Genomic DNA, 54,550 nt, shown 5'->3' with positions numbered 1-54,550 from the left:
TCGAGATCCACGCATTGGACATCACCGACCGCAAGGCGATCGCGACCCTGCGCACCCGCTTCGCCGAGGAAAAGCTCGACCTCGTCGTCAACAATGCCGGCGACTGGGGCCCCGGGGCCCAGGACCTCGGCCCGATCGATGCCGAGGCGTGGATGGCGGTGCTGCGCCTGAACACCCTCGCCCCCTATTACGTCGGCGAAGCCCTGGCCGATCCCCTGGCGCGGGGCCGCGGCACCCTGGTCACGATCAGCAGCGGCCTCGCCTCGATCGAAGACAACCGCAGCGGCGGCGACTATGTCTACCGCTCGTCCAAGGCGGCGGTGAACATGGTGGTGCGGTCGCTGGCCCGCGACCTCGCCCCCCGGCAGATCACGGTCGTCGCCCTCAGCCCCGGCTGGGTGCGCACCGCCATGGGCGGCGACCAGGCGCCGCTCTCGGTCGAAGAAAGTGTCGCCGCCATGCGCCGCACCATTGCAGGCCTGACCTTAAAGGACAGCGGCAAGTTCCTGAATCCGGAAGGAAAAACCCTGCCCTGGTGAGCGCCACCCGGCGGTGCGCCGCAGCGACGATTTCGGGTTTTCAAGTTCCGGATTCTGCGTAACCATCAACTCACCTCACCGAAGAGAAATGGAAAGGGTGCAATGACTGCAAACCACCTCCTCACCGGTGTCGTCTTCACCTTTCTGATGGCGCTGGTCGTCGGACTTGTCTAGGCACCCCCTAGCACCACAGTCACACAGGCGCGAATGGTGAAAAACGGGGCGTCTCCTTGTGGGAGCGCCCCGTTCCATTTCCGGGTGATCCTTTTTTACTGTAGGCCTGCCGCCTTGACCTTGCCGCTGTGGCAAGGTTCAGCCTGTGCTGGACGCCCCAACCCGGAAATGCCTCATGACCGCTTTTACCGCCGCCGCCGCCGAGGATTACGACGACCGCATCCGCCGCATGGCGCCCGGCTACGATCTCGCGCTCGACTTGATCGTCGCCCTGGCCCGCCAATGCTTTCCGGCCGAAGCCCGGGTATTGCTGGCCGGCTGCGGCACGGGCAGCGAATTGCTGCGGCTGGCGGCGGCGGGCCCGGGCTGGCGCTTCACCGCGGTCGAGCCTTCCGCCGCCATGCTGGAGGGCGCCCGCGCCAAGGTGGCGGCGGCCGGCCTCGGGCCCCGGGTCGATTTCGTCGAAGCCCTGCTGGCGGATGCGCCGCCGGCCGCGCATGACGCGGCGGTCAGCGCCCTCGTCCTCCATTTCCTGCCCGACGATGGCGCCAAGGCCGGTTTCGTCGCCGACCTCGGGCGCCGCATGCGGCCCGGCGCCCCCCTGCTGCTGACGGATTATGCCGAGGCCGGCCTGCCCGCCGGCAGCTACGACCGCTGGCTGCTGGACCGGGGCGTCGCCGCCGAGGTGGTCGAACGGGCCGCGGACTGGCGCCGCCGGGTCTGGCAGCCGGTCACGCCGGCGCGGGTCTCGGCCCTGCTGGCGGCCGCCGGCTTTGCCGAGGCCCGGCCGTTCTTCCAGGCGCTCGGCTTTCAGGGCTGGCTGGCGTCGGCCGGGGCGTCGCCCTCGCCGTAATGATCCATATGGCCTTCGATCAGGCGGCCGAACCAGGCGCGGAAGCGGCTGCGCGCCTCGGGCGAGCCGTCGCGGCCGGCGGCAAGGCGCAGGGTCTGGCCCATGATGCCGTCGCCATAGGCGGCACTGGCGACGAGCAGGACGATGTTGGCCGTGTCCTCCTCCGCCGGCACCGGCTTGCCCTCCTCCCCGGCATAGGCGACGCGCATGTCGTGGATGACCCGGATCAGTTCCGCGATCATCTGTTCCGAAAAGCGCCGGTTGTCGTGGCCGTGTTCCAGCGTCAGCCAAGCGGCGAGGCGGGCATAGCCGCGCTCGGACAGGACCTCGAACACTTTCTGCATGATCACCGTGGCCTCGGGCCCGCCGCCCGCGGGCGGGGCCAGGGCGGCCAGCACGTCGCGCTTCAACTGTTCGGTCGCGCGCAGCGCCAGCGCCCGCACCAGCCCGTCCCGGCTTTCGAAGTGGTGCAGGATCGCCGAATGCGACAGGCCGACGTCGCGGCCGATATCCTGCAGCCGCAGCCCTTCCGGGCCGAGGCTGGTCAGCCGCGCCTCGGCGGCGTCCAGGATCTGCCGCCGCGCCTCTTCCGAGGTCCGGCGGACCCGTTTCGCGCCAACCGCACTCGTCATCGAAACAACCCCTATTGACGGGCCGGACTCCGACCCCATCTATTGACAAGAATGTAAGCAGAAACTACCGTCAACCATCATAAAGAACAATTCCCGGCGAATGCCATGCCCCGTGCCGGGAGAAAGGGCAAACCCATGGAAACGCGCCGCCCCTACCGTCCGCTCGAAGCCTTCCGTGCCCTGCGCGCCCTGTTGCGCGACAAGGAAGACACGGCCCAGGTCTTCCGCATCATCGATGCCCTGGGCGGGCCGGCCTTTACCAAGCTCTACCAGCGGTTCCGCCGCCTGCCGGGCGCCCTTGCCCTGATCGAGCGCGAGCGCAGCCTGTGCGACGTGCTGTCCGACCGGGCCTATCTCGCGAGCCTGCCCGAGGGCAGCCTCGGCCGCGCCTATCTCGCCTTCGTCGAGCGCGAGCAATTGACCGCCGACGGCCTGGTCGCCGCCAGCGAGGAAGGCCACGGCGAGCGCGAGATCATCGATCCCCTGCAGCGCCGCTTCGGCGAGCGGCTGCGCGATTCGCACGATCTTTACCACGTGCTCGGCCAATACGGCCGGGACGGCATGGGCGAAGTCTGCGTGCTCGCCTTCACCCACGGGATTTCGGGCAACCCGGGCATCCTGCTGGTCATCCTCGGCGGGATTCACAAATTCCGCCAGGAACTGCCCGGGCAGCCGGTCGCCGCCATGGCCCGGCAGGCGTGGAAGATCGGCCGCGCCGCCACCTTCCTGCCCGCCGCGGACTGGGAAGCCCTGCTGCCCCAGCCGCTGGCCGAGGTGCGCCGCCAGCTCAACATCGGCACGCCCACGCTCTATCACGCGTCGGGCCTGATGGGCTCGGAACGCCTGCCCCAGGGCATGCCGGCCGCCGCCTGAACGCTCCCCCGCCCGCTTCCCGGGCCGCCCATAAAAAAAGCGGCCCGGCGTGGAGTATCGCCGGACCGCCCTAACCTGGGTCCTTCCCATTTCGGTCCCATATGGCCCATCGCACCCTCCCCAGCGTGCTTCGGACCATGACCGGGGATTTTTTGTTCTTTCCCCCGGCTTTCCCTGACGGCCGCTTGTTGTTTTGGTCCGCCAAAGATCCGCATCTCACCGCCTGATCGCCGCAATTTTTTTGCTGTGGTCGATTCAAGCGTTTGCGTTTTCTTTCGTCGGACGCATCATGCCTCCATGACGGGGAGGAATGCAACACCAGAAGTTACCGCAACTGCGTCACGCAGGCGCAGCATGGATCGTCTTGCCATGCTGGCCTCGGCGCTGCTGCATGTGCTCGTCCTGCTCGCCTTCCTGCTGCGCCTGCCCGAGGGCGATATCGCCGGCGCCGGCGGCATGGCGGTCGATGTCGTCTACGACGTCCCGGGCGAGGCCACTTTGGGCGACGGCCAGGACGCCGCCGCCGAGGCGGCGCCCGCGCCTGCGCCCGAGACACCGACCCCGCCCCGGCCGGAACAACAGGCTGCGGTCCCGGAACCGCCGACCCCCGAGCCGCCGCCCGAGCCGGTTTCCGACGTCCCCGACCCGACCCCGGTGAAACCGCCGCCGCCGAAGCCGCGGCCGGCCAAGCCGCCGGTGCCGAAGCCGGTGGCCACGCCGGCGCCGGCGGCGCCGCCCGCGGCCCGCACGGTGCCGGCCGCCCTGCCCGGCAGCGGCACCGGCGCCGTCACCACGGGCGAGGGCCAGGGCACCGCGGCCGGGGCCGCCGATCCCAATGCCGCCGCCGGCGACCTTGCGGGCGACGGCGGCCCGGCCGGCAACGGCGTCCCCCGCATCGCCCGGGGCAAGGACCTGGCGGAGGCGGAAATGCGCAACCGCCTGATCGGCAACACCCTGTCCGGCATGATGGGCAGCCGCGACGGTGCGGCCGGCCGTTTCGACGTCGAATGGCAGGCCTATGTCCGGCCGGACGGCACGGTGATCGCCCGGGTTCACTACAAGGCGATCGGCAAGAAGGGGACGATGGAAGAGCGGGTCGTCACCGAAAAGGGGATCTGGACGCTGGAGAACGGCACCATGTGCCTGAAGTTCGAAAAGCAGATCGACTTCGGGGCCAAGGATTGTTTTCGCGTCCAGGATGTAGACCGGAAGATGGCGTTCTACTATGCCTCCTGCCCCTACCATGCCTCGGATCGCTGCAACTCCGGCCGGCTCGGCCAGTTCGGCGAGGTGCTTTCGGGCAACGCCTTCGGCCTATAATCCGCTTCGGCGGACGGCGCGATTGACGGCGGATGCAACCGACCGCTACAAACGCGCTCGTGTCCCCGTAGCTCAGCAGGATAGAGCACAGGATTCCTAATCCTGGGGCCGTGAGTTCGAATCTCGCCGGGGACACCATCGCTCGCTTCCGAGCGGTGAATCGGCGGCGGCGGAGTTCATCTTGCACCTGACATACAGGCCCCCCTTGCTCGATGCCATCGCAAGGCGATTTTGTCTTACGCCTTGCGTCGATCCGGGCGCCGTATCGAGCAGGATCGCATGAATCCTCAGCACATTCCGCCCCGGCCGGACTGGCCCCGCCCCGAGACCCCGCGCAACTACCTCTTCCTCCAAGGACCGCTCGGCCCCTTCTTCCGCCGCCTGGGGCGCAGCCTGCGCCGGCGCGGGCACCGGGGTCACCAAGGTCAATTTCAACGGCGGCGACTGCTACGACTGGCCGTTCGGCGGCGCCCGCTGCTATCGCGGCACCGTCGCCGCCTGGCCGGATTTCGTCCTCGCGCTCGCACGCCGGCAGGACGTCACCGATATCGTCCTGATCGGCGATTGCCGCCCGCTCCATATCGCCGCCGTCGAGGCGCTGCGCGCCTGGCGCCCGGAAATCCGCGTCCATGTCTACGAGGAGGGCTACATCCGGCCCGACTGGGTGACGCTGGAAGACTCCGGCGTCAATGCCCGCTCGCCCATGCCCCGCCGCGCCGAGGCGATCCTGCCCCTGCCGGAAGCCGCCATGCCCCGCTACGGCGTTGCCGTCGGCGCCTCGACCGTGCGCATGGGGATCCGGGCGATGTTCAGTTATTTCGCGATGTTCCTGCTCGGCTTCCTGTTCCGGAACTACGAGCACCACCGCCCCGACGGCCCCCTGCGCGAGGCCGGCCTGTGGCTGCGCCGGCTCGGCGGCCGCAACCTCCGCCAGGCCGAGGCGGCCGCGCGCGAGGCGGCGCTCTACAGCGAGCGGAAGCCCTATTTCCTCGTCCTGCTCCAACTCAATGTCGACAAGCAGATCGTCTTCCATTCCCCCTTCGCCAACATGCAGGCCTATCTGGAGCGGGTCTGCCAATCCTTCGCGGCCCATGCCCCGCCGGACTCCCTGCTGGTGGTGAAGGCGCATCCGCTCGACAACGGCCGCGACGACCATGAGGGCGATCTTGCGGCCCTGGGGCAGCGCTTCGGCATCGCCGGCCGGGTCCGCTTTATCGACGGCGGCAATCTGATCGGCCTGCTGGAGGGCTGCCGCGGCGCCGTCACGGTGAATTCGACCGCCGGCATTTCGGCGCTGCACCGGTCCATCCCCCTGATCGCCCTGGGCCATGCCCTTTTCGACCTCCCCGGCCTGTGCCACCAGGGCGGCCTGGACAGTTTCTGGACCGCGCCCGAGCCGGTGGACAGCCGGCTCTACCACGGCTGGCGCAACATGATCTCCCGCCGCTCCCAGGTGAACGGCAGCTTCTATTCCGACCGGGGCATCCAGATGGTCATCGACGGCAGCCTGCCGATCCTGGAAGGCACCGCCGGCCCGGTTCGCGACTGGCCGCCGCTGCCCGCCGCGAACCCGGTTGGCCCTAAGCCGGCCCCGTGATAGAAATGGGGCGGACATTTACAGGAATTTGTGAATGAAGGCATATTGGTGCAGGCTTGGGCTATTGTCCCTGTCGCTTATCGTCGGGGCCTGCAGCGCCCTCCCCACCTCGGGCCCTTCGGTCTCCAATATCCTCGATGAATATGACGACGTTCAGGATTCGGCGGACGGCCTGACGTCCACGATGCCGGCCCTGTCCTTCGAACTCGTCGACCTCAGCCAGCGGGTCGTCCAGGTCCTGCAAAGCCAGCCCGCCGACACGCTGCAAAGCAAATTCGGCGACTACCGGCCGTCCCCCGATGCCCGGATCGGTGTCGGCGACGCCGTTTCCATCGTGATCTGGGAAGCCGGCTCCAACCTCTTCGGGGGCGCTTCGTCCGCCCGCGGCCTGGTGGGCGCCGACCTCGCGGGCGTGGAGCCGAATACCTCGACCCAGGGCCAGATCCCGGAACAGATCGTGCCGCGCGACGGCAGGATCACCGTTCCCTTCACCCCCAGCCGCATCCCGGTGGTCGGCCGCACGCCCGTCCAGGTCCAGGAAGCCATCATCGCCGCCCTGCAGACCCGGACCGCCGATCCCCAGGTGATCGTCGCCATCACGCGCAGCGGCTCCAATGCGGTCAGTGTGGTCGGCGAAGTGAAGGCCGGCGACCGGGTGCCGCTGTCGGTTCAGGGCGACCGCCTGCTCGACGTCCTGGCCAAGGTCGGCGGCGTCTCGGTCCCGGTCAATGAAGCATCGGTGATCCTGACCCGCGACACGACCACGGTCGAAGTGCCCCTCGCCCGCATCCTCGCCGACTCGCGGGAAAACATCTTCATGCGGGGCGGGGACATCGTCACCGTCGTCCGCCGCCCCAAGGCCTATTCGGCGCTGGGGGCGACCGGGGCCAATTACAACATCGTCTTCGGGGGCGATACCCTGTCCCTCTCGGAAGCGATCACCAAGGCCGGCGGCCTGCAGGATTTCCGCGCCGATCCGGAAGGGGTCTTCCTGCTCCGCTACGAGCGCGCCGACCTGGTCAGGGCGTTCAAGCCGGACACCAAGATCGCCACCGGCGACGAACCGGTGCCCACGGTCTATGCCGTCAACATGCGCTCGGTCGCCGGCATGTTCCTGGCGCAGAATTTCGAGATGCGGGACAAGGATGTCCTCTTCGTCTCCAATGCCCCGCTCACCGAGATGCAGAAGCTGATCCAGCTGATCCAGGGTGCCGCCCAGCCCGTGGCGACCGGTGCCGGCATCTCCAACGCCTTCGGCGGGAACTGACCGCCGTCCCGGCGTGACCGTGGCGACAGGCGACGATCCCCGCCGGCGGCCCCCAGGCCACACGACAGGGGGCCGCATGATAGGGGGCCGCACGGTGGGGGGCGCGGTAGGGATCGCGTCCCCGGCCCTCGGCGACCGGATCGCCGATGTCGACCGTCTTCTCGCGGCGGAAGGGGGCGCCCGGCGACTTGCCCTGCGCCGGCGCCCGCCCGCGGGCCTGCGCTTCGTCGCGCAGTATCTCGACGACGACGAGGACCGGCGCGCCCTGGTCGAAGCCTATGCCCGGCGCTGGAACCTTCCCCTGCTGCCGCTCCGCTGCGGCCCGCTGGGCGCCCTGGTCACCCGTCCCGGGGAAACCGGGTTGCCGCTGCTCTCCCTCTTCGTCGGGCCGCGGCAGCCGGCCGACCTTTGCGCCGCCATGGCGGCCGCCAGCGCCGACCCGGCCCGGCGGGCGGCGGCCGAGACACTGATCGCCCGCCTGCGCCGGCATCGGCTCGGCCTTGCCAACCATGTGCCGCCGCCGCCAGCCGAGACGGCCCCCGCCCGTCCCGTCGTCCTCGTGGTCGACGAGCCCGCGCCGGCGGCGGCGATGGCGGCCATGCTGGCCACCGCCCGGGCCGAACACCCGGACGCGGAGATCCGCATCCTGCCCCTGCCCGGCCTCGACGGCCAGCCCCGGCCGGGCCCGCTGTCCCGCCTCGCCGCGGCCGAAGGCCTGCGGGTCGAGCGGCTGGACCGCCCCTCGGCCTGGATCCTGGCCGGGGCCCGCCGGGTCTTCGTCCATGCCCATATGCTGGGGCTGGAAGCCCTGATCCAGGGCGTGCCCGTCACCTGTTTCGGCTTTCCACCCTATGCCGGCTGGGGCCTGACCGACGACCGCGACGCCCTGCCTGCGGGAGCGCCACCCCCGGCGGATCTGCCCGCCCTGGTCGCTGCGCTTGCCGCCTTCTGCCGCTGCGCCTCCCCCTATGACGGGGCCCCGGCCGACCTCGATCTGCTCGCCCGCCACGGCATCGCCGTGCTTGCCCGCGACCGGGAAACGGCGGGCGAAACCGTGATGACCGGGCTGAAATTGTGGAAGCGCGCCAATCTCCGCCCCTTCCTGGACAGCCGCGCCGGGCGCCTGGGCTTCGCCGCGACGCCCGAAGCCGGGCTCCGCCTGCTGCGGCGGCGGGGCGGCGGCCGGCTCGCGGTCTGGGCCGCGCGGGAGGAGCCGGGGACGGCGGCCCTGGCGGCGGCCGCGGGCATTCCCCTGCTGCGGGTCGAGGACGGCTTCCTGCGTTCGGCCGGGCTCGGCTCCAATCACGTCACCGCTGCCTCCCTCGTCCTCGATCGCCGCGGCATCTACTATGATCCGGAAAGACCGAGCGACCTCGAACACCTGCTGGAAACCCACGATTTCGACCCGGACACCCTCGCCGAGGCCGAGCGCCTGATCCGCGTGCTCGTCGCGCGCGGCCTGACCAAATACAATGTCGGCCAGGGGGGAAGCGGCATCGTGCGGGCCCCGGCCGGGCGCCTGCGGCTTCTCGTGCCGGGCCAGGTGGAGGACGACGCCTCGATCCGCCGCGGCGCCCCGGACATGGGCGGCAATCTGGGCCTGCTGCAAGCAGCCCGCGCCGCCTGTCCCGAAGCCTGGATCGTCTACAAGCCGCACCCGGATGTCGAGGCGGGCAACCGCAAGGGCCTGATCCCGCGCGATACGGCACGCCGCCTTGCCGATCAGGTGATCGACGATGCCTCGGTCGCCGCCCTCTTCCCCGAGGTCGACGCCATCCACACCATGACCTCCCTGGTCGGCTTCGAGGGGCTGCTGCGCGGCCTTGCCGTCACCACCTATGGCCTGCCCTTCTATGCCGGCTGGGGCCTGACCGAAGACCGCCGGTCCTGCCCCCGCCGCCACCGCCGCCTCAGCCTGCCGGCACTGGTGGCGGGCAGCCTCTTGCTCTATCCCCGTTATGTCGATCCGGTCAGCAGCCTGCCCTGCGACGTCTGGACCGTGGTCGAGCGCCTGTCCGGCGCCGGGACCGCCGCCGCGAAGCTCGGCGGCGGCCAGGCCGCGCGGGGGCTGCACCTGATCGGCGCCCTGGCCCGCTCCCTGCTCGGCCGCTGACCCCCGCCCCGCACGGCGCAGGAGCGGAATGAACGTTCATTCCGCTCGGATGATCCGAATTCTGCTTCGGCTGCGACTTTTCACGCCGCCGCCACGAGGTGCGGTGAGGCGATCAGCGCCTCAGCCGGCAGCCGCCACTCGGCATGCAGCAGGCGGATCATCTGGATGGTGAAACCGCGACGACGGTTCATGATTTCAGATGCTCTGGACTTGGACCCCAGAAGGGCGGCCAGATCGGACTGCGTTCGGCCGGTCGCCTCCATATGCGCTTTCAGGAAGTCGATGGGATCGATCGGCGGCAGAGGAAATCGCCGCGCTTCATAGGCCTCGATCAGGGTTGCGAGCACGTCGAGCTTATCGGCCTCGGGGGTACCTGGGGCCGCATTCCAAAGCCGCTCGACTTCCTGAAGGGCGGCAGCATGGTCGGCATCGGAGCGGATGGGGCGAATATCCATGTTCAACCTCCTAGAGCATCGTCAGGCGAAGTTGAAACCGGTTCGCCGTCTGACGATGCGTAAAATCAATGAACTGGAGCATGTTCGGAATGACGGTCATTGCGAACATGCTCTAGAACTGGGAAACAGTCAGGGCATCGACGCGGTCATAGTCCGCGTGGGTGCCGATGAATTTCACGAAGGCAATGCCGGCAGTGAAATTGAAGGCGACGATCAGGCGATAGCTGCCCCCGGCAATTTCGAAGCGGACACGCTCGGCATTCAGGACCTTGGCCTTGGTGAAGGACGACAGCACATCCTGCGTCGCTTTCCACGGGGCGATCCTGGCCACCTCCAGCCAGTGAACGATTGATGGGGCAGTCTCCGGGTGGGCAGCGGCAAACTTGGCCAACGTGCTGACGGCGATGATCCTCATGGGGCTTCTATAGCAAGTTCCATACTATGGAACAAGCGAAAGTTCCAGATCATGGAACTGCCGCAACGGCCAGGGCGCCCCTGACCGGGCACCAGGCCGTTGTCCCTCGCTCTCGCCGGAGGACAGCAGGAGCGGAATGAACGTTCATTCCGCTCCTGCGCCTGCGCCGGTCGGGCCGGCGGGTCTCAGCGGTCCAGGCCGCCCAGCAGCATATATTTGGTCTCGACGAATTCGGCGATGCCGTGCGGCCCGCCTTCCCGGCTGTTGCCGCTTTCCTTCACGCCGCCGAAGGGCGCCAGTTCGGACGACAGCAGCCCGGAATTGATGCCGACCATGCCGTATTCGAGCGCTTCCGCCACCCGGAAGATGCGGCCGATGTCGCGGGCATAGAAATAGGCCGCCAGACCGTATTCCGTATTGTTGGCCGCCTCGACCACCTCGTCCTCGCTATGGAAGCGGAAGACCGGGGCGACCGGGCCGAAGATTTCCTCCCGCGCCACCGTCATCGCCGCCGTGACCCCGGCCAGCACGGTCGGCTCGTAGAAAGTCCGGCCCAGGGCGTGGTGCCGGCCGCCGGTGACCGCCGTCGCCCCCTTGGCCGTCGCATCGGCGACGAGGCGCTCGACCTTGGCCAGGGCGTCGGCGGTGATCAGCGGGCCCTGGGTCACGCCCGGCGCCGTGCCCTCGCCGACGACCAGCGCCGCCACCCGTTCCGCCAGCCGGGCGACGAAAGCGTCATAGACCCCGTCCTGGACATAGATCCGGTTGGCGCAGACGCAGGTCTGCCCCATGTTGCGGAACTTCGAGATCATGGCGCCCTCGACCGCGGCATCGATATCCGCATCGTCGAAGACGATGAAGGGGGCATTGCCGCCAAGCTCCAGCGCCACTTTCTTCACGCCGCCCGCAGCCTGCCGCATCAGGAGCTTGCCGACCTCGGTCGAGCCGGTGAAGCCGACGACGCGCACTGCCGGATGGCCGGTGAAGACCTGGCCGATCGCCGGGGCATCGCCGGTCAGCACGTTGAAGACACCGTCCGGTATCCCCGCCCGCTGGGCCAGCACCGCCAGCGCAAGCGCGGTCAGCGGCGTTTCCGGCGCCGGCTTCACCACCGCCGTGCAGCCGGCGGCCAGCGCCGGCGCGATCTTCCTCGTGATCATGCCGGCCGGGAAATTCCACGGCGTGATCGCGGCGACCACGCCGGCCGGCTGGCGCGCCACGATGATGCGGGCATCCGGCCGGTGCGAGGGCACAGTCTCGCCATAGATCCGCTTCGCCTCTTCCGCGTAATATTCGACATAGGACGCGGCGTAATCGATCTCGCCCCGCGCCTCGGCCAGGGGCTTGCCCTGTTCCGAGGTCAGGATCAGGGCAAGGTCCTCGCGGTTAGCGATGATCAGGTCGAACCAGCGGCGCAGGATCGCGCCGCGTTCCTTGGCGAGCTTCTTCGCCCAGGGCTTGAAGGCCCGGGCCGCGGCCTCGACCGCCCGTGTCGCCTCCGCGGCACCGAGATGGGCAACGTGGCCAAGCAACGCGCCGGTGGCCGGGTTGTGGACGGCATCGACGCCGGCCCCCACCCATTCGCCGTCGATCAGGCTCCGGAACTCCAGGAGTTCCGGGTCCTTCAGTACGAGAGTCATGACGTCACGCCCCCAGGTAAGCCGCGGCGAGCGCCGCCTCGAGCTTGTCCAGCCCCTCGTCCAGCACCGCGTCGGAGACCGTCAGCGGCACCAGGACGCGGATGACATTGCCGTAGACGCCGCAGGACAGGAGAATGAGGCCGGCATCGATCGCCGCTGCCGTAACCCGCTTCGTCGCATCGGCATCGGGCTCATAGCTGCCCCGGCTCTTCACGATATCGAAGCCGATCATGGCGCCCGGGCCGCGGATGGCGGTGACGGGCACGACATCGTTGCGGGTGCCGATCCTTGCGACGCGGGCCTTGATCCGCTCGCCGATGGCATTGGCCCGGTCGAGCAGCTTTTCCTCGGCGATCACGTCGAGGACGGCGAGCGCCGCGGCGCAGGAGACCGGCGAACCGGCATAGGTGCCGCCGATGCCGCCCGGATCGGCGGCATCCATGATCGCCGCCTTGCCGATCACGCCCGAAATCGGGAAGCCGCCGCCCAGCGACTTGGCGACGGTGACGAGATCGGGCTCGACGCCCGAATGCTCGATGCCGAAAATCCGGCCGGTGCGGGCGAAGCCGGTCTGCACCTCGTCGGCGACCAGCACGATGCCGTGGTCGTCGCAGAGCTTGCGCAGCGCCTCGAGGAGTTCCTTGGGCGCCGGGTAGAAGCCGCCCTCGCCCTGCACCGGCTCGATGATGATGCAGGCGACCCGGCTCGGCTCGACATCGGCGCGGAACAGGAATTCCAGGGCGCGCAGCGAATCCGCGACCGAAACGCCATGGTCCTCGACCGGGAAGGGAATGTGATAGACCTCGCTCGGCATCGGGCCGAATTTCTTCTTATAGGGCAGGGTCTTGCCGGTCATGGCCATGGTCATCATGGTGCGGCCGTGGAAGGCGCCGGTGAAGGCGATGACCGCCGAACGGCCGGTATGGGCGCGGGAAATCTTCACCGCATTCTCGGTCGCCTCGGCGCCCGTGGTGAAGAACACGGTCCGGGCCGGGCCCTTGAACGGGGCAAGCGCATTCAGGCGCTCCGCCAGTTCGACATAGCCCTCATAGGGCGCCACCTGGAAACAGGTATGGGTGAACCTGTCGAGCTGGTCCTTCACCGCCGCGATCACCTTGGGGTGGCGATGGCCGACGTTCAGCACCGCGATGCCACCGGCGAAATCGATGTAGCGCTTGCCCTCGACATCCCAAAGCTCGGCATTCTCGGCCTTTTCCGCATAGACCGGATAGGCGACGGAAACCCCGCGCGGCGTGGCGGCCTCGCGGCGGGCAGTGAACTCGGCATTGGTGGCCATGGCGGCATCCCCCGGGGATTGAAGATGCCGAAGTGTGCGGCCGGGCCGGGGCCGGAACCATCAGGTTTTATGCGCCGATTGGTGCCTTAAAAACACCAATTATCCCAGCTTCGCCCGCTGATAGGCGCCTGGCGCCACCCCCACCCTGGACTTGAAGGCGCGGTTCAGGTGGCTCTGGTCGCAGAAGCCGCAGGCGAGCGCGACATCGGCCGGCGGGCGGCCGGCGGCCAGCAGGCGGCGGGCGGCCTTCACCCGCCGGTCGGTGAGCCAGGCATGGGGGGTGAGGCCGGTCTCGCGGCGCAGGGCGCGGATCAGGCGGGTGCGCGGCAGGCCGGCCACTGCGCCCAGGGTGGCAAGATCCACCGTCCCGGCATAATGGCTGTCGAGATAATCGAGCGCCCGGGCCACGGCAGGCGCTTCCCGCCCCGCGTCCCGGCGCAGGCCCGCCGCCACCGGCCCGGCCCGCTCGCCGTGGCGGGCGATCACCGCCGCCATGGTGCCGATCATCGCCTGGTCGAGGGCGAGGCGATCCGCCCCTGCCTCGGCCGCGCTGTGCAGGGCGACGAGACGGGCGGCAAGCGCCGGGTCGCGGATCAGGGCTTTCGGGAAATGCGGCGCCGGCAGCGGCCGTTCCGCCACCTCGCCCGCGATCAGCGCCAGCAGCGCCGGGCCCGGATATGTCATGCGATAGACATAGCCGCCGGGGGCGGGTGCCCCGTCATGGACCACGCCCGGATCGATCAGGATGATGTCGCCGGCCCCGGCCGCCCCGCGCTCGCGCCCAATGCTGAACAATTCGTGCCCGGCGGTAACGACCCCGATCACATAATCATCATGGGCATGGGGCGCATAGGCGTGGGTGTGAAAGCGCGCGACCAGGCATTCCGTCGCCGCCGCCCCCGGCAGGTGGAAGAAGCGCGCCGCCTCGCCGGGGCCGAGAAGGTGGTCGAGCGGCGCGCTCACGTCCCGCCCTGATCCCTGCGCTTCTGCCGCAAGTCCGCCCAATGGTCGAGGCGGCGGCGGATCTCGTGCTCGAAGCCCTTGCCCTTGGGATTGTAGAACTGCCGGCGTTCCATGGCCTCGGGGAAATAATCCTGGCCCGAGAATTCGTCCGGCGCATCGTGGTCGTAATTATAGCCGGCGGCATAGCCGAGATCCTTCATCAGCCGGGTCGGCGCATTCAGGATATGCTTCGGCGGCATCAGGCTGCCGGTTTCCCTGGCCGCCGCGCGGGCACCGTTATAGGCCTTGTAGGCGGCATTGGATTTGGGCGCGGTCGCCAGATAGATGACCGCATTGGCGATCGCCAGTTCGCCTTCCGGACTGCCCAGGAAGTCATAGGCGTCCTTGGCGCCATTGGCGACCACCAAGGCCTGGGGATCGGCGATGCCGATATCCTCGACCGCGAAACGCACCAGCCGGCGGGCGATATAGAGCGGTGCCTCGCCCCCGGCCAGCATGCGCGCGTACCAATAGAGCGCCGCATCGACGTCCGAGCCCCGCATCGACTTGTGCAGGGCCGAGATCAGGTTGTAATGGCCTTCCTGCGCCTTGTCGTAGAGCGGCGCCCGGCGCTGCACGATCTCGGTCAGGCCCGCGATGTCGAGCGGCGCCGCGACCTCGATCGTCAGCAATTCCTCGGCCAGGTTCAGGAGATAGCGCCCGTCGCCGTCCGCCATGTCGATCAGGGCGGCGCGGGCCTCCGCGGTCAGCGGCAGGGGCTTTTGCAGCAGTGCCTCCGCCCGCGCCAGCAGGGCTTCCAGCGCCTCCGCCTCCAGGCGATTGAGAACGAGGACCTGGGCGCGCGAGAGCAGCGCCGCATTCAGTTCGAACGAGGGGTTTTCCGTCGTCGCCCCGACCAGGACCACGGTGCCGTCCTCGACATAGGGCAGGAAACCGTCCTGCTGCGCCCGGTTGAAGCGGTGGATCTCATCGACGAACAACAGGGTGCGCCGGCCCATGCGCCGCCGCTGCCGGGCCGCCTCGAACACTTTCTTCAAGTCGGCGACGCCGGAGAAAACGGCCGAGATCTGATCGAAGTCATAGCCGGCGGCCTGGGCCAGCAGGCGGGCGATGGTCGTCTTGCCCGTGCCCGGCGGCCCCCAGAGGATGAGGGAAGACAATCTTCCCGCCTTGATCATCCGGCCGAGCGGACTGTCGGCCGCGACCAGATGATCCTGGCCGACGACATCCTCGAGGCGGGCGGGGCGCAGCCGGTCGGCCAGCGGCCGGCCGGCGTCGTCGGAGGCCGGCTGGGCCGCCGCCCCCTCTCCCGGCCGGGGCTTCGGCCCCAGGCCCGCCGCCTCGAACAGGTCGCTCATGGTCGCTGCCGTTCAGCGGGGCAGGATGGTCGAGATTTCCCGGCCGCCCCGCTCGATGGTCAGGGCCCAGGCCCGGCCGCGGGCGCCGATGGCGTCGACCAGGTCCTTGGTGCTGGCGATGGCGAATTCATTCACCTTCAGGATCCGGTCGCCCACCTTCAGCCCGACCCGGTCGGCCGGGGTATCGGCGGCGATTTCCGTGATCACCACGCCGGTGGCGCCGCCGGTGCTGCGCCCGATCTCCTCGGCGACCGCGGGCGAGAGATTGACCACGGTAATGCCCGAGAAGGGGTTGCGCCCGTCGATCGTCCGCTTGTCCCGGGCCGGCACTTCCGGCGGCGCCTCCAGGGGGATGGTCACTTCCAGCGCCTTGCCCTGGCGCCACAGGCCGAGGGTCAGCTGGCCGCCGACGTCATGGGTGGCAAGGCGGAAGGACAGGGCATCCTCGTCGGTCACCGCGTGGCCGTCGACGGACAGGATGACGTCGCCGACCTTGATCCCGCCCCGTTCCGCCGGGCCGCCCTTGACCAAGCCATTGATCAGCACGCCGCGCGGCCGGTCCAGGCCGAGGCCGGCCGCCAGGTCCGAGGTGATCGGCTGGCCGTTGGCGCCGAGCCACGGCCGCACGATCCGCCCGCCGCTGCGCGCCGCCGCGATCACGCTGCGCACCATCGACGACGGAATGGCGAAGCCGATGCCGAGCGAGCCGCCGTCCCGCGAATAGATCGAGGAATTGACCCCGACGAGGCGCCCCTTCAGGTCGATCAGCGCGCCGCCGGAATTGCCGGGGTTGATCGCGGCATCGGTCTGGATGAAGAAGCGGTAGTCGGACACCCCGACCTGGGTCCGCGCCACGGCGGAGACGATGCCCTGGGTCACGGTCTGGCCGACGCCGAAGGGATTGCCGATGGCGAGCACGATATCGCCCACCTCGACCGCATCCGAATCCGCCAGGGTCAGGGTCGGCAGCACTTCGCCCTTGGGATCGAGTTTCAGCACCGCAAGGTCGGTGCGCGGGTCGGCGATCTGCAGCTTGGCGTCGAATTCCCGGCCGTCCGACAGGGCGACGGTGATCTCGTCCGCCCCCTCGATCACATGGTTGTTGGTGACGATGGTGCCGTCGCTGCCGACGATGACGCCGGAACCGAGCGAGCGTTCCACCCGTTCCCGCGGCATGCCGCGCATCTGGTCGCCGAAGAAGCGGCGGAACATCGGATCGTCCATCAGCGGGTTGCGCACCGCGACGGTCTTCCGGGTATAGATGTTCACCACCGCCGGCGTCGACGCCTTCACCACCGGCGCGAAGCTGAGCAGCACCTGGGCTTCCGACTCGGGGGTGCTGCGAAGCTCCTCCGCGGCAGCCGGGGCGGTGCCCAGCAGGATGGCAAAAGTGGCGGCGACGGCCGCGTTCAGCAGTCTCTGCACGGAAGGTCTCCGGAACGAAAAAGGGCAGCCCATGGGGCTGCCCTTTTCTCTTACCACTAAGGCTGCTTCAGGGCAGCCCCATGGATCATTCCTCGCCGGCGGCGACGGTCTGCACCGGGCCCGAGTCCAGGCCCTTGGCCGAGACGTCGCGATCGACCAGTTCGATCACCGCGAGCGCAGCCGCATCGCCGCGGCGGAAGCCCGCCTTCAGCACGCGGGTATAGCCGCCGGCGCGATTGGCATAGCGCGGGCCGACGACGTCGAACAGCTTGCCGACGACCGCTTCGTCATAGAGCTGCGACAGCGCCTGACGGCGGGCGTGCAGGCCGCCCTTCTTGCCGAGGGTGATGAGCTTCTCGACATAGGGACGCAGCGCGCGGGCGCGCGGCAGGGTGGTGGTGATCTGTTCGTGCTTCAGCAGCGACGCGGCCATGTTGGCGAACACAGCGCGGCGGTGCGAGGCATCCATGCCGAGCTTCACTCGGGCGACGCGATGGCGCATGGGACTCTCCCGTTCCTAATCCAAAGAGGGGGCGCGTGCCCGGCCTCAGAAATTGTTCTCTTCGAGGCGCTTTGCCAGTTCCTCGATGTTCTCCGGCGGCCAGTCCGGCACTTCCATGCCGAGATGCAGGCCCATCTGCGCCAGAACTTCCTTGATCTCGTTCAGCGACTTGCGGCCGAAGTTCGGGGTGCGGAGCATTTCCGCCTCGGACTTCTGGATCAGGTCGCCGATGTAGACGATGTTGTCGTTCTTGAGGCAATTCGCCGAGCGGACGGAAAGTTCCAGCTCGTCGACCTTGCGCAGCAGATTGCGGTTGAACTTCGGCTCCAGCGGCGCAGCCTCGCGCACTTCCTGGCGCGGCTCCTCGAAGGAGATGAAGCGCTGCAGCTGGTCCTGGATGATGCGCGCGGCAATGGCGACGGCACGATCCGGCTCGATCGAGCCATTGGTCTCGACCTGCATGACCAGCTTGTCCAGCTCGAGGTTCTGGCCTTCGCGGGTATTCTCCACGCGATAGGCGACCTTCTTCACCGGGCTGTAGAGGCTGTCGACCGGGATCAGGCCGATCGGGGCATCTTCCGGACGGTTGCGGTCGGCCGGGACATAGCCCTTGCCGTTCTGCACCGTGAACTCCATGTGGATCTTCGCGCCGTCGTCCAGGCTGCACAGCACGAGATCGGGGTTCAGCACCTCGATGTCCGACGGCACGGTGATCTGGCCGGCGGTCACTTCACCCGGGCCCTGGGCCTTCAGGGTCATGCGGCGCGGGCCTTCGGCATGCATGCGCAGCGCGATCTGCTTGATGTTCAGGATGATGTCGGTGACGTCTTCGCGAACACCCGGGATCGACGAGAATTCATGCAGCACGCCGTCGATCTTCACCGCGGTGACGGCGGCGCCCTGCAGCGAGGACAGCAGCACGCGGCGCAGCGCATTGCCCAGCGTCAGGCCGAAGCCCCGCTCCAGCGGCTGGGCGACGACGGTCGCAAAGCGGCGCGGGTCATCGCCCGGCGTCACTTCGATCTCGGCCTTCTTGAGGTTCTTCCAGTTGTCCTGAATCACGACTTCGACCTCATCCTATTCCAGCCCACGCAGGCCCAATGCATCCGGATCATCTGCGGGACGGGCGATAACGGGGGCCCGGTACACGGCGGCCCCAGCTTTCGGCCGGGGCCTGGCGAACGCCGGGGCGTCGGCCCCGGCCACGGCCGCGATCAGACGCGGCGACGCTTCGGCGGGCGGCAGCCGTTGTGCGGGATCGGGGTCACGTCGCGGATCGACGTGATCTGGAAACCGACGGCCTGAAGCGCACGAAGAGCCGACTCGCGGCCCGAACCCGGGCCGGTCACTTCGACTTCGAGGATGCGCACGCCATGTTCCTGCGCCTTGCGGCCCGCGTCTTCCGCGGCGACCTGGGCGGCATAGGGAGTGGACTTGCGGCTGCCCTTGAAACCCATCGTCCCCGCCGAGGACCACGAAATCGTGTTGCCCTGGGCATCGGTGATGGTGATCATCGTGTTGTTGAAGCTGGCGCTGACATGCGCCACGCCCGAGGTGATGTTCTTGCGCTCGCGGCGCTTCACCCGTGCCTTTTCAACGGCCATCTCTTAACTACCTTCCAAAGAACGCGCAGCGCGTCCGCTGTTCCCGAACGGGTGGGGCGCGGACGCGCCCCGTACCCTGATTACTTCTTCTTGCCGGCGATCGGCTTGGCCGGGCCCTTGCGGGTCCGGGCGTTGGTGTGGGTGCGCTGGCCACGCACCGGCAGGCCGCGACGGTGACGCAGGCCGCGATAGCAACCGAGGTCCATCAGGCGCTTGATGTTCATCGCGACTTCGCGGCGGAGGTCACCTTCCACCAGGTAGTCGCGGTCGATGACTTCGCGGATCTGCGAGACTTCAGCTTCCGAGAGCTGGTTCACCCGCTTGCCGTCGACAATGCCGACCTTCGCGACGATTTCCTTGGCCTTGAACGGGCCGATGCCATGGATATAGGTCAACGCGATCTCGACCCGCTTGTTGGTCGGAATGTTGACACCTGCGATACGAGCCACCGCTAACCTCTTCGTGACGTTCGGTTCGTCAATTACACTGGTCCAAGCCCTTCGCCGCTGCGCCCTGTCGCCGGCGAGACTTAGGAATCGTGTTCCAAAGACTCGCGCAAACGATTAGCGCGCCGCAGAGCTGGCCCTGCCGACGAGAAGGGCGGATTATATGAGTCGGCAGGTCCATGTCAATGACTCAAGCCGGGCCGAACCCCAGTTCCGCCTCGATCTGCCGAGTCACCTCGTCGATTTCCGCCATGCCGTCCACCGCGCCGAGCACGCCGCGCGCCGAATAATAGGGCAGCAGGGGCGCGGTCTGGGCGTGGAAGGCGCCGAGCCGGCTGCGCACGGTCTCGGCATTGTCGTCCGGGCGGCGCTTGAACTCGGTCGAGCCGCAGATATCGCAGACCCCGGCAACCTTCGGCTGCTGGAACTTGTCGTGATAGCCAGCATTGCATTTGGCGCAGGTGTAGCGGCCCGAGACGCGCTCCACCAGGATCTCGTCCTCGACTTTCATGTCGATGACGCGGTCCAGCTTCAGGCCGTTCTCGGCCAGCATCCGGTCCAGCGCCTCGGCCTGGGCCACGGTGCGGGGGAAGCCATCGAGGATGAAGCCCTTCTGGCAATCCGGCTGCTTGATGCGGTCGGCGATGATACCGACGACGATATCGTCGGAAACCAGCTGGCCGGCTTCCATGACGGCCTTGGCTTTCTTGCCGACCTCGGTCCCGGCGGCCACGGCTGCCCGCAGCATGTCGCCCGTGGACAGCTGCACCAGGCCGCGCGAACGCTCCAGACGCTGTGCCTGCGTACCCTTGCCGGCGCCCGGCGGTCCGAGAAGAATGAGATTCATTTCCCCCTGCCCTTCAACTTCGACTTGCGGATCAGGCCCTCATACTGGTGCGCAAGAAGGTGGCTCTGAACCTGGGCGACCGTGTCCATGGTCACGCTCACCACGATCAAGAGCGAGGTGCCGCCGAAATAGAACGGCACCGAATATTGGGTGATGAGAATCTCCGGCAGGATACAGACCGCCGAGAGATAAGCGGCCCCCACCACCGTCAGCCGCGTCAGAATATGGTCCAGGTGGTCGGCCGTGCGGCTGCCCGGCTTGATCCCTGGGATGAAACCGCCGTACTTCCGCAGGTTCTCGGCCGTTTCCGTCGGGTTGAAGACGATCGCGGTGTAGAAGAAGCAGAAGAAGACGATCCCTGCTATATAAAGCGCCATATAGAGCGGCTGGCCATGGGCCAAAAGTCTAGTCACGGTCTGCAGCCACTCCGGCCCGCCCGTGCCGGCGAAATTCGCCACGGTCACCGGCAGCAACAGCAGGGACGAGGCGAAGATCGGCGGGATGACGCCGGCGGTGTTCAGCTTCAGGGGCATGTGGGACGATTCGCCCCCGAACACCTTGTTGCCCTGCTGGCGCTTGGGATACTGGACCAGGATGCGGCGCTGGGCGCGTTCGAAGAACACGATGAAGGCGACGACGACCACGACCAGGAGCAGGATCGCGATGATCACGAAGGCGGACAGCGCCCCGGTGCGGCCCAGTTCCAGGGTATGGATCAGGGCGGTCGGCAGGGCGGCCACGATGCCGGCGAAGATGATCAGCGAAATGCCGTTGCCGACCCCGCGCGAGGTGATCTGTTCGCCCAGCCACATCAGGAACACGGTGCCGCCGGTCAGGGTGATCACCGCTTCCAGGCGGAAGCCGAGGCCCGGGTCGAGCACGGCGCCGCGGCCGTTGGCGGTCATGCTCTCAAGGCCGACGGCGATGCCATAGGCCTGGATCACGGCCAGGAACACGGTGCCGTAGCGCGTATATTGGTTCAGCCGCTTGCGGCCCGCCTCGCCTTCCTTCTTCAGCGCTTCCATCGTCGGGGAGATGGTGGTGAGCAGCTGCACGATGATCGAGGCCGTGATGTACGGCATGATGTTCAGCGCGAAAATCGTCATGCGCCCGAGGGCGCCGCCGGCGAACACGTCGAACATGCCGAGAATGCCGCCCTGGTTCTGCGCGAAGATCGCGGCAAGGGCGGCAGGATCGACACCGGGAATCGGGATATAGGTGCCCAGGCGATAGACGATCAGGGCGCCCAGCGTGAACCAGATCCGGCGCTTGAGTTCCGTTGCCTTGGAAAACGAGCTCCAGGAAAGGTTGGCTGCGAGCTGTTCGGCGGCGGATGCCATCGCAGTTCTCCTCGGGGCGATCAGGACCGGCGCTGCCGGCGCGCCCCGCGCAAGGGGACTTGGACACGAAATACAATCAGGCAGACAGACGAAAATCCGCGCGCCGGAACGGCCTGCTTGGTCGCAGTCCGTTCACCGGCGCGCGGATCAGCGCGATCAGGCGCGGGCAGCCTCGCGGGCTTCCTTCTTCGCGATCTGGGCCTTCCGGCGCACGGCCTTCTTGCCTTCCTTGCGCGGCACTTCGCGCTTCGGAATGATCGTGACCTTGCCGCCGGCCGCTTCGACCGCCGCGACCGCCGAAGCCGAAGCCGCGTCGACCTCGAAGTTCAGGGCGACCGTGATCTCGCCGTCGGCCAGCAGGCGCACGGGGAACCCGCGGCGAAGACCCAGCACGCCGGTCTCGGCCAGCACCGCCGCGGTGACGGTGGCACCGGCTTCGATGCGGCCGGCATCGACCGCCGCCTGCACCTTGCCGAGGTTCACCGGCAGATAGGCGACGCGGAACAGGTTCTTGAAGCCGCCCTTCGGCAGGCGGCGATGGATGGGCATCTGACCGCCTTCAAAGCCCTTGACGGCCACGCCGGAGCGCGCCTTCTGGCCCTTGACGCCGCGGCCCGACGTCTTGCCCTTGCCGGAGCCGATGCCGCGGCCGACGCGGATGCGCGACGGACGGGAACCGGGGTTATCGGCGATCTCTGTCAGTTTCATGTCTGAATCCTCACTCTTCGCGTGGTTTCGAGACGGCTTATTCAGCCGCCTCGACCTTCACGAGGTGTTTGACCTTCTCAATCATGCCACGGGTCGAGGGGGTGTCCTCGATCACGCTGACACGATGCAGCTTGTTCAGGCCGAGACCGACGAGGGTCGCTTCCTGAGCCTTGGGGCGCCGCGCCGGGCTGCGCACCTGGGTGAGTTTCACCTTGGCCATGCCGCCTTACTCCGCCTGGGCGTCGGCCGCATCGGCCTCGGCCTTGCGGCCGCCGACCAGATCCGACACGCGCTTACCGCGCTTCGCCGCCACCGAACGGGGCGACAGGCTGTTCTGCAGGGCATTGAACGTGGCGCGCACCATGTTGTGCGGGTTCGACGAACCCAGCGACTTGGTGACGACGTCATGAACGCCCAGGGTCTCGAAGACCGCGCGCATCGGGCCGCCGGCGATGATGCCGGTACCCGGAGGGGCGGCCCGGAGCACCACGCGACCGGCGCCGTGACGGCCCTCGATGTCGTGATGCAGGGTGCGGCCTTCGCGGAGGTGAACGCGGATCAGCTTGCGCTTCGCCGCTTCGGTGGCCTTGCGGATGGCTTCCGGCACTTCACGCGCCTTGCCGTGACCGAAACCGACCCGGCCCTTGCGGTCGCCGACGACGACCAGGGCCGCGAAACCGAAACGCCGACCGCCCTTCACCACCTTGGCGACGCGGTTGATATGCACCAGCTTGTCGACCAGTTCGTCCTGCTGGCGCTCGCCGTCATGTTGACGTGCCATTTGTTACGTCCTTTCCAGCAGGCTCAGAACTCGAGGCCGCCCTCGCGGGCACCCTCGGCCAACGCCTTCACGCGACCATGATAGAGGTAACCGCCACGGTCGAAGACGACCGTTTCGATCCCGGCTTCCTTGGCGCGCTTGGCGACCAGCAGGCCGACGGCCTTGGCCGCATCGACGTCCGCGCCGGTCTTGAGCGAGCCCTTCAGCTCCTTGTCGATCGTCGACGCGGCGGCGACCGTGCGGCCGCTCACATCGTCGATGATCTGGGCATAGATGTGCTGCGACGAGCGGAAGACGCTGAGGCGCGGCCGACCGTTCGCGAGTTTGCGCAGGCGGGTACGAGTCCGCTGCTGGCGCCGTTCGAAGGTGTCCTTGATCGCCATGGCTGTTACTTCTTCTTGCCTTCCTTGCGGAAGATCGTCTCGGTCGAATACTTGATGCCCTTGCCCTTATAGGGCTCCGGCCGGCGCCAATCGCGGATTTCCGCCGCGAACTGACCGACCTTCTGGGCATCGATGCCGGTAACCGCGATCAGGGTCGGCTTCTCGCACTTGACTTCGAGGCCTTCCGGGATCGGCAGCACGACATCGTGGCTGTAGCCGAGGTTGAGCTGAAGGTTCTTGCCCTGGACGGCGGCGCGGTAACCCACGCCGGTGATCTCGAGGTCCGTGCGGAAACCCTGGGTCACGCCCTTGATCATATTGTTGACCAGGGTGCGCGACAGGCCCCAGCGCTCGCGGGCACGCTTCTCGGCCGACCGGGGGGTCAGCGCGACGGCGTTGTTCTCCAGCTTCACCTCGATATCGTCGACGACGGTGAGGGTCAGCTGGCCCTTGGCGCCCTTCACGGCGACATTCTGGCCCTCGACGGTGACGGTGACGCCCGCGGGGACCTGGACCGGCTTCTTGCCAATACGCGACATGTTCAGTCCTCCTGGATCAGAACACGCGGCACAGCACTTCGCCGCCAACATTGGCAGCGCGTGCAGCGGCGTCGGACATCACGCCCCGCGGCGTCGACAGGATCTGGATGCCGAGACCGTTGCGGAAGCTCGGCAGATCCTTGATCGCCGAGTAGACGCGGCGGCCGGGACGAGAGATGCGGTCGATCGACTGAATCACGGGGAGACCCTCGTGGTACTTCAGTTCGATCTCGATTTCAGACGCGCCATTCTCGGCCGTCGAGGTCTGATAGCCACGGATGTAGCCTTCGGACGCCAGGACATCGAGAACACGGGCGCGCAGCTTGGACGCGGGGGAACGCACAGTCGCCTTGCCGGCGGACTGGCCGTTACGGATGCGCGTCAGCATATCGCCGAGCGGATCGCTCAGTGCCATCGCGGTTCTCCTTACCAGCTCGACTTGACCATGCCGGGGATCTGGCCGGCAGAGGCCAGGTCACGCAGCGCGATACGGGACAGCTTCAGCTTGCGATAATTGCCGCGGGCGCGGCCCGAGACTTCGCACCGCAGGCGGACGCGATTCTTCGCGCCGTTGCGGGGCATTTCGGCAAGCTTCAGGGTGGCGGCGAAACGGTCTTCGTCGGAGATCTGCTGATCCATGACGACGGCCTTCAGCCGGGCGCGCTTGGCGGCGTGCTGGGCAGCCAGCTTGGCGCGGCGCTTGTTCTTCTCGATGGCACTCGTCTTAGCCATGTGCCTATCCTCAGTTATAGAACGGCAGTTCGAAGGCGGCGAGAAGCGCCTTGGCTTCTTCGTTCTTCGTGGCCGTCGTGCAGATGACGATGTCCATACCGCGAACGGTGTCGACCTTGTCGTAGTTGATTTCCGGGAAAATGATCTGCTCCTTCAGACCCATGGCGTAATTGCCACGGCCGTCGAAGCTCTTCCCGTTCAGACCACGGAAGTCGCGAACGCGCGGCAGCGCGATCGTCACCAGGCGATCAAGGAATTCATACATGCGGTCGGCCCGGAGCGTGACCTTCACGCCGACCGGGGCCCCCTCGCGCAGCTTGAAGCCGGCGATCGCCTTGGTCGACTTGGTGATCACGGGCTTCTGGCCGGTGATCGCGGTCATGTTCTCGACCGCGCCCTGGATCTTCTTGCCATCGGTCGCGGCTTCGCCGACGCCCATGTTGATGACGATCTTTTCCAGGCGCGGAACCTGCATCACGTTCTTGTAGCCGAACTGCTCCAGCAGCTTGGCACGGATGACTTCGTTATACTGCCGCTTCAGACGCGGCTCGATGCGGGTATCAGACATCGATCACATCCCCCGAACGCTTGGCGACGCGAACCTTGCGGCCGTCCTCGAGCACCTTGAAGCCGATGCGCGAGGGCTTGCCGTCGCGGGGATCTTCAATGGCGAGGTTGGACACGTGGATCGGCGCTTCCTTCTCGACGATACCGCCCTGGTTCGTCTGTGTCGGCTTCGTGTGGCGCTTCACGACGTTGACGCCCTGGACGACGGCCCGCGCCTCGGTCGGCAGGACGCGAAGGATTTCACCCTTCTTGCCCTTGTCCTTGCCCGAAATCACGACGACCTTGTCGCCCTTGCGGATACGCAGCTTCTGATGATCCGGATGCGCAGTCATCACAGCACCTCCGGCGCCAGGCTGATGATCTTCATGTGGTTGCGGGCGCGAAGTTCGCGCACCACCGGCCCGAAGATACGGGTGCCAATCGGCTCGTTCTGCTTGTTGATCAGAACCGCCGCATTGGTGTCGAAACGGATGGCCGTGCCGTCGGGACGACGCACTTCCTTGGCCGTGCGGACGACGACGGCACGATGCACGTCGCCCTTCTTCACGCGGCCGCGCGGAATCGCCTCCTTCACGGAGACGACGATGATGTCACCGACGCTGGCATACCGGCGACCGGCACCGCCCAGCACCTTGATGCACATCACCCGACGCGCGCCCGAATTGTCGGCCACGTCCAGGTTCGTCTGCATCTGGATCATGTCTACCTACTCCTGAAAGTCCAGTTAGGCCTGGACAACGGGCTTACCATCCGAACCCACGGCGCCGATGACCTCCCAGGTCTTCAGCTTCGAGATCGGACGGCATTCCTGGATGTTCACGATGTCGCCGACCTTGTACTGGTTGGTCTCATCGTGGGCGTGGTACTTCTTGGACCGGCGCACCACTTTCTTCAGAACCGGGTGCAGCACGCGGCGCTCGACCTTGACCACGACGGTCTTGTCGGTCTTGTCGCTGACCACGACGCCCTGCATCACTCGCTTCGGCATCTAGCTTCTCCCAAAGACGCGTCCCTCGGCCCATCAGGCCGAGGCGGCCGCCTTTTCCTTCAACACGGTCAGGATCTTCGCGATTTCGCGACGCACGGCACCCTGACGCGCCGTATTCTCAAGCTGGCCGGTCGCCTTCTGGAAGCGCAGGTTGAACTGCTCTTTCTTCAGGATCGTGAGACGATCGTTCAGTTCATCGGCCGTCTTGAGGCGCAGATCATTAGCCTTCACGGACGCCATAATCAAGCTCCCTCACCAAGCCGGCTGACGAATTTCGTCGCGATCGGCAGTTTGGCGGCGCCGCGGGCGAAGGCTTCCTTCGCCAGTTCCGCCGGGACGCCGTCCATCTCGAACATGATGCGGCCGGGCTTCACGCGCGCCACCCACAGTTCGGGCGCGCCCTTGCCCTTGCCCATGCGGACTTCGGTCGGCTTCTTCGAGACCGGCACGTCCGGGAACACCCGGATCCACACGCGGCCCTGACGCTTGATGTGACGGGTGATCGCGCGGCGGGCCGCTTCGATCTGGCGGGCGGTGACCCGCTCCGGCTCCAGGGCCTTCAGGCCGAAGGCCCCGAAGGTCAGCGAGGTGCCGCCCTTCGCATTGCCATGGATCCGGCCCTTGAAGGCTTTCCGGAATTTTGTACGCTTCGGTTGCAGCATGGCGAATTACTCCGCGTCGCTCTCGGCCGGGGCCTGGCCGCGATTGCCACGATCACCCCGACGATCGCCACGGCGCTCGCGGTGTTCACGGGGCTCGCGTTCCGGGCGGGCCTGATTGGCTTGTTCGGCCAGGCGCTTGTCCTGAGCCATCGGGTCGTGCGCCAGGATCTCGCCCTTGAACACCCAGACCTTCACGCCGCAGGTGCCCATGGCGGTATGCGCAGTGCCGCGACCGAAATCGATGTCGGCGCGAAGCGTGTGCAGGGGCACGCGGCCTTCACGGTACCATTCGATACGGGCGATTTCGGCACCACCAAGACGGCCGCCGCAGTTGATGCGGATGCCGCCGGCGCCGAGACGCATGGCCGACTGCACGCTGCGCTTCATGGCGCGGCGGAAGGCGACGCGGCGTTCCAGCTGCTGGGCGATGCTTTCGGCGATCAGCTTGGCGTCGATTTCCGGCTTGCGGATCTCGACGATGTTCAGGCTGACTTCCGACTTCGTCATCTTGGCGAGTTCGGCGCGCAGCTTTTCGATGTCCGCGCCCTTCTTGCCGATCACCACGCCCGGACGGGCGGTGTGGATCGTGACCCGGCACTTCTTGGCCGGGCGCTCGATGACGACGCGGGCGATGCCGGCCGAGGCCAGCTTCTTCTCGAGGAAGGCGCGGATCTTCAGGTCTTCATGAAGAAGACCGGCGAAATCGCGCTTGTTGGCGTACCAGCGGCTGTCCCAGGTACGGTTGATCCCGAGGCGCAGGCCGACCGGATTGACCTTCTGACCCATCGCTTACTCCTCCGACGCCGCTTCGGCGCGCTCGCGCACGACGACGGTGATGTTCGAGAATTCCTTCACGACGCCGGCGGCACGGCCGCGGGCGCGGGCATGGAACCGGCGCATGGCCAGCGAACGGCCGACGGTCGCCTGCGAGACGTAGAGGCTGTCGACGTCGAGCTGGTGGTTGTTCTCGGCATTGGCGATCGCGCTCTCAAGGACTTTCTTCACATCGCGGGCGATGTGCTTCTTCGAGAAGGCAAGCTCGGCCAGTGCGGTCGAAACGGCCTTGCCGCGGATCTGCTCCGCGACAAGGTTCAGCTTCCGGGTCGAGGACCGCAGGTTGTTGCCGATGGCGAGAGCCTCGTTCTCGGCAACGCGGCGGGGATTCTTCGGCTGCGACATCGCCTTACTTCCTCTTCGCCTTCTTGTCGGCGGCGTGGCCATAGAAGGTCCGCGTCGGCGCGAATTCGCCGAACTTGTGACCGACCATGTCCTCGTTCACCAGCACCGGGATGAACTTGTGGCCGTTGTGCACGCCGAACGTCAGCCCCAGGAACTGGGGCAGAATGGTCGAGCGGCGCGACCAGGTCTTGATGACTTCCTTGCGGCCCGACGCCCGGGTGGTCTCTGCCTTCTTCAGCAGGTAACCATCGACGAACGGACCTTTCCAAACTGAACGAGTCACGGCGGTCTCCGTTACTTCTTGGCGTGACGCGAGCGCAGGATGAAGGCATCGGACCGCTTGTTATTGCGGGTCTTGTTGCCCTTCGTACCCTTGCCCCAAGGCGTCACGGGATGACGACCGCCGGAAGTCCGGCCTTCGCCACCACCATGCGGGTGATCGATCGGGTTCATGGCCACGCCGCGGACCGACGGGCGGATGCCCAGCCAGCGGTTGCGGCCAGCCTTGCCGACCTTGGTGTTCTGGTTGTCGGGGTTCGACACGGCGCCGACCGAGGCGAGGCACTCGCCGCGGACCAGACGCTGCTCGCCCGACGACAGGCGCAGGATGACATAGGCGCCGTCGCGGCCGACGATCTGGGCGTAAGTCCCGGCCGAACGGGCGATCGCGCCGCCCTTGCCGATCTTCAGCTCGACGTTGTGCACGATGGTGCCGATCGGCAGGTTCTTCAGCGGCGCCGCATTGCCCGGCTTCACGTCGACACGCTCGCCGGCGATGACGGCGTCACCGACGGACAGGCGCTGCGGGGCCAGGATGTACGACAGCTCGCCGTCCTCATAGCGGATGAGCGCGATGAAGGCGGTGCGGTTCGGATCGTATTCGATGCGTTCCACGGTGGCGGGAACATCGAACTTCCGGCGCTTGAAGTCGACCAGGCGGTAGGCCTTCTTGTGGCCGCCGCCGACGCGCCGCATGGTGATGCGGCCGTGGTTGTTACGCCCGGCGTTCTTGTTCAGGCCTTCGGTCAGGGTCTTGACCGGCTTGCCCTTATAGAGGTCCGAACGGTCGATCAGCACCGTGCCGCGGAGCGACGGGGTGATCGGACGGAAAGTCTTCAACGCCATGGCTTAGATCCCGGTCGTCACGTCGATCGACTGGCCTTCAGCCAGGGTCACGACGGCCTTCTTGACATCCGACCGCTTGCCGAGGCGACCACGGAAACGCTTGGTCTTGCCCTCGGTGCGGATCGTGTTGACGGCGGTCACCTTCACCTGGAACAGCTTCTCGACCGCGGCCTTGATTTCCGGCTTGGTCGCGGTCAGCGGCACCTTGAAGACGACCTGGTTATGCTCCGACGCGGCGGTGGACTTTTCAGTGATCACCGGCGACAGGATGACGTCGTAATGCGACAGCTCGCTCATTTCAGGCGGGCCTCCAGGCTTTCGACGGCGGCCTTGGTCAGCACCAGCTTTTCACGACGGAGAATGTCGTAAACATTGGCGCCGACGGTCGGCAGGACGTCGACATGCGGAATGTTGCGGGCGGCGCGGGCGAAGCCCTCGTTCAGCTCGGTATCGACCACGAGGACCGAATTCCAGCCGAGCGCCTCGAACTTCGCCTTCAGCGCGGCGGTCTTGCCCTGCTCGAAAGCGGCGCTGTCGAGGACGACCAGCTGGCCGGCCTTCGCCTTCGCCGAGAGGGCGTTGCGAAGACCGAGCTTGCGGACCTTCTTCGGCAGGTCGAAGGCATGGCTGCGCACGACCGGCCCCATGGTCTTCGCACCACCGCGGAACTGACCGACCTTCTTCGAGCCGTGACGGGCATGGCCCGTGCCCTTCTGGCGGTACATCTTCTTGGTGGTCGCGGTGATCTCGCTGACCGTCTTGATGCGGTGCGTGCCGGCCTGGCGCTTGGCCAGCTGCCACAGCACCAGACGGTGCAGGATGTCAGCGCGCGGCTCCAGACCGAACACGTCGTCCGAGAGGTCGATCGAACCGGCGACGGTGGCGTCGAGGGTGGTAATATCGGCCTTCATTGATCAGCCCTCCTGCGCGGCGGCTTCGCGCGCCTTGACCTTGCCCGGCAGGGGCAGGCCGTCCTGCTTCACCTTCACGGCGTCGCGGACCAGCACGTAGGAGCCCTTGGAACCCGGGACGGCACCCTTGACCAGGATGAGGCCGCGGGTTTCGTCCACCTTGGCCACTTCGAGGTTCTGGACAGTGACGCGCTCGGCCCCGAGGTGGCCGGCCATCTTCTTGCCCTTGAACACCTTGCCGGGGTCCTGGCGCTGGCCGGTCGAACCGTGCGAGCGATGGGAGACCGACACGCCGTGGGTGGCACGCAGGCCGCCGAAGTTCCAGCGCTTCATGACGCCCTGGAACCCCTTGCCCTTGGTCTCGCCCGTCACGTCGATCTTCTGGCCGACATTGAAATGTTCGACCGAAAGCTCGTCGCCGACGTTCAGCAGAGCGTCTTCCGACACGCGGAATTCGATCAGCTTCAGCTTCGGCTCGACGCCCGCCTTGGCGAAATGGCCACGCTGCGGCTTCGAAACGTTCTTCACCTTCGCCTTGCCCGAGCCGAGCTGGACGGCGGTATAGCCGTCCTTCTCGATCGAGCGGGTCGCGACGACCTGCAGATTGTCGATCTGCAGCACCGTCACCGGCACATGGGCGCCGTCGGCTGCAAAGAGCCGAGTCATCCCGATTTTCTTGGCGATCACACCGGAACGCATGGCTTCACCCTCAGAGCTTGATCTCGACGTCGACGCCGGCGGCGAGGTCGAGCTTCATCAGCGCGTCCACCGTCTGCGGAGTCGGATCGACGATGTCGAGGAGACGCTTGTGAGTCCGGATTTCGAACTGCTCGCGGCTCTTCTTGTCGATGTGCGGCGAACGCAGCACCGTGAACTTTTCGATCTTGGTCGGCAGCGGGATCGGTCCCCGAACCCGCGCACCGGTCCGCTTCGCCGTGTTGACGATCTCGCTGGTCGACTGGTCGAGCACGCGGTGATCGAACGCCTTCAGGCGGATGCGGATATTCTGGCTGTCCATCTTATGAACCCTCGAAATCGCGCCTGGCCTTACTTCACGATCGAAGCGACGACGCCGGCACCGACGGTGCGGCCGCCTTCGCGGATCGCGAAGCGAAGACCTTCGTCCATGGCGATCGGCGCAATCAGCTCGACCGTCATCGCGACGTTGTCACCCGGCATCACCATCTCCACGCCTTCCGGCAGGGTCACCACGCCGGTCACGTCCGTCGTGCGGAAGTAGAACTGCGGGCGGTAGTTGGTGAAGAACGGGGTGTGGCGGCCGCCTTCTTCCTTCGTCAGGATGTAGGCTTCGGCCTTGAACTGGGTGTGCGGCGTGATCGAGCCCGGCTTCGCCAGGACCTGACCGCGCTCCACGTCGTCGCGGCCGACACCGCGCAGCAGCGCGCCGATGTTGTCGCCCGCCTCGCCCTGGTCCAGCAGCTTCCGGAACATTTCAACGCCGGTCACGGTCGTCTTCTTCGTCGCCTTCAGGCCGACGATCTCGATTTCCTCGCCGACCTTCACGATCCCGCGCTCGACGCGCCCGGTCACCACCGTGCCGCGGCCGGAGATCGAGAACACGTCTTCGATCGGCATCAGGAACGGACGGTCCTTCGGGCGCTCCGGCTGCGGGATATAGGCATCAACCGCCGCCATCAGTTCCAGGATCGCTTCACGGCCCAGCTTCTTGTCCGAGTCGTTCAGCGCGCACAGGGCCGAGCCCTTCACCACCGGGATGTCGTCCCCGGGGAAGTCGTAGGACGACAGCAGCTCGCGCACTTCCAGCTCGACCAGGTCCAGCAGTTCCGGATCGTCGACCATGTCGCACTTGTTCAGGAACACCACCAGCGACGGCACGCCGACCTGACGCGCCAGCAGGATGTGCTCGCGGGTCTGCGGCATCGGGCCGTCGGCCGCCGAGACCACCAGGATCGCGCCGTCCATCTGGGCGGCACCGGTGATCATGTTCTTCACATAGTCGGCGTGACCGGGGCAGTCGACGTGCGCGTAGTGCCGGTTCGTGGTCTCGTATTCGACGTGCGCCGTCGAAATCGTGATGCCACGGGCCCGCTCTTCAGGCGCCTTGTCGATCTGGTCGTACGCCGTGAACGTCGCGCCGCCGGACTCGGCCAGGATCTTGGTGATCGCCGCCGTCAGCGACGTCTTGCCATGATCGACGTGACCGATCGTACCGATGTTGCAGTGCGGCTTCGTCCGCTTGAAACTTTCCTTGGCCATGAAGGCTCTCCGTAACGCTAGCGGTTGCGAATTCAGGCGTACTTGGCGCGGACTTCGTCCGCGACCGCCTGAGGCACCGGCTCATAGTGAGCGAAAACCATGGAATACTGAGCGCGACCCTGGGTCATCGAGCGCAGCGTGTTGATGTAACCGAACATGTTCGCCAGCGGGACATGGGCGGAGATCACCGAGGCGTTGCCACGGCTCTCGCTGCCCAGGATCTGGCCGCGACGGCTGTTCAGGTCACCGATGACCGACCCGAAGTAATCTTCCGGGGTCACCACTTCGACCTTCATCACCGGCTCGAGCAGCCTGGGCGAGGCCTTCTCCATGCCTTCCTTGAACGCGGCACGGGACGCGATTTCGAAGGCGAGGACCGAGGAGTCGACGTCGTGGTAGGCGCCGTCGATCAGGGTGGCCTTGAAGTTGATCACCGGGAAGCCGGCGATCACGCCGTTACCCGCGACCGAGGCGATGCCCTTTTCGACACCCGGGATATATTCCTTCGGCACCGAGCCACCAACGATCGCGCTGGTGAACATCGGATCCTCGGGGTTCTCCTTCGGCTCGAACACCAGCTTGACGCGGGCGAACTGACCCGTACCACCGGTCTGCTTCTTGTGGGTGTAATCCACTTCGGCGCGCTTGGTGATGGTTTCGCGGTAGGCCACCTGGGGGGCGCCGACGTTCGCATCCACCTTGTAGGTCCGACGCAGGATGTCGACCTTAATTTCAAGGTGAAGCTCGCCCATGCCCTTCAGGATGGTCTGGCCCGATTCGGCATCGGTCGAGACGCGGAACGAGGGGTCTTCGGCGGCCAGCTTGCTGAGCGCGATGCCCAGCTTTTCCTGGTCGGCCTTCGACTTCGGCTCGATCGACAGCTCGATGACGGGCTCGGGGAATTCCATCTTTTCGAGGATCACCGGCTTCGAGGGGTCGCACAGCGTGTCGCCGGTGCGGACGTCCTTCAGGCCGGCGAGCGCCACGATGTCGCCCGCATAGGCTTCCTTCACGTCTTCACGGCTGTTCGCATGCATCTGCAGCATGCGGCCGATCCGCTCGCGCTTGTCCTTGGTCGAGTTCAGCACGCCGGCGCCGGCCTCGAGCTTGCCCGAGTAGACGCGGCAGAAGGTGATCGTGCCGACGAACGGGTCGTCCATGATCTTGAACGCCAGAACCGCGGTCGGCTCGTCGTCCGAGGACTTGCGCTCGATCTCTTCGTCGTTGCGCGGGTCGACGCCCTTGATCGCCGGCACTTCGAGCGGCGAGGGCAGGAAGTCGATGACGGCATCGAGCAGGGCCTGGACGCCCTTGTTCTTGAACGACGAACCCGAGACGACCGGCACGAAGACGCCCGCGATGGTACCCTTGCGGATACAGGCCTTCAGGGTCGCGATATCCGGCTCGTTGCCTTCGAGATAGGCTTCCATGGCCGCGTCGTCCTGTTCGACGGCGGTTTCGACCAGGGCCTGGCGATATTCGTTCGCCTTCTCGACCAGATCGGCCGGGATGTCGACGATATCATACTTCGCGCCGAGCGATTCTTCCTGCCAGATCAGGGCCTTCATCAACAGCACGTCGACGATGCCGGCGAATTCGCCTTCGGCACCGACCGGGAAGTTGATGATGAGCGGACGGGCGCCCAGACGGTCGATGAACATGTCCACGCAACGGTAGAAGTTCGCGCCCGTGCGGTCCATCTTGTTGACGTAGCAGATGCGCGGCACGCCATACTTGTCGGCCTGGCGCCACACGGTCTCCGACTGCGGCTCGACACCGGCGACGGAATCGAACACGGCAACCGCACCGTCGAGCACGCGCAGCGAACGTTCGACTTCGATGGTGAAGTCCACGTGCCCCGGGGTGTCGATGATGTTGATCCGGTGGTCGTTCCAGAAGCAGGTCGTCGCGGCCGACGTGATCGTGATGCCGCGTTCCTGTTCCTGTTCCATCCAGTCCATGGTGGCAGCGCCGTCATGGACTTCGCCGATCTTATGCGAACGGCCGGTGTAATAGAGGATACGCTCGGTCGTGGTCGTCTTGCCGGCATCGATGTGGGCCATGATGCCGATGTTACGATACCGTTCGAGCGGATGGCTGCGAGGCATGATACGCTCCCGTTACCAGCGGTAGTGCGAGAAGGCCTTGTTGGCCTCCGCCATACGATGGGTGTCTTCGCGCTTCTTCACGGCCGTGCCGCGATTGTTCACGGCGTCCATCAGTTCGCCCGACAGGCGCTCGGTCATGGTGTTCTCGGAACGCTTGCGCGCCGACGCGATCAGCCAACGGATGGCGAGCGCCTGGCTGCGGTCGTTGCGAACTTCCACCGGAACCTGATAGGTCGCGCCACCGACGCGGCGGCTGCGGACCTCGATCGCGGGGCGGACGTTCGACAGCGCGTCGTGGAACACGCGGATCGGGTCCTGGCCGGTCTTCGACTGGATGCGGTCGAACGCGCCGTAGACGATCGTCTCGGCGGCCGACTTCTTACCGTCGTACATCAGGCTGTTCATGAACTTGGTCACGACGATGTCGCCGAACTTCGGATCCGGCAGGACTTCGCGCTTCTCGGCACTGTGGCGACGAGACATGTGGCCGCTCCTTACTTGGGACGCTTCGCGCCGTACTTCGACCGGCGCTGCTTACGGTTCTTCACGCCCTGCGTATCGAGGACGCCGCGGATGATGTGGTAACGCACACCCGGCAAGTCCTTCACGCGGCCGCCACGGATCAGGACCACCGAGTGTTCCTGAAGATTGTGGCCTTCACCGGGGATGTAGGACGTGACTTCGAAGCCGTTGACGAGACGGACGCGGGCCACCTTGCGGAGCGCCGAGTTCGGCTTCTTCGGGGTCGTGGTGTAAACGCGCGTGCACACGCCACGCTTCTGCGGGTTGCCGGTGATGGCCGGAACCTTGTTGCGGAACGCCGGCTTCTGCCGCGGCTTACGGAGCAACTGATTGATGGTCGGCATCAGTCCCTGCCTTCTCTTCCTTCGCTCAAGTCACGCAAGCCCCGCCAGAATGTCAAAGAGCGGACTTACGCAACAAAGCCGACCTGCAGTGCCTTCGGCACCGCCGCCGACCAAATCTCGTGGTCCATGACCTCATGCCCTGGACCGATGTTCCGGTTTACTCGTCCCCGGCGGCGTGCTGCCGAACCTCAGTCCGGACACAGCCCTCCAAGTGGAGGCGCGAACATATGGGCGGGCTTACGAGTCGTCAAGGGGAATCCCAAGCCCGGATTGGGCATTCCTCATGCGCCGGCCGCAGGGCCGCCGCCTAGCCTTGCCGCGCCACCAGAAGGGCGCCGAGGGCGATCAGCGCCACCCCGCCCCAATTGACCGCCGACAGTTTCTCGCCCAGGAACAGGGCGGCGAAGACCGCGACGAAAACGACGCTGAGCTTGTCGATCGGGGCCACCCGGGCCGCCTCGCCCAGCTTCAGGGCCCGGAAATAGCACAGCCATGACGCCCCGGTCGCAAGGCCGGAGAGGACGAGGAAAAGCCAGCCCCGCCCGCTGACCGCCGAGACTTGCCAAGCGCCGGTGGCGGCGACGATCAGCCCCGCCATCGCCACCACCACCAGGGTACGGATGAAGGTGGCGAGGTCGGGGTTCACCGCGCCGACGCCGAGCTTGGCGAGCACCGCCGTCAGGGCGGCAAAGCCCGCCGACAGCAGCGCCCAGAACAGCCATGATGTCGACACGCGCACCTCCCCGGTCCAGGCCCCCTTTATAGCGCCGGCACCGTCGCCTGCGCCACGCCCCCGGCCTCCAGCCAGGCGGCGGCGCGCAGCGCCACATCCTCGCGCCAGGGTGCGGCGATCAGCTGGACGCCGATGGGCAGCACGCCGTCGCCGGCGCCCGCCACCGGCACGGCGCAGACCGGCAGGCCGATCGCCGAAACCGGCTGGGTGAACAGGCCGAACATCGGCCGCACCGGCACCGTGCGGCCGCGCAATTCCATGGTCTTCTGCCCGACCTTGGGCGCGCACATGGGTGTCGCCGGGGCGATCAGCAGGTCGAAATCCCGGAACAGGGCCGCCGCCTGCCCGGCATACCAGCGCCGGACCTGATGCGCCCGGACCGCCCAGGCCGCCGGCAGCATGGCGCCGGCCAGGAAGCGGTCCCGGGTCTCGGGGTCGAAATCGTCCGCCCGCCGGCGCAGCCGGTCGAGATGGAAGGCGGCGCTTTCCGTATTGGTGATGATGAAGGCGGCGGCCCGGCCCTCGGCCGCCCCGGGCAGGTCCACCGTCCGGCCGGCGCCGAGCGCCCGGGCCACGGTCTCGACCGCGCGGCCGGCCGCCGGCAGCCCCGCGGTGTCGAAATGCCCGCCGAGCACGGCGATGCGCAGCCCCCCGATGCCGCGGTCGAGCCCGGGCAGCACCGGTTCGGCCGGGCGGTCGGCGCAGGCATGGTCGCCGGCATCGAAGCCCTGGAGCAGGTCATAGGCGAGCGCAAGATCCGTCGCCGTCCGGGCGAAGGGGCCCAGGTGGTCGAGACTGTCGCAGAAGGGAAAGCTGCGGCTGCGCGGCAGGCGGCCGTAGGTCGGCTTCAGGCCGAAGGTGCCGCACAGCGAACTCGGCACCCGGATCGAGCCATTGGTGTCGGAACCGAGCGAGATCGGCGCCATCCCGCCCCCGGTGGCGGCGCCGCAGCCGGACGACGAGCCGCCGGCCATATGATCCGGGTCGTGCGGGTTGCGGCAGGCGCCGTCATGGGCATTCTCGCCCGTGAAATCATAGGCATATTCGCCCATGTTCAGGGCGCCCAGGGGCACCGCATCCGCCGCCAGCAGGCGCTCGACCAGCACCGCGTCGCGGCTTGCCGGCGCCCGCTCGCGGTTGATCAGGCTGCCCGCCCGGGTCGGCAGGCCCATGAGATCGAACAGATTCTTGGCCGCGAAGGGCACACCGGCCAGCGGGCCCAGGGCCTCGCCCCGGCTGCGGCGGTCGTCGATCGCCCGGGCCGCGGCCAGCGCCCGCGCCGCCGTCACATCGGTATAGGCGTTGAGCACCGGATTGACCGCCGCGATACGGTCGAGGAAGGCGCTGGCGACGGCCGTCGCGGAAATGCGGCCGGAGCGGACATCGGCGGCCAGGGACGCGGCCGAAGCGAAGACATCGACCGTCACGGCGCCACCGGCACGAAGACGCCGTCGAGATCCAGGCTGTCGTCCTCGAGGGGGGCCGCCTCCAGCAGGGCAGCCATGTCGGCGGCAAGGCGGAGGAAGGTGGCCACCCCGGGCCGTTGTTCCGCCGTGATCGTCAGGCCGAGAACCGGGGCCTGGACATCGATATACGCATCAGGATCGAACGCCGCCATACCTGCTCCTCACCTTTTTCGACCTTGCTCGACCGCGACGACCGTTCTGCTTCACGGTCAAACCGAACGATGTTGAGCATCGGCCCCGTCAATGCCTGAAACCACATAGACAGTCATTCACCGGAAACGTCGGCCCCCACCACAGCACGAGCGATGCCGGAATGGCTACCATGTCCTGGCGTGGGCAACCGGGCGAAACCGCCTCGGGCAAACCGGCAATGATGACCCCGAGAAGCCGCACCATGCGTTGATATTAATTTTTCCCAACCCCTCTAATAGTGTACTGTCACCGCGGTATTCCGCCCTTAATGATCAAAAAGATTATACGCAATTCTCAGGTCCTCTTCCGTCCACCCCGTCCCGCCCCCCACCTTTAACTCCGAAATTTTCTCGATGAATTTCTGATAAATAGAATCAACTCTTAATTGTTTCATATCTATATATTTACAGTATTTCGCCATCTTATGAACTATAATAAATATAATATGATTTATATTTACAAAAACGATTTCATCGGAATGCCCAATGAATTTATCCGCCACTTCTTCTGAAATTTCCCACAAGTTATGAACTGAATAACGGCTACTATCGCCAAAAGATTCAAGATTCAAGGAAATATTTTCCGGCCAACACGAAATTACTTCTGAAAAATATTCAGAGAAAAATTTATTTACAGGAATTGCATTCGTCATTTTCTGATTCCTCTATCGGGCCAAATACCCTGAGGTTGGCATCTCCGGTTCCAAGATTTTCCGTCCTGCCATTTCTTCCCTCGCCCCCCCCCGGAACCAACAGCACCTCCCACATAAGTGCCAGCAGCGGCAAAACGCAACGTGCCGGCCGAAGCTGCTCCGGCCGGCACGATAATCGTCAGGCCCTGTTACTCGGCGGGTTCGGGCACCGCGTGGTGACCGCCGCCGACCTCGCTGGCCGAGGGTACCACCCGGCGGGCCGAGAGGGCCAGCGCCGCCGCGACCAGGAGATAGCCGACGACGATCGTCGAGCTTTGGCCGATGCCGATATGGTGGCTGTGCATGAAGCCGAAGAAGGACAGCGCCGCCGCCGCGATAGCGAAGAAGCTCGCCTTCATGAACTGGCGCTCGATGATGAAGACCGCGATCGCGCCCAGCATCAGCCCGCCCAGGATGGCGCCGCCGCCCAGCACTTCGAGCCCGTGATAGAGCACGCCGTTCATGCCGAGCTTGTCGCCCACCGCCGCCGCCGAGGTCCCGGCCGCGGCCAGCGCGCCGTCGATCTGCACCTTGGCCCAGTCGGCGAGATGGGGGGTGAGGGCGAGGACGATGGCCGGGGCATGGCTGCGCGGCGTTTCCTGGAACGCCTGGGAGCCGATCAGCATGCCGATATAAAGGAGGATGGGCGAGATCGCGACCACCGGCACCAGGGCCAGCAGCAGGGCGATGATGCCGAACCACGACAGCACGATCACCATCAGGCCGACCGCGGCCGAATAGCCGATGCGCCCGCCCATGGCCTTCCAGCCCGGATGGCCGATATAGACCGCATTGATGAAGGGATTGCCCATCAGGCAGCCGATCAGGCTGACCACGCCGTCCGCCGTCAGCACGCGGGTGGTCGGATAGGCGTCGCCCGCCACTTCCGCCGATTCCACATTGTCCATGGCCTCGACCAGGTCATAGATGCCGAAGGGAATGGCGGTGACCAGGATGATGCCGAGGAAATCGAAGCCGCTGAAGACGTGATCGAAGGCCGGGATCGGGATCGAGAAGCCGAAGCTGGACAGCGCGCCGACCACGCCCTCGCCCGACAATCCGCCGAAGTTGAAGCCGAAAAGATTGGAGCCCCAGGCGATCAGCATGCCGACGGCGATGGCGATCAGGCCGGCGGGAATGCCGCGCGGGTATTTCAGCCCGCCGAACCAGGCCATCAGGATGACCGAGAAACAGGCAAGGCCGATCACCGGATTCATGAACATCTCGAGCGCCGGCTTCATCGAGATGAAGGTGACCGAAACGCCGGCCAGGGTGCCCAGCAGCGCCGCCCGGGGCGTGATCTTGCGGATATAGGGCGCGACGAAGCCGCCGACCATGAGCACGAAACTCTGGACGAAGACCCAGGTCAGGCCCGCTTCCCAGCCCTTGATCGGATCGCCGGTCGAAATGCTGATCGGCAGCATGATGACGAAGGTGACGACGAACATATGGGGCACCGAAATGCCCGACGGCAGGGCGCAGACATCGGTCCGCCCCGTCTTCTGCGCCAGCTTGTAGGCCAGCCAGGCGTAATAGCCGGTCGACAGGCACATCATCAGGCCCATGGCGGGCAGGATGCGGCCGAAGACGATGTCGTCCGGCATCTTCAGCACGAAGCGCAACAGGCCGGTCAGCACCAGCATGTTGACGAGGATATTGGTCCCGAACCCGAAGAAGGCGTTGTAGTCGCCCGGGGTCCATATCTTAGGCTTGGTAAGCGCCGTCATCTCCCTACCCCCTGCCCTATTCCGCCGCCGAGGCGACGGATGGCTCGAGCGCCGCCGCCACCTTGGCGGAGTCGGTCACCCAGCCGAAAATGCCCCCTTGCGCCTTCACCATGCGCAGGGCCACCTCGTGGAATTCCGGGAAATAGGAGCCGCAGGCATCGCCGACCGCGATGCAGCGATAGCCCCGGTCGTTGCCCTCGCGGATCGTCGTGTGGACGCAGACTTCCGTGGTGACGCCGCAGACCAGCAGCGTGTCGATCCCCCGGTTGGCCAGCACGAGGCCGAGGTCGGTGGCGAAGAAGGCGCCCTTGCCCGGCTTGTCGATCACCACCTCGCCCGCGATCGGGTAAAGCTCGGGGATGATGTCCTGGCCCGGCTCGCCCCGGATCAGGATCCGGCCCATGGGGCCGGGGGCGCCGATCCGATGGCTCGGGCTGCCGCGGTTCACCTTGGCCGGCGGGGCGTCCGACAGGTCGGGGCGATGGCCCTCGCGGGTATGGATCACCAGCATGCCGGCGGCCCGCGCCGCGGCCAGCAGCACCTTCGCCGGCGGGACCGCCTTCGCCAGCAGGGAAACGTCATTGCCCAGGGTCTCGCCGAAGCCGCCCGGCTCCAGGAAATCGCGCTGCATGTCGATGATGACCAGCGCCGTCCGGCCGGTCTCCAGGCCGATCGGTTGAGGTTCCGCCTCGATGACGATTGTCGTCATGCCTGCCCCCGCAGTTATTTCGCCTTGTATGCAATGCAAAAGGCAGACCAAACCCGGGGAATCGTATGCAACCGCCATAACCAATTGATTATAAATAAAATTTACCGTTCACGCGGGGCCCGCGGATTTTTCCGCACGCGCGAGATTGCCTAATTTATCGCCATGTATACAATTTATGACCACCAGCGCCCCTTTTTCCGCCATCGAGCCGGAGCCCGAGCATGACCATCGCCATCGACCACCCGGAGGCCGTCGCCGCCATCACCGCCGCCTTCGACGCCTACGAGCGCGCCCTGATGGCCAATGACGTGGCCACGCTGGGCGCCTTCTTCTGGACCGATCCCCGGGTGCTGCGCTACGGGCCGACCGAGAACCTCTATGGGCCGGAGGCGATCGCCGGCTATCGCGCCGCCCGCGACGTCGCCGATATCGCCCGCACGCTGGAAAACACGCGCATCCTGGCGCTTGGTCCCGATGCCGGCGTCGCCACGACCGAATACACCCGGCTCAAATCCGGCCGGCGCGGGCGCCAGACCCAGGTCTGGGCGCAACTGCCGGAGGGTTGGCGCATCGTCTCCGCCCATGTGAGCCTGCTCGACTGATCCTGCCGGCAGTTGAACCGGCGGCGATTTCCCGGTCTATTGTGCCCCGGCGACGGATGAACGCGGGGGCTGGGATTGCCGCAAGTCATGAGATCGAGTGGGGCCGGGTCCCGGTATCGCGCGGCGGCCGCCCTGCTGCTTGCCGGCCTTGCCGCGGCCTGCGACCTCGAAGCGGAATTCGCGCCGCCGGCGGCGGTGACCACGGCCGCGCCCGCCCCGCCCGCACTGCCGGAAAATCCGCCGCCCGGAAGCCCCTTGCTCGACCCGGGGCCGAGCCCGCTGCTCGCCGGCCCGGCGGTCGATGATGCCCCCGCGGCGATGACCTGGGGGGCACCGCCCTTGACGCTGAGGCCCGGCTCCCTCGCCCTGTCCGCCCCGGTCAAGGCGATCGCCCGCGACGAGCATGGCGCCGAGACCGCACCGGCCGGCAGCGCCCAATTGCCCTTCGGCATCGGCTTCTCGCTGTTGCCGACCGGGCAGGCGATGATGGGCGTCGCCTGCGGCGACCAGGTGGGCGGCGTCCTCACCCTTACCCCCGGCGCGGCGGCGCCCCGCCGGCTGCGGGTCGCCTGCCCGGATTTCATCACCGCCAACGTGCGCTTCAGCAATCGGATCGAGCTTCTGGCCCGGCAGGATTCGATCGACGGCGTCCTGGTCCTGACCTTCGAGGAGAGGCGCGAATTGCGCCTCTATCGCGACGGCGCCTATGCCAATACGACCTTCAGCCGGACCGTCGGCCATGCCCGGATCACCGGCGGGGCGGCGGGATGCAGCGTCCGGTCCCTCGACGGGTTCAGCTACCGCGTCCTCTACAAGCCGGGCCTCGAGGTGATGGAAGAAACCCTGAAGACGGTCGATCCCGGAAAGGCGGCGGCATGCAGATACAACAGCGCGCAGGGCTGATCGCCACCCTCCTGCTGGCCGTGGCCGGGTCGGCCGCGCCGGCCGGCGCCGAGGAGATGAAGGATTGCCGGTTCGCCGCCCCGGCGCCGGCCAATGCCTGTGTCCTGGCGGCACAGCAAAAGGCCCAATGCAGCGCCGGCATGGCCCAGGTGACCCTGACCTTCGGGCCGGAAGTCGCGCATGTGCTGTCGGAATGCGTCCGCTGCAACGCGGTCTATCTGGCCAGCGTCTGCCGCCAGACGGCGGTCGAGGCCGATTGGCCGGTTCCCGGCCTGCCGCCGGTGCCCGGCCTCCCCTTCGCCGCGGCCCTGGCCCCGCCGCCCGGGCTCGACTATGCCGGCCGCACCCCGGCACCCGCGGCCGCCCCTCTCCCGGCCGTTGCCCCGGCCCTGCCCTTCTCCGCGCCCCCCACGGCATCGCCCCCCGCCCCCGAACCGCCGCCGGCAGCGGCGGACAGTGCCGGGAGCGAGCCCGACTTCTTCGACGAACTCTTCGGTTTCTGAGCCCGCCGTGGCCCCAAGAAAAAAGCCCGGGACGTCGCCGTCCCGGGCTTTTTGCTGATCGTCGCCGCCGGCGTCAGGCGGCGTTGGTCGAATCGACGGCCGGCGGGTTGCCGGCTTCGATCGCGGCCAGTTCCTTGTCGCGGCTGTGGGCCACTTCCTTCAGGCGGTTCATCATGGCGCCGGTACCCGCCGGGATCAGGCGGCCGACGATGACGTTTTCCTTCAGGCCCACGAGGCTGTCGACCTTGCCGGCGGTCGCCGCCTCGGTCAGCACGCGGGTGGTTTCCTGGAAGGACGCCGCCGAGATGAAGGAGCGGGTCTGCAGCGAAGCCTTGGTGATGCCCTGGAGCACCGGGCTGCCGGTCGCCGGGCGCAGGCCCAGCTTGATCGTCCGCAGGTTCTCTTCCTCGAACTCGGCCCGGTCCACCTGCTCGCCCTGGAGGAAGGTGGTCGCGCCCGAGTCCTCGATCTCGACCTTCTGCAGCATCTGGCGAACGATCACCTCGATGTGCTTGTCGTTGATCTTCACGCCCTGGAGACGATAGACGTCCTGGATCTCGTTCACGAGGTAACGGGCCAGGGCCTCGACGCCCATGACCTTCAGGATGTCGTGCGGCGCCGGGTTGCCGTCCAGCAGGTAGTCGCCCTTCTGGATGATGTCGCCTTCCTGAACGGCAATATGCTTGCCCTTCGGGATCAGGTACTCCTGCGGTTCCGCCAGGTCGCCTTCCAGCGGCTGGAGGATCAGGCGGCGCTTGTTCTTGTAGTCCTTGCCGAACTCGACCCGGCCCGAACGTTCCGCGATGATCGCATGGTCCTTCGGACGGCGCGCCTCGAAAAGCTCGGCGACGCGCGGCAGACCACCGGTGATGTCGCGGGTCTTGGCCGATTCCAGCGGGATACGGGCCAGCACGTCGCCGCCGTTGATCTTGCCGCCGTCCTCGACCGAGAGAATGGCGCCGGCGGCCAGGAAGTAGCGCACTTCCGTGCCGTTCGGCTGCAGGATCGGGTTGCCGCGCTCGTCGCGCAGGCCGATACGCGGGCGCAGGTCGCCGGCCTTCGGCTGGCCGCGCCAGTCGATGACTTCCTTGTTGGCGATGCCGGTCGCTTCGTCCATGACCTCGCGCATCGAGACACCCTCGACGAGGTCCATGAACGCCGCGTAACCCTCGCGTTCCGAGATGATGGGCAGGGTCCGGGGATCCCATTCCACCAGCTTGGCGCCCTTGGTCACGCTCTGGCCGTCGTCGAAGAACAGGCGGGCGCCGTAGGGGACGCGGTGACGCGCACGCTCGCGGCCGTTGCCGTCGATCAGGACGAGCTCGCAGTTGCGGCTCATCACGATCATGCGGCCCGAGCTGTCGACCACGATGTGACGGTTGTTGATCTTGATCGTGCCGTCGACCGTGGCTTCGACGCTGTTCTTTTCCGAGAACTGCGCGGCGCCGCCGATGTGGAAGGTGCGCATGGTGAGCTGGGTGCCCGGCTCGCCGATCGACTGGGCGGCGATGACGCCCACCGCCTCGCCCATGTTGACCGAGGTGCCGCGGGCCAGGTCACGGCCATAGCACTTGGCGCAGGCGCCGCCCTCGGCCTCGCAGGTGAGCACCGAGCGGATCAGCACCGACTGCACGCCGGCCTTGGAAACGCGCTCGACGTCGTCCTCGAGGATCATCTCGCCGGCGGCGACGATCAGCGCCGAGGTCGAGGGATCGACCACGTCGATCGCCGCGGTCCGGCCCAGGATACGGTCGCCCAGCGGCTCGATGACGTCGCCGCCCTCGACCACTTCGGTCACGGTCAGGCCGTTCGAGGTGCCGCAATCGTCGATGACGATGATGCAGTCCTGCGCCACGTCGACCAGGCGGCGGGTGAGATAGCCCGAGTTCGCGGTCTTCAGCGCCGTATCCGCCAGGCCCTTGCGGGCGCCGTGGGTCGAGTTGAAGTATTCGAGAACCGAGAGGCCTTCCTTGAAGTTCGAGATGATCGGCGTCTCGATGATTTCGCCCGACGGCTTGGCCATCAGGCCGCGCATGCCGGCCAGCTGCTTCATCTGGGCGGCCGAGCCGCGGGCGCCGGAATGGGCCATCATGTAGATCGAGTTGATCGGCTTGGCGCGGCCGGTCTTGTCGTCCATCACGACCGACGAGATTTCCTTCATCATCTCGTCCGCGACCTTGTCGGTGCACTGGGCCCAGGCGTCGATGACCTTGTTGTACTTCTCGCCCTGGGTGATCAGGCCGTCGAGATACTGCTGCTCGTATTCCTTGGCCTGTTCCTGGGTCGCGGCGACCAGCGCATCCTTCGCCTTCGGGATGACCATGTCGTCCTTGCCGAAGGAAATGCCGGCGCGGCAGGCGCGGTTGAAACCGAGTGCCATCAGGCGGTCGGCGAAGATCACCGTCTCCTTCTGGCCGCAGTGACGGTAGACCGTGTCGATGACGGTCGAGACGTCCTTCTTGGTCAGCAGCTTGTTGATCATGCTGAACGGCACGTTCGGGTGCCGCGGCAGGATCTCGGACAGCAGCATGCGGCCCGGCGTGGTCTCCACGCGGACGACGATCGGGTTGCCCTCGCTGTCGACCGTATGCAGGCGCGAGCGGATCTTGGTGTGCAGGGTGGCGGCACCCGAATCCAGCGCCGCCTGGATTTCGTTGATATTGGTGAAGGCCATGCCCTCGCCCGGCTCGTTCGGGCGTTCCATCGTCAGGTAATAGATACCGAGGACGATATCCTGCGACGGCACGATGATCGGCTTGCCGTTGGCGGGGCTGAGGATGTTGTTGGTCGACATCATCAGCACGCGCGCTTCGAGCTGGGCTTCCAGCGACAGCGGCACATGGACCGCCATCTGGTCGCCGTCGAAGTCGGCGTTGAAGGCGGCGCAGACCAGCGGGTGCAGCTGGATCGCCTTGCCTTCGATCAGCGTCGGCTCGAAGGCCTGGATACCCAGGCGGTGCAGGGTCGGCGCGCGGTTCAGCATCACCGGATGTTCGCGGATCACCTCTTCGAGGATGTCCCAGACCTCCGGCCGCTCCTTCTCCACCATCTTCTTCGCCATCTTGATGGTGGTGGCGATGCCCTTCAGGTCGAGCTTGGCGTAGATGAAGGGCTTGAACAGCTCAAGCGCCATCTTCTTCGGCAGGCCGCATTGATGCAGCTTCAGTTCGGGGCCCACGGTGATCACCGAACGGCCCGAATAGTCGACGCGCTTGCCGAGCAGGTTCTGGCGGAACCGGCCCTGCTTGCCCTTCAGCATGTCGGAGATCGACTTCAGCGGCCGCTTGTTGGCGCCCGTGATCACCCGGCCGCGGCGGCCGTTGTCGAACAGGGCGTCCACCGCTTCCTGGAGCATGCGCTTTTCGTTGCGGACGATGATGTCCGGCGCACGCAGTTCGATCAGGCGCTTCAGGCGGTTGTTGCGGTTGATGACGCGGCGGTAGAGGTCGTTCAGGTCGGAGGTCGCGAAACGGCCGCCGTCCAGGGGGACGAGCGGGCGCAGTTCCGGCGGGATCACCGGAACCACGGTCAGGATCATCCATTCCGGGCGGTTGCCGCTCTCGATGAAGCTCTCGACCAGCTTCAGGCGCTTCACGATCTTCTTCGGCTTGGCTTCCGAGGTGGTCGTGGCCAGTTCCTGCCGCAGTTCGTCGCGCTCGCCCTCGAGGTCGAGCTTTTCCAGCATCTTGCGGATCGCCTCGGCGCCGATGCCGGCCTCGAAGCTGTCCTCGCCGTATTCGTCCTGGGCGCGGATATAGTCTTCCTCGGTCAGCAGCTGGTTACGCTTCAGCGCGGTCAGGCCCGGCTCGGTAACCACATACATCTCGAAATAGAGGATGCGCTCGAGGTCCTTCAGGGTCATGTCGAGCAGCAGGCCGATGCGCGACGGCAGCGACTTCAGGAACCAGATATGGGCGACCGGCGAGGCCAGCTCGATATGGCCCATGCGCTCGCGCCGGACCTTCGAGAGCGTGACTTCGACGCCGCACTTCTCGCAGGTGATGCCGCGATACTTCATGCGCTTGTACTTGCCGCACAGGCACTCGTAGTCCTTGATCGGCCCGAAGATCTTGGCGCAGAACAAACCGTCGCGTTCCGGCTTGAAGGTCCGGTAGTTGATGGTTTCCGGCTTCTTGATCTCGCCATGCGACCAGGCGCGGATCTTGTCCGGCGAGGCGATCGAGATCTTGATCTGATCGAAGGCCTGGGTGCCGGGGGCATGCCCGAAAAGGGCCATAACCTCTTGGTTCATCACTCTGCTCCCTCAGGCGGCGCGGGCGTCCCCGCGCACGCTCGGTTGCGAAAAATCATGGTCGACGAATGGGGCGCGAGCAAGGCCGCGGCTTACGCCGCGTCCTTGCCGCCCATGTCGACATTCAGGCCCAGCGAGCGCATTTCCATGACGAGAACGTTGAAGGATTCCGGAATACCGGCCTCGAAATTGTCCTCGCCGCGCACGATCGCCTCATAGACCTTGGTGCGGCCGGCGACGTCGTCCGACTTCACCGTCAGCATTTCCTGGAGCGTATAGGCGGCGCCATAAGCCTGGAGCGCCCACACTTCCATTTCGCCGAAGCGCTGGCCGCCGAACTGGGCCTTGCCGCCCAGCGGCTGCTGGGTGACCAGGCTGTAGGGGCCGATCGACCGGGCGTGGATCTTGTCGTCCACGAGGTGGTGCAGCTTCAGCATGTAGATGTAGCCGACGGTGACCTTGCGGTCGAACGCCTCGCCCGTGCGGCCGTCGAGCAGCGTGCTCTGGCCCGAGGTCGCGAAACCCGCCCGTTCCAGGTAATGCTCGATATCCGAGGGCTGGGCGCCGTCGAACACCGGGGTCGCCATGGGCACGCCGCGGCGCAGGTTGTCCGCCATCTCGAGCAGCTGGCCGTCCTCGAGCGGTTCGATCTTCTCGGCGTATTCCGCCGCCGAATAGATCGCCCGCAACTTGTCGCGCAGCGCGTTGGCTTCCTGGTTGCCGCGGCGGATCTTGTCCGCCACCTCGCCGATCTGGCGGCCGAGACCGGCCGCGGCCCAGCCGAGGTGGGTTTCCAGGATCTGCCCGACGTTCATGCGCGACGGCACGCCCAGCGGGTTCAGCACGATGTCGACATTGGTGCCGTCTTCGAGGTAGGGCATGTCCTCGCGCGGCATGATGCGCGAGATCACGCCCTTGTTGCCGTGACGGCCGGCCATCTTGTCGCCGGGCTGGAGCTTGCGCTTCACCGCGACGAAGACCTTGACCATCTTCATCACGCCGGGCTGCAGCTCGTCGCCGCGCTGCAGCTTCTCGACCTTGTCCTCGAAGCGCTTCTGCAGGCGGTCCTTCGCCTCGTCGAAATGCTTCTTCAGGGCTTCGACGTCGTGGTTGGCCTGCTCGTCGCCCTTGATGGCGATCTGCCACCACTGGCCCTTGGTCAGCTCGCCGAGGCCCGCCTCATCGACGACCACGCCCGAGCGCATGCCCTTCGGGCCCGAGGCCACGGTCTTGCCCGCGAGCAGCCCCTTCAGGCGACCGTAGACGTTACGCTCGAGGATCGCGAGTTCGTCGTCGCGGTCCTTGGCCAGGGTCTCGATCTGCTCGCGTTCGATCGCCAGGGCGCGCTCGTCCTTGTCGACGCCGTGGCGGTTGAACACGCGGACCTCGACCACCGTGCCGGCGACGCCCGGCGGCAGGCGCAGCGAGGTATCGCGCACGTCCGACGCCTTTTCGCCGAAGATGGCGCGCAGCAGCTTTTCTTCCGGGGTCATCGGGCTTTCGCCCTTCGGCGTCACCTTGCCGACCAGGATGTCGCCCGGCTTCACCTCGGCGCCGATGTAGACGATGCCCGCCTCGTCGAGGTTCTTCAGGCCTTCTTCACCGATGTTCGGGATGTCGCGGGTGATTTCCTCGGGCCCGAGCTTGGTGTCGCGGGCCATCACTTCGAATTCCTCGATGTGGATCGAGGTGAAGACGTCTTCCGACACGATCCGTTCCGAGATCAGGATCGAATCTTCGAAGTTGTAGCCGTTCCACGGCATGAAGGCGACGAGGACGTTCCGGCCGAGCGCCAGTTCGCCCAGTTCGGTCGACGGGCCGTCGGCGATGATGTCGCCGCGGTTCACCCGGTCGCCCACCTTCACCAGCGGGCGCTGGGTGATGCAGGTGTTCTGGTTCGAGCGCTGGAACTTCGACAGGCGATAGATGTCGACGCCGGACGCCGCCGGATCGGTTTCCTCGGTCGCCCGCACCACGATGCGGGTACCGTCGATCTGGTCGACCACGCCCGGGCGGCGGGCGACGATGGTGACGCCGGAATCGCGCGCCACCGTCGCTTCCATGCCGGTGCCGACCAGGGGCGCTTCCGCCTTGATCAGCGGCACGGCCTGGCGCTGCATGTTCGAGCCCATGAGCGCGCGGTTCGCGTCGTCGTTCTCGAGGAACGGGATCAGCGCCGCGGCGACCGAGACGAGTTGCTTCGGCGAGACGTCCATCAGCTGGATCGACGTCGGCAGGCGCATTTCGAATTCGCCCGCCTCGCGGCAGGAGACCAGATCCGCGGTGAAGCGGCCTTCGGCATCGAGTTCGGCGTTGGCCTGGGCGATCGTGTACTTGCCCTCCTCCATCGCCGAGAGATAGACGACCTCGTTGGTCACCTTGTTGTCCACCACCTTGCGGTAGGGGGTCTCGATGAAACCGTACTGGTTCACGCGGGCATAGGTCGCGAGCGAGTTGATCAGGCCGATGTTCGGGCCTTCCGGCGTCTCGATCGGGCAGATGCGGCCGTAATGCGTCGGGTGCACGTCGCGCACCTCGAAGCCCGCGCGCTCGCGGGTCAGACCGCCCGGGCCAAGGGCCGAGAGACGGCGCTTGTGGGTGATCTCCGACAGCGGATTGGTCTGGTCCATGAACTGCGACAGCTGCGACGAGCCGAAGAATTCACGCACCGCCGCCGCCGCCGGCTTCGCGTTGATCAGGTCGTGCGGCATCACGGTCGCGATCTCGACCGAGGACATGCGCTCGCGGATCGCGCGTTCCATGCGCAGCAGGCCGATGCGGTACTGGTTCTCCATCAGCTCGCCGACCGAGCGGACGCGGCGGTTGCCCAGGTGGTCGATGTCGTCGATCTCGCCGCGGCCGTCCTTCAGTTCGACCAGGGTCTTGATGACGGCAAGGATATCCTCCTTGCGCAGGGTGCGCTGGGTGTCCGGCGTCTCCAGGTTCAGGCGCGAGTTCATCTTCACCCGGCCGACGGCCGAGAGGTCGTAACGCTCCTCGTCGAACAGCAGGCCCTGGAACAGCGCCGAGGCGGTCTCCAGGGTCGGCGGCTCGCCCGGGCGCATGACGCGATAGATCTCGATCAGCGCCTGCTCGTAGGACTGGCTCTTGTCCGCCATCATGGTGTTGCGGACATAGGGCCCGACCGTAACATGGTCGATATCGAGCGCCTGGAATTCGTCGACGCCCGAGTCCTCCAGCAGCTTTACCGCCGCCTCGGTCAGTTCCTCGCCGGCCTCGATCAGGATCTCGCCGGTCTCCTCGTTGACCATGTCATAGGCCGCGTAACGGCCGACGAGGTCGGACGACGACACGAAGAGTTCCTCGACGCCTTCCTCGCGCAGCTTCTTCGCCATGCGCGGGGTCACCTTGGTGCCCGCCGCGACGACGACGCTGCCGGTCTTGGCGTCGATCAGGTCGACGAGCGGCTTCACGCCGCGCAGGCGCTCCGGCTCGAACGGGGTGCGCCACTGGCCCTGGCCAGCGCTGCCCGAACGACGGAACACGAGGGTGCGGTAGAAGTGATTGAGGATTTCCTCGGCGGTCAGGCCGAGGGCGAAGAGCAGCGTCGTCACCGGCAGCTTGCGGCGGCGGTCGATGCGGACATGGACGATGTCCTTGGCGTCGAACTCGAAGTCGAGCCAGGAACCGCGATAGGGAATGACCCGGGCGGCGAAGAGATACTTGCCGCTCGAATGGGTCTTGCCGCGGTCGTGGTCGAAGAAGACGCCCGGCGAGCGGTGCATCTGCGAGACGATGACGCGCTCGGTGCCGTTGACGATGAAGGTGCCGTTCGCCGTCATCAGGGGCATGTCGCCCATGTAGACGTCCTGCTCCTTGATGTCGAGCACGGACTTGGCGCCGGTATCCTCGTCGGTTTCGAAGACGATCAGGCGCAGCGTCACCTTCAAGGGCGCGGCGAAGGTCATGCCGCGCTGCTGGCATTCTTCGACGTCGTATTTCGGGTGTTCGAATTCGTATTTCACGAACTCGAGATGGGCGTTCTCGGAAAAGTCCTTGATCGGGAAGACCGACTTGAACACCCCCTGGATGCCCGTATCGGTCCGCTTCTCGGCCGGGATATCGATCTGCAGGAACTGATCGTAGCTCGACTTCTGAACTTCGATCAGGTTCGGCATGGTCGTCACTTCGGGAATACGCCCGAAGGACTTACGGACCCGCTTGCGGCCGGTGAAGGAAATCGCCATGGGACCCTCGCGACAACGTCTTTCCTGCGCTTGCCTATTGGATGCGGGGCCGCGCGCAGCCTCTACCCCGTCACCGCCCGTCCGGGCCGGCCTCCCCCGTCGGGGAGAGGAACCGGGGGCGGCACCTGTCCGCCCCCGGCACAACCGACGTCGCTAAATTACTTAACGACGACCTTGGCGCCGGCCGATTCGATCTGCGCCTTGATCTTGGCGGCTTCGTCCTTGGAGACGCCCGCCTTGACTTCCTTCGGAGCCGCTTCGACCAGGTCCTTGGCTTCCTTGAGGCCGAGGCCGGTGACCGCGCGGACTTCCTTGATCACGTTGATCTTCTTGTCGCCGGCTTCCTGCAGGATGACGGTGAATTCGGTCTGCTCTTCGACCGGGGCGGCGGCAGCGGCCGGGCCGGCAGCGGCAGCGACGGCGACCGGCGCGGCGGCGGAGACGCCCCACTTCTCTTCGAGCAGCTTCGACAGTTCGGCGGCCTCGATGACGGTGAGGGCCGAGAGTTCTTCAACGATACGGGCCAGATCAGCCATTTTGATACGTCCTTTTCAACAACTGGATTGGGTTGGTCAGGGGGCTCACGCCGCCTGCTCTTCGTCTTTCTTGGCATAGGCCGCCAGCACGCGGGCGACCTGACCGCCGGGAGCCTGGAGCACCGAAGCGATGCGCTGGGCCGGGGTCTGGATGATGCCGAGAACCTTGGCACGGAGTTCGTCCAGCGACGGCAGGGTCGCGAGGGCCTTGATCCCCTCGACGTCCAGCTGCGTGCCGCCCATGACGCCGCCCTTCAGAACGAATTTGTCGTTCTTCTTGGCGAATTCGACCGCCACCTTCGCCGCGGCGACGGGGTCGGTCGAATAGGCGATGGCGGTCGGACCCTTGAGCAGGTCCGCGATGCCTTCGAACTTCGTACCTTGGAGAGCAAGCTTGGTGAGCCGGTTCTTGGAAACCTTGAAGCTGGCACCGGCAGCGCGCATCTGGCGGCGGAGATCGGTGATCTCCGAGACCCGAAGCCCGCTGTAGTGACCGACGACCACCAGGGAAGTCTCGCTGAAGACTTCCGAGAGGGTCGCGACCAGCTCCTTCTTTGCGGCTCTGTCCACCTTGTTACTCCCGAGTTACCCGAAACCCACCATGGGCTTCGGGCCGTTTCTGCCAGAACCGCAGGAAATCCCGCGGTCCGTGACACCTGTCCCGAGAAAGACCCAATCACAGCCCCGGATTACGGTCCGGGCCCGAATTCGGACTACTCCCGTCTATGCTGGCGGATATTAAGCACCCAGGGCAGGAACCCAGGGCGCACCAGCAGTCTCGGACAGGGCGGCGACCCGTTGCCGGGCCGCCTCCTTCCGGCCTCGCGGCCGGAAACCCAATGGTCCCCGGCGGAAGGCCGGAAACCGAGAAAGTCCCCCGGCCCTGCGGCCGGGAGACCTTCGATGCTCAGCAGGCAGAAGCGCGGTCAGCTGACAACCGACGACACTTCGACCTTGACGCCCGGGCCCATGGTCGAGGACACCGCCACCTTCTTCAGGTAGGTGCCCTTGGCGCCCGACGGCTTCGCGCGCGACACGGCGTCGACGAAAGCCTTGATGTTCTCTTCCAGCGCCTGCGGCGAGAAGCTCGCCTTGCCGACGCCGGCCTGCAGGACGCCGGCCTTCTCGACGCGGAACTCGACCTGGCCGCCCTTGGCCGCCTTCACCGCTTCGGCGACATTGGCGGTCACGGTGCCGAGCTTCGGGTTCGGCATCAGGCCGCGCGGGCCGAGCACCTTGCCGAGCTTGCCGACCACGACCATCATGTCCGGGGTCGCGATGCAGCGGTCGAAGTTGATGTTGCCGGCCTGGACCTCGGCGGCCAGATCGTCGGCGCCGACGATGTCGGCACCGGCGGCCTTGGCGGCCTCGGCCTTGTCGCCCTTGGCGAAGACGGCGACGCGGACGGTCTTGCCCGTGCCGTTCGGCAGGGTGACGACGCCGCGCACCATCTGGTCGGCGTGACGCGGGTCTACGCCGAGGTTGAGGGCAACCTCGATGGTCTCGTCGAACTTCGCCTTGGCGCGTTCCTGGACCATCTTCACCGCTTCCGTCAGCGGATAATTCTTCGTGCGGTCAATGCCTTCGGCGGCCTGACGCAGACGCTTTCCGACAGCAGCCATGGGATTACTCCTTCACCTGGAGGCCCATCGAACGGGCGGAGCCGGCGATCTGGCGGGCAACGGCGTCGACGTCGTTGGAATTCGAGTCCTTGATCTTGATGGCGGCGATCTCGTTGATCTGCGCCATGGTGATCGAGCCGACGGTGCCACGACCCGGCGTGGTCGAACCCTTGTTCAGGTTCGCCGCCTTCTTCAGGTAGAAGGTCACCGGCGGGGTCTTGGTCACGAAGGTGAACGACTTGTCCGAATAGACCGTGATCACCACCGGGATCGGAATCCCCTTCTCGAGGCTGGCCGTCGCCGCGTTGAACTCCTTGCAGAAGCCCATGATGTTGACGCCGCGCTGACCCAGCGCCGGGCCGATCGGCGGCGAAGGATTGGCGGCGCCAGCCTTCACCTGCAACTTGATATAACCGTCAATCTTCTTTGCCATGACATCCCTCCTGGCCGACCCTCAGAGCCTGAGAGCGGCCGGTTGATCCGGGAGGTTGTGGGTACGGCCCCTGGTGGACTTCTCCAGGTCGGCCTCCCGCACCGGTTTTTCCGCCACCCGATGGTGCCGGAAAGACCCCTCGCCACCCGGCTCGCGCCGGGCACTTACTTTCCCCCGACCGTTGCCGGCCGGGGCACCTCAAGCGCCGTCGGGATGCCTTCGCATCCCTTCGCTTCCGCCGCCTTCGCGGCGCGGCCGCGCTTGCGGCCGTTCCCTGCGCCGGGCCATGCCCGCCGCGAGGCTCCTCAGATCTTCTCGACCTGGGAGAATTCCAGCTCGACCGGGGTCGCCCGGCCGAAGATCGAAACCGCCACCTTCAGGCGGGCGCGCTCGTGGTCCACGTCCTCGACGACACCGTTGAACGAGGTGAAGGGGCCGTCGGCCACCCGCACCTGCTCGCCGATCTCGTAGGTGATCGTGCTCTTCGGCCGCTCGATGCCTTCCTGCACCTGATGCAGGATATGCT

The 54,550-nt window shown here is 66.5% G+C and carries 61 protein-coding genes, 1 tRNA gene and 1 pseudogene (2 of these 63 running past the window's edge); 11 read left to right on the top strand and 52 right to left on the bottom strand.

Going from position 1 to position 54,550, the window contains the following annotated elements; translation table 11 throughout:
* Together DKG75_RS19340 and DKG75_RS19335 are read left to right on the top strand one after the other, a co-directional pair.
* Positions 1-539 carry the 3' portion of an SDR family oxidoreductase gene (locus DKG75_RS19340; protein WP_109922796.1) on the top strand. 133 nt of this gene lie to the left of the window's left edge, so the window shows 539 of its 672 coding nt (coding positions 134-672); its start codon lies off the left edge, out of view; it ends in the stop codon at positions 537-539.
* Positions 540-888: 349 nt separating this feature from the next.
* Positions 889-1,566 carry a class I SAM-dependent methyltransferase gene (locus DKG75_RS19335; protein ID WP_109922795.1) on the top strand — a complete coding sequence of 226 codons (678 nt, stop codon included), beginning with the start codon at positions 889-891 and terminating at the stop codon, positions 1,564-1,566.
* Here the strand turns inward: DKG75_RS19335 and DKG75_RS19330 are convergent.
* Positions 1,524-2,198 (bottom strand): TetR/AcrR family transcriptional regulator, encoded by a 675-nt coding sequence (locus DKG75_RS19330; protein ID WP_166646279.1) that lies wholly within the window; start codon positions 2,196-2,198, stop codon positions 1,524-1,526. The genes DKG75_RS19335 and DKG75_RS19330 overlap by 43 nt on opposite strands.
* 135 nt (positions 2,199-2,333) lie before the next feature.
* On the opposite strand from DKG75_RS19330, the gene DKG75_RS19325 reads away from it, so the two are divergent.
* From DKG75_RS19325 to DKG75_RS23285, 6 genes are all read left to right on the top strand, one after another.
* On the top strand, positions 2,334-3,071 hold the full coding sequence (locus DKG75_RS19325; RefSeq protein ID WP_166646278.1) for a Coq4 family protein: 738 nt from the start codon (positions 2,334-2,336) through the stop codon (positions 3,069-3,071).
* A gap of 354 nt (positions 3,072-3,425) precedes the next feature.
* Positions 3,426-4,391: a hypothetical protein gene (locus tag DKG75_RS19315; RefSeq protein WP_133636720.1), complete on the top strand. Its 966-nt coding sequence runs from the start codon at positions 3,426-3,428 to the stop codon at positions 4,389-4,391.
* A gap of 61 nt (positions 4,392-4,452) precedes the next feature.
* A tRNA-Arg gene (locus DKG75_RS19310) sits at positions 4,453-4,529 on the top strand.
* 145 nt (positions 4,530-4,674) lie between these two features.
* On the top strand, positions 4,675-5,988 hold the full coding sequence (locus tag DKG75_RS19305; protein WP_109922790.1) for a capsule biosynthesis protein: 1,314 nt from the start codon (positions 4,675-4,677) through the stop codon (positions 5,986-5,988).
* Positions 5,989-6,052: 64 nt separating this feature from the next.
* Complete coding sequence (locus DKG75_RS19300; RefSeq protein WP_166646277.1) at positions 6,053-7,255, top strand: polysaccharide biosynthesis/export family protein; 1,203 nt, start codon at positions 6,053-6,055, stop codon at positions 7,253-7,255.
* 76 nt (positions 7,256-7,331) lie between these two features.
* On the top strand, positions 7,332-9,368 hold the full coding sequence (locus DKG75_RS23285; RefSeq protein ID WP_133636718.1) for a capsular polysaccharide export protein, LipB/KpsS family: 2,037 nt from the start codon (positions 7,332-7,334) through the stop codon (positions 9,366-9,368).
* Between the two features lie 80 nt (positions 9,369-9,448).
* Here DKG75_RS23285 and DKG75_RS19290 read toward each other — a convergent pair whose 3' ends face one another.
* The 44 genes and pseudogenes from DKG75_RS19290 to DKG75_RS19080 all read right to left on the bottom strand — a co-directional run bounded on the left by DKG75_RS19290 (position 9,449) and on the right by DKG75_RS19080 (position 40,965).
* Positions 9,449-9,823 (bottom strand): helix-turn-helix domain-containing protein, encoded by a 375-nt coding sequence (locus DKG75_RS19290; RefSeq protein WP_109922787.1) that lies wholly within the window; start codon positions 9,821-9,823, stop codon positions 9,449-9,451.
* 112 nt (positions 9,824-9,935) lie between these two features.
* The gene (locus DKG75_RS19285) at positions 9,936-10,238 is read right to left on the bottom strand and encodes a type II toxin-antitoxin system HigB family toxin (protein WP_109922786.1); all 303 of its coding nucleotides are present in this window, start codon (positions 10,236-10,238) and stop codon (positions 9,936-9,938) included.
* A 185-nt stretch (positions 10,239-10,423) separates the two neighbouring features.
* Positions 10,424-11,878, bottom strand: coding sequence for an NAD-dependent succinate-semialdehyde dehydrogenase (locus DKG75_RS19280; RefSeq protein ID WP_109922785.1), 1,455 nt, complete (start codon positions 11,876-11,878; stop codon positions 10,424-10,426).
* A gap of 4 nt (positions 11,879-11,882) precedes the next feature.
* The gene (gabT, locus tag DKG75_RS19275; RefSeq protein ID WP_109922784.1) at positions 11,883-13,175 is read right to left on the bottom strand and encodes a 4-aminobutyrate--2-oxoglutarate transaminase; all 1,293 of its coding nucleotides are present in this window, start codon (positions 13,173-13,175) and stop codon (positions 11,883-11,885) included.
* Between the two features lie 99 nt (positions 13,176-13,274).
* Positions 13,275-14,138: an AraC family transcriptional regulator gene (locus tag DKG75_RS19270; protein ID WP_208111893.1), complete on the bottom strand. Its 864-nt coding sequence runs from the start codon at positions 14,136-14,138 to the stop codon at positions 13,275-13,277.
* Positions 14,135-15,496, bottom strand: a complete 1,362-nt coding sequence (locus tag DKG75_RS19265) for a replication-associated recombination protein A (protein WP_109922783.1) — start codon at positions 15,494-15,496, stop codon at positions 14,135-14,137. Before DKG75_RS19265 ends, DKG75_RS19270 begins: the two co-directional genes overlap by 4 nt.
* 12 nt (positions 15,497-15,508) lie before the next feature.
* Positions 15,509-16,921, bottom strand: a complete 1,413-nt coding sequence (locus DKG75_RS19260; protein ID WP_243746408.1) for a DegQ family serine endoprotease — start codon at positions 16,919-16,921, stop codon at positions 15,509-15,511.
* 85 nt (positions 16,922-17,006) lie between these two features.
* Complete coding sequence (gene rplQ, locus DKG75_RS19255; protein ID WP_109922781.1) at positions 17,007-17,423, bottom strand: 50S ribosomal protein L17; 417 nt, start codon at positions 17,421-17,423, stop codon at positions 17,007-17,009.
* 45 nt (positions 17,424-17,468) lie between these two features.
* A complete protein-coding gene (locus DKG75_RS19250; protein ID WP_109922780.1) occupies positions 17,469-18,485 on the bottom strand; it encodes a DNA-directed RNA polymerase subunit alpha in 1,017 nt (338 codons plus the stop codon).
* 152 nt (positions 18,486-18,637) lie between these two features.
* Entirely contained in the window at positions 18,638-19,027 is a 390-nt protein-coding gene (gene rpsK / locus DKG75_RS19245) for a 30S ribosomal protein S11 (protein WP_109922779.1), read from the bottom strand.
* An 80-nt stretch (positions 19,028-19,107) separates the two neighbouring features.
* Positions 19,108-19,476, bottom strand: coding sequence for a 30S ribosomal protein S13 (gene rpsM, locus DKG75_RS19240; RefSeq protein WP_109922778.1), 369 nt, complete (start codon positions 19,474-19,476; stop codon positions 19,108-19,110).
* Between the two features lie 187 nt (positions 19,477-19,663).
* Complete coding sequence (locus tag DKG75_RS19235; protein ID WP_109922777.1) at positions 19,664-20,320, bottom strand: adenylate kinase; 657 nt, start codon at positions 20,318-20,320, stop codon at positions 19,664-19,666.
* Complete coding sequence (gene secY, locus DKG75_RS19230; protein WP_109922776.1) at positions 20,317-21,660, bottom strand: preprotein translocase subunit SecY; 1,344 nt, start codon at positions 21,658-21,660, stop codon at positions 20,317-20,319. Before secY ends, DKG75_RS19235 begins: the two co-directional genes overlap by 4 nt.
* 255 nt (positions 21,661-21,915) lie before the next feature.
* Positions 21,916-22,368, bottom strand: a pseudogene (rplO, locus tag DKG75_RS19225) (50S ribosomal protein L15); the annotation flags it as partial.
* A gap of 37 nt (positions 22,369-22,405) precedes the next feature.
* The gene (rpmD, locus tag DKG75_RS19220; RefSeq protein ID WP_109922774.1) at positions 22,406-22,588 is read right to left on the bottom strand and encodes a 50S ribosomal protein L30; all 183 of its coding nucleotides are present in this window, start codon (positions 22,586-22,588) and stop codon (positions 22,406-22,408) included.
* A 6-nt stretch (positions 22,589-22,594) separates the two neighbouring features.
* Positions 22,595-23,149, bottom strand: coding sequence for a 30S ribosomal protein S5 (rpsE, locus tag DKG75_RS19215; protein WP_109922773.1), 555 nt, complete (start codon positions 23,147-23,149; stop codon positions 22,595-22,597).
* 23 nt (positions 23,150-23,172) lie between these two features.
* On the bottom strand, positions 23,173-23,532 hold the full coding sequence (gene rplR, locus DKG75_RS19210; RefSeq protein ID WP_109922772.1) for a 50S ribosomal protein L18: 360 nt from the start codon (positions 23,530-23,532) through the stop codon (positions 23,173-23,175).
* A 5-nt stretch (positions 23,533-23,537) separates the two neighbouring features.
* Positions 23,538-24,071 (bottom strand): 50S ribosomal protein L6, encoded by a 534-nt coding sequence (gene rplF, locus DKG75_RS19205; RefSeq protein WP_109922771.1) that lies wholly within the window; start codon positions 24,069-24,071, stop codon positions 23,538-23,540.
* A 16-nt stretch (positions 24,072-24,087) separates the two neighbouring features.
* Entirely contained in the window at positions 24,088-24,486 is a 399-nt protein-coding gene (gene rpsH, locus DKG75_RS19200) for a 30S ribosomal protein S8 (RefSeq protein WP_109922770.1), read from the bottom strand.
* Between the two features lie 11 nt (positions 24,487-24,497).
* Entirely contained in the window at positions 24,498-24,803 is a 306-nt protein-coding gene (gene rpsN, locus DKG75_RS19195) for a 30S ribosomal protein S14 (RefSeq protein WP_109922769.1), read from the bottom strand.
* 10 nt (positions 24,804-24,813) lie between these two features.
* Positions 24,814-25,371 (bottom strand): 50S ribosomal protein L5, encoded by a 558-nt coding sequence (gene rplE, locus DKG75_RS19190; RefSeq protein WP_109922768.1) that lies wholly within the window; start codon positions 25,369-25,371, stop codon positions 24,814-24,816.
* Positions 25,364-25,702, bottom strand: a complete 339-nt coding sequence (gene rplX, locus DKG75_RS19185; protein ID WP_109922767.1) for a 50S ribosomal protein L24 — start codon at positions 25,700-25,702, stop codon at positions 25,364-25,366. The genes rplE and rplX overlap by 8 nt, the downstream gene beginning before the upstream one ends.
* Complete coding sequence (gene rplN / locus DKG75_RS19180) at positions 25,702-26,070, bottom strand: 50S ribosomal protein L14 (protein WP_109922766.1); 369 nt, start codon at positions 26,068-26,070, stop codon at positions 25,702-25,704. The genes rplX and rplN overlap by 1 nt, the downstream gene beginning before the upstream one ends.
* A gap of 24 nt (positions 26,071-26,094) precedes the next feature.
* Complete coding sequence (gene rpsQ / locus DKG75_RS19175; protein ID WP_109922765.1) at positions 26,095-26,358, bottom strand: 30S ribosomal protein S17; 264 nt, start codon at positions 26,356-26,358, stop codon at positions 26,095-26,097.
* A gap of 33 nt (positions 26,359-26,391) precedes the next feature.
* Positions 26,392-26,598: a 50S ribosomal protein L29 gene (gene rpmC / locus DKG75_RS19170; protein ID WP_279573904.1), complete on the bottom strand. Its 207-nt coding sequence runs from the start codon at positions 26,596-26,598 to the stop codon at positions 26,392-26,394.
* Between the two features lie 2 nt (positions 26,599-26,600).
* Positions 26,601-27,020, bottom strand: coding sequence for a 50S ribosomal protein L16 (rplP, locus tag DKG75_RS19165; RefSeq protein WP_109922764.1), 420 nt, complete (start codon positions 27,018-27,020; stop codon positions 26,601-26,603).
* Between the two features lie 6 nt (positions 27,021-27,026).
* Positions 27,027-27,806, bottom strand: coding sequence for a 30S ribosomal protein S3 (rpsC, locus tag DKG75_RS19160; RefSeq protein ID WP_109922763.1), 780 nt, complete (start codon positions 27,804-27,806; stop codon positions 27,027-27,029).
* Positions 27,807-27,809: 3 nt separating this feature from the next.
* Positions 27,810-28,199, bottom strand: coding sequence for a 50S ribosomal protein L22 (rplV, locus tag DKG75_RS19155; protein ID WP_109922762.1), 390 nt, complete (start codon positions 28,197-28,199; stop codon positions 27,810-27,812).
* A gap of 4 nt (positions 28,200-28,203) precedes the next feature.
* Complete coding sequence (gene rpsS, locus DKG75_RS19150) at positions 28,204-28,482, bottom strand: 30S ribosomal protein S19 (RefSeq protein WP_109922761.1); 279 nt, start codon at positions 28,480-28,482, stop codon at positions 28,204-28,206.
* An 11-nt stretch (positions 28,483-28,493) separates the two neighbouring features.
* The gene (rplB, locus tag DKG75_RS19145) at positions 28,494-29,324 is read right to left on the bottom strand and encodes a 50S ribosomal protein L2 (RefSeq protein WP_109922760.1); all 831 of its coding nucleotides are present in this window, start codon (positions 29,322-29,324) and stop codon (positions 28,494-28,496) included.
* A 3-nt stretch (positions 29,325-29,327) separates the two neighbouring features.
* The gene (locus tag DKG75_RS19140; RefSeq protein WP_109922759.1) at positions 29,328-29,621 is read right to left on the bottom strand and encodes a 50S ribosomal protein L23; all 294 of its coding nucleotides are present in this window, start codon (positions 29,619-29,621) and stop codon (positions 29,328-29,330) included.
* A complete protein-coding gene (gene rplD / locus DKG75_RS19135) occupies positions 29,618-30,235 on the bottom strand; it encodes a 50S ribosomal protein L4 (RefSeq protein ID WP_109922758.1) in 618 nt (205 codons plus the stop codon). The genes DKG75_RS19140 and rplD overlap by 4 nt, the downstream gene beginning before the upstream one ends.
* 3 nt (positions 30,236-30,238) lie before the next feature.
* Positions 30,239-30,934: a 50S ribosomal protein L3 gene (gene rplC / locus DKG75_RS19130; protein ID WP_109922757.1), complete on the bottom strand. Its 696-nt coding sequence runs from the start codon at positions 30,932-30,934 to the stop codon at positions 30,239-30,241.
* 10 nt (positions 30,935-30,944) lie between these two features.
* Positions 30,945-31,253 (bottom strand): 30S ribosomal protein S10, encoded by a 309-nt coding sequence (gene rpsJ / locus DKG75_RS19125; protein ID WP_109907585.1) that lies wholly within the window; start codon positions 31,251-31,253, stop codon positions 30,945-30,947.
* 29 nt (positions 31,254-31,282) lie between these two features.
* Entirely contained in the window at positions 31,283-32,473 is a 1,191-nt protein-coding gene (gene tuf, locus DKG75_RS19120; protein ID WP_109922739.1) for an elongation factor Tu, read from the bottom strand.
* A gap of 32 nt (positions 32,474-32,505) precedes the next feature.
* Positions 32,506-34,581, bottom strand: coding sequence for an elongation factor G (fusA, locus tag DKG75_RS19115; protein WP_109922756.1), 2,076 nt, complete (start codon positions 34,579-34,581; stop codon positions 32,506-32,508).
* Positions 34,582-34,593: 12 nt separating this feature from the next.
* Positions 34,594-35,064 (bottom strand): 30S ribosomal protein S7, encoded by a 471-nt coding sequence (rpsG, locus tag DKG75_RS19110; protein ID WP_109922755.1) that lies wholly within the window; start codon positions 35,062-35,064, stop codon positions 34,594-34,596.
* Positions 35,065-35,075: 11 nt separating this feature from the next.
* Positions 35,076-35,447 (bottom strand): 30S ribosomal protein S12, encoded by a 372-nt coding sequence (rpsL, locus tag DKG75_RS19105; RefSeq protein ID WP_109922754.1) that lies wholly within the window; start codon positions 35,445-35,447, stop codon positions 35,076-35,078.
* A gap of 307 nt (positions 35,448-35,754) precedes the next feature.
* Positions 35,755-36,180, bottom strand: coding sequence for an EamA family transporter (locus tag DKG75_RS19100; RefSeq protein ID WP_208111892.1), 426 nt, complete (start codon positions 36,178-36,180; stop codon positions 35,755-35,757).
* 26 nt (positions 36,181-36,206) lie between these two features.
* The gene (locus DKG75_RS19095; RefSeq protein WP_109922752.1) at positions 36,207-37,607 is read right to left on the bottom strand and encodes an AtzE family amidohydrolase; all 1,401 of its coding nucleotides are present in this window, start codon (positions 37,605-37,607) and stop codon (positions 36,207-36,209) included.
* Positions 37,604-37,798 (bottom strand): DUF4089 domain-containing protein, encoded by a 195-nt coding sequence (locus DKG75_RS19090; protein ID WP_109922751.1) that lies wholly within the window; start codon positions 37,796-37,798, stop codon positions 37,604-37,606. Before DKG75_RS19090 ends, DKG75_RS19095 begins: the two co-directional genes overlap by 4 nt.
* A 305-nt stretch (positions 37,799-38,103) precedes the next feature.
* The gene (locus DKG75_RS22795) at positions 38,104-38,490 is read right to left on the bottom strand and encodes a hypothetical protein (protein WP_133636714.1); all 387 of its coding nucleotides are present in this window, start codon (positions 38,488-38,490) and stop codon (positions 38,104-38,106) included.
* Between the two features lie 188 nt (positions 38,491-38,678).
* Entirely contained in the window at positions 38,679-40,256 is a 1,578-nt protein-coding gene (locus tag DKG75_RS19085; protein WP_109922750.1) for a SulP family inorganic anion transporter, read from the bottom strand.
* Between the two features lie 16 nt (positions 40,257-40,272).
* Entirely contained in the window at positions 40,273-40,965 is a 693-nt protein-coding gene (locus DKG75_RS19080) for a cysteine hydrolase family protein (protein ID WP_109922749.1), read from the bottom strand.
* Between the two features lie 221 nt (positions 40,966-41,186).
* On the opposite strand from DKG75_RS19080, the gene hpxZ reads away from it, so the two are divergent.
* The 3 genes from hpxZ to DKG75_RS23280 all read left to right on the top strand — a co-directional run bounded on the left by hpxZ (position 41,187) and on the right by DKG75_RS23280 (position 42,973).
* Positions 41,187-41,567 carry an oxalurate catabolism protein HpxZ gene (gene hpxZ, locus DKG75_RS19075; RefSeq protein ID WP_166646276.1) on the top strand — a complete coding sequence of 127 codons (381 nt, stop codon included), beginning with the start codon at positions 41,187-41,189 and terminating at the stop codon, positions 41,565-41,567.
* 87 nt (positions 41,568-41,654) lie between these two features.
* The gene (locus DKG75_RS19070) at positions 41,655-42,470 is read left to right on the top strand and encodes a hypothetical protein (protein ID WP_109922748.1); all 816 of its coding nucleotides are present in this window, start codon (positions 41,655-41,657) and stop codon (positions 42,468-42,470) included.
* A complete protein-coding gene (locus tag DKG75_RS23280; RefSeq protein WP_208111891.1) occupies positions 42,443-42,973 on the top strand; it encodes a hypothetical protein in 531 nt (176 codons plus the stop codon). Before DKG75_RS19070 ends, DKG75_RS23280 begins: the two co-directional genes overlap by 28 nt.
* A 73-nt stretch (positions 42,974-43,046) precedes the next feature.
* Here the strand turns inward: DKG75_RS23280 and rpoC are convergent, their stop codons facing one another.
* The 7 genes from rpoC to nusG all read right to left on the bottom strand — a co-directional run.
* Positions 43,047-47,225: a DNA-directed RNA polymerase subunit beta' gene (gene rpoC, locus DKG75_RS19060; RefSeq protein WP_109922747.1), complete on the bottom strand. Its 4,179-nt coding sequence runs from the start codon at positions 47,223-47,225 to the stop codon at positions 43,047-43,049.
* Between the two features lie 92 nt (positions 47,226-47,317).
* On the bottom strand, positions 47,318-51,433 hold the full coding sequence (gene rpoB, locus DKG75_RS19055; protein ID WP_109922746.1) for a DNA-directed RNA polymerase subunit beta: 4,116 nt from the start codon (positions 51,431-51,433) through the stop codon (positions 47,318-47,320).
* 158 nt (positions 51,434-51,591) lie between these two features.
* Positions 51,592-51,969, bottom strand: coding sequence for a 50S ribosomal protein L7/L12 (gene rplL, locus DKG75_RS19050; RefSeq protein WP_109922745.1), 378 nt, complete (start codon positions 51,967-51,969; stop codon positions 51,592-51,594).
* 45 nt (positions 51,970-52,014) lie between these two features.
* Positions 52,015-52,539, bottom strand: coding sequence for a 50S ribosomal protein L10 (rplJ, locus tag DKG75_RS19045; RefSeq protein ID WP_109922744.1), 525 nt, complete (start codon positions 52,537-52,539; stop codon positions 52,015-52,017).
* A 356-nt stretch (positions 52,540-52,895) separates the two neighbouring features.
* Entirely contained in the window at positions 52,896-53,591 is a 696-nt protein-coding gene (rplA, locus tag DKG75_RS19040; protein ID WP_109922743.1) for a 50S ribosomal protein L1, read from the bottom strand.
* 4 nt (positions 53,592-53,595) lie between these two features.
* Positions 53,596-54,024 carry a 50S ribosomal protein L11 gene (gene rplK, locus DKG75_RS19035; RefSeq protein ID WP_109922742.1) on the bottom strand — a complete coding sequence of 143 codons (429 nt, stop codon included), beginning with the start codon at positions 54,022-54,024 and terminating at the stop codon, positions 53,596-53,598.
* A gap of 305 nt (positions 54,025-54,329) precedes the next feature.
* On the bottom strand, positions 54,330-54,550 hold the final stretch of the coding sequence (gene nusG, locus DKG75_RS19030) for a transcription termination/antitermination protein NusG (protein WP_109922741.1). 310 nt of this gene lie beyond the right edge of the window; the window shows 221 of its 531 coding nt (coding positions 311-531); its start codon lies beyond the right edge, outside the window; the stop codon is at positions 54,330-54,332.

This window comes from Zavarzinia compransoris (assembly GCF_003173055.1).
GTDB lineage: Bacteria > Pseudomonadota > Alphaproteobacteria > Zavarziniales > Zavarziniaceae > Zavarzinia > Zavarzinia compransoris.
The sequence above is the reverse complement of the archived record's forward strand: the minus strand, read 5'-3'. Positions and strand labels throughout refer to the sequence as shown.

Bases quoted from the DNA above. Each gene is read 5' to 3' on its own strand.
- DKG75_RS23285 (WP_133636718.1), top strand. From the start codon at position 7,332: ATGATAGGGGGCCGCACGGTGGGGGGCGCGGTAGGGATCGCGTCCCCG.
- rplV (WP_109922762.1), bottom strand. From the start codon at position 28,199: ATGTCGCAGCCGAAGAATCCCCGCCGCGTTGCCGAGAACGAGGCTCTC.
- rpmD (WP_109922774.1), bottom strand. From the start codon at position 22,588: ATGGCCAAGGTGAAACTCACCCAGGTGCGCAGCCCGGCGCGGCGCCCC.
- DKG75_RS19140 (WP_109922759.1), bottom strand. From the start codon at position 29,621: ATGAGCGAGCTGTCGCATTACGACGTCATCCTGTCGCCGGTGATCACT.
- rplL (WP_109922745.1), bottom strand. From the start codon at position 51,969: ATGGCTGATCTGGCCCGTATCGTTGAAGAACTCTCGGCCCTCACCGTC.
- rpoB (WP_109922746.1), bottom strand. From the start codon at position 51,433: ATGGCGATTTCCTTCACCGGCCGCAAGCGGGTCCGTAAGTCCTTCGGG.
- rpsN (WP_109922769.1), bottom strand. From the start codon at position 24,803: ATGGCTAAGACGAGTGCCATCGAGAAGAACAAGCGCCGCGCCAAGCTG.
- rplC (WP_109922757.1), bottom strand. From the start codon at position 30,934: ATGCGTTCCGGTGTGATCGCCAAGAAAATCGGGATGACTCGGCTCTTT.
- DKG75_RS19070 (WP_109922748.1), top strand. From the start codon at position 41,655: ATGAGATCGAGTGGGGCCGGGTCCCGGTATCGCGCGGCGGCCGCCCTG.
- DKG75_RS19325 (WP_166646278.1), top strand. From the start codon at position 2,334: ATGGAAACGCGCCGCCCCTACCGTCCGCTCGAAGCCTTCCGTGCCCTG.
- DKG75_RS22795 (WP_133636714.1), bottom strand. From the start codon at position 38,490: ATGACGAATGCAATTCCTGTAAATAAATTTTTCTCTGAATATTTTTCA.
- DKG75_RS19090 (WP_109922751.1), bottom strand. From the start codon at position 37,798: ATGGCGGCGTTCGATCCTGATGCGTATATCGATGTCCAGGCCCCGGTT.
- rpsH (WP_109922770.1), bottom strand. From the start codon at position 24,486: ATGGCACTGAGCGATCCGCTCGGCGATATGCTGACGCGCATCCGTAAC.
- DKG75_RS19290 (WP_109922787.1), bottom strand. From the start codon at position 9,823: ATGGATATTCGCCCCATCCGCTCCGATGCCGACCATGCTGCCGCCCTT.
- rpmC (WP_279573904.1), bottom strand. From the start codon at position 26,598: ATGGCGTCCGTGAAGGCTAATGATCTGCGCCTCAAGACGGCCGATGAA.
- rplE (WP_109922768.1), bottom strand. From the start codon at position 25,371: ATGTCTGATACCCGCATCGAGCCGCGTCTGAAGCGGCAGTATAACGAA.
- rplN (WP_109922766.1), bottom strand. From the start codon at position 26,070: ATGATCCAGATGCAGACGAACCTGGACGTGGCCGACAATTCGGGCGCG.
- rplF (WP_109922771.1), bottom strand. From the start codon at position 24,071: ATGTCGCGTATTGGCAAGAAGCCGGTCCAGGTCCCCGCGGGCGTCACC.
- DKG75_RS19280 (WP_109922785.1), bottom strand. From the start codon at position 11,878: ATGACTCTCGTACTGAAGGACCCGGAACTCCTGGAGTTCCGGAGCCTG.
- gabT (WP_109922784.1), bottom strand. From the start codon at position 13,175: ATGGCCACCAATGCCGAGTTCACTGCCCGCCGCGAGGCCGCCACGCCG.
- rplK (WP_109922742.1), bottom strand. From the start codon at position 54,024: ATGGCAAAGAAGATTGACGGTTATATCAAGTTGCAGGTGAAGGCTGGC.
- rplA (WP_109922743.1), bottom strand. From the start codon at position 53,591: ATGGCTGCTGTCGGAAAGCGTCTGCGTCAGGCCGCCGAAGGCATTGAC.
- DKG75_RS19235 (WP_109922777.1), bottom strand. From the start codon at position 20,320: ATGAATCTCATTCTTCTCGGACCGCCGGGCGCCGGCAAGGGTACGCAG.
- rpoC (WP_109922747.1), bottom strand. From the start codon at position 47,225: ATGAACCAAGAGGTTATGGCCCTTTTCGGGCATGCCCCCGGCACCCAG.
- tuf (WP_109922739.1), bottom strand. From the start codon at position 32,473: ATGGCCAAGGAAAGTTTCAAGCGGACGAAGCCGCACTGCAACATCGGT.
- secY (WP_109922776.1), bottom strand. From the start codon at position 21,660: ATGGCATCCGCCGCCGAACAGCTCGCAGCCAACCTTTCCTGGAGCTCG.
- DKG75_RS19285 (WP_109922786.1), bottom strand. From the start codon at position 10,238: ATGAGGATCATCGCCGTCAGCACGTTGGCCAAGTTTGCCGCTGCCCAC.
- DKG75_RS19315 (WP_133636720.1), top strand. From the start codon at position 3,426: ATGGATCGTCTTGCCATGCTGGCCTCGGCGCTGCTGCATGTGCTCGTC.
- fusA (WP_109922756.1), bottom strand. From the start codon at position 34,581: ATGCCTCGCAGCCATCCGCTCGAACGGTATCGTAACATCGGCATCATG.
- DKG75_RS19265 (WP_109922783.1), bottom strand. From the start codon at position 15,496: ATGAGCGACCTGTTCGAGGCGGCGGGCCTGGGGCCGAAGCCCCGGCCG.
- rpsK (WP_109922779.1), bottom strand. From the start codon at position 19,027: ATGGCCGTTGAAAAGGCACGGGTGAAGCGCCGCGAGCGCAAGAACATC.
- rpsC (WP_109922763.1), bottom strand. From the start codon at position 27,806: ATGGGTCAGAAGGTCAATCCGGTCGGCCTGCGCCTCGGGATCAACCGT.
- rplD (WP_109922758.1), bottom strand. From the start codon at position 30,235: ATGAAGGCCGATATTACCACCCTCGACGCCACCGTCGCCGGTTCGATC.
- DKG75_RS19330 (WP_166646279.1), bottom strand. From the start codon at position 2,198: ATGACGAGTGCGGTTGGCGCGAAACGGGTCCGCCGGACCTCGGAAGAG.
- DKG75_RS23280 (WP_208111891.1), top strand. From the start codon at position 42,443: ATGCAGATACAACAGCGCGCAGGGCTGATCGCCACCCTCCTGCTGGCC.
- hpxZ (WP_166646276.1), top strand. From the start codon at position 41,187: ATGACCATCGCCATCGACCACCCGGAGGCCGTCGCCGCCATCACCGCC.
- rpsE (WP_109922773.1), bottom strand. From the start codon at position 23,149: ATGGCACGTCAACATGACGGCGAGCGCCAGCAGGACGAACTGGTCGAC.
- rpsJ (WP_109907585.1), bottom strand. From the start codon at position 31,253: ATGGACAGCCAGAATATCCGCATCCGCCTGAAGGCGTTCGATCACCGC.
- rpsL (WP_109922754.1), bottom strand. From the start codon at position 35,447: ATGCCGACCATCAATCAGTTGCTCCGTAAGCCGCGGCAGAAGCCGGCG.
- rplX (WP_109922767.1), bottom strand. From the start codon at position 25,702: ATGACTGCGCATCCGGATCATCAGAAGCTGCGTATCCGCAAGGGCGAC.
- rpsG (WP_109922755.1), bottom strand. From the start codon at position 35,064: ATGTCTCGTCGCCACAGTGCCGAGAAGCGCGAAGTCCTGCCGGATCCG.
- rpsQ (WP_109922765.1), bottom strand. From the start codon at position 26,358: ATGCCGAAGCGAGTGATGCAGGGCGTCGTGGTCAGCGACAAGACCGAC.
- DKG75_RS19080 (WP_109922749.1), bottom strand. From the start codon at position 40,965: ATGACGACAATCGTCATCGAGGCGGAACCTCAACCGATCGGCCTGGAG.
- rplP (WP_109922764.1), bottom strand. From the start codon at position 27,020: ATGCTGCAACCGAAGCGTACAAAATTCCGGAAAGCCTTCAAGGGCCGG.
- rplQ (WP_109922781.1), bottom strand. From the start codon at position 17,423: ATGCGCCATCGCGTCGCCCGAGTGAAGCTCGGCATGGATGCCTCGCAC.
- rplB (WP_109922760.1), bottom strand. From the start codon at position 29,324: ATGGCGTTGAAGACTTTCCGTCCGATCACCCCGTCGCTCCGCGGCACG.
- DKG75_RS19085 (WP_109922750.1), bottom strand. From the start codon at position 40,256: ATGACGGCGCTTACCAAGCCTAAGATATGGACCCCGGGCGACTACAAC.
- DKG75_RS19335 (WP_109922795.1), top strand. From the start codon at position 889: ATGACCGCTTTTACCGCCGCCGCCGCCGAGGATTACGACGACCGCATC.
- rplR (WP_109922772.1), bottom strand. From the start codon at position 23,532: ATGGCGATCAAGGACACCTTCGAACGGCGCCAGCAGCGGACTCGTACC.